55 protein-coding genes (2 of these 55 cut by a window edge) are annotated in these 57,671 nt (G+C 50.0%); 45 read left to right on the top strand and 10 right to left on the bottom strand.

Features of this window, described 5'->3' with window-relative positions; translation table 11 throughout:
- The 4 genes from kdpA to HPT30_RS15240 form a co-directional block, all read left to right on the top strand.
- Positions 1-1,186 carry the 3' portion of a potassium-transporting ATPase subunit KdpA gene (kdpA, locus tag HPT30_RS15255; RefSeq protein WP_175372206.1) on the top strand. The gene continues 491 nt to the left of window position 1, outside the view, so only the last 1,186 of its 1,677 coding nucleotides appear in the window; its start codon lies off the left edge, out of view; the stop codon is at positions 1,184-1,186.
- Between the two features lie 60 nt (positions 1,187-1,246).
- A complete protein-coding gene (gene kdpB, locus HPT30_RS15250; RefSeq protein ID WP_175372205.1) occupies positions 1,247-3,280 on the top strand; it encodes a potassium-transporting ATPase subunit KdpB in 2,034 nt (677 codons plus the stop codon).
- A gap of 33 nt (positions 3,281-3,313) precedes the next feature.
- The gene (gene kdpC / locus HPT30_RS15245) at positions 3,314-3,892 is read left to right on the top strand and encodes a potassium-transporting ATPase subunit KdpC (RefSeq protein ID WP_175372204.1); all 579 of its coding nucleotides are present in this window, start codon (positions 3,314-3,316) and stop codon (positions 3,890-3,892) included.
- Between the two features lie 84 nt (positions 3,893-3,976).
- Positions 3,977-6,316: a histidine kinase gene (locus tag HPT30_RS15240; RefSeq protein WP_175372203.1), complete on the top strand. Its 2,340-nt coding sequence runs from the start codon at positions 3,977-3,979 to the stop codon at positions 6,314-6,316.
- A 74-nt stretch (positions 6,317-6,390) separates the two neighbouring features.
- Here the strand turns inward: HPT30_RS15240 and HPT30_RS15235 are convergent, their stop codons facing one another.
- Complete coding sequence (locus HPT30_RS15235; RefSeq protein ID WP_175372202.1) at positions 6,391-6,633, bottom strand: glutaredoxin family protein; 243 nt, start codon at positions 6,631-6,633, stop codon at positions 6,391-6,393.
- The gene (ytxJ, locus tag HPT30_RS15230; RefSeq protein ID WP_175372201.1) at positions 6,630-6,956 is read right to left on the bottom strand and encodes a bacillithiol system redox-active protein YtxJ; all 327 of its coding nucleotides are present in this window, start codon (positions 6,954-6,956) and stop codon (positions 6,630-6,632) included. The genes HPT30_RS15235 and ytxJ overlap by 4 nt, the downstream gene beginning before the upstream one ends.
- Before the next feature lie 232 nt (positions 6,957-7,188).
- On the opposite strand from ytxJ, the gene HPT30_RS15225 reads away from it, so the two are divergent.
- From HPT30_RS15225 to HPT30_RS15195, 7 genes are all read left to right on the top strand, one after another.
- Positions 7,189-7,911, top strand: coding sequence for an SDR family NAD(P)-dependent oxidoreductase (locus HPT30_RS15225; protein ID WP_175372200.1), 723 nt, complete (start codon positions 7,189-7,191; stop codon positions 7,909-7,911).
- A 44-nt stretch (positions 7,912-7,955) separates the two neighbouring features.
- Positions 7,956-8,591, top strand: coding sequence for a ThuA domain-containing protein (locus tag HPT30_RS15220; RefSeq protein WP_217622394.1), 636 nt, complete (start codon positions 7,956-7,958; stop codon positions 8,589-8,591).
- 144 nt (positions 8,592-8,735) lie between these two features.
- Positions 8,736-10,508: a spore germination protein gene (locus tag HPT30_RS15215; RefSeq protein ID WP_175372266.1), complete on the top strand. Its 1,773-nt coding sequence runs from the start codon at positions 8,736-8,738 to the stop codon at positions 10,506-10,508.
- Positions 10,509-10,547: 39 nt separating this feature from the next.
- Positions 10,548-11,633: a GerAB/ArcD/ProY family transporter gene (locus tag HPT30_RS15210; RefSeq protein WP_175372199.1), complete on the top strand. Its 1,086-nt coding sequence runs from the start codon at positions 10,548-10,550 to the stop codon at positions 11,631-11,633.
- Positions 11,630-12,835: a Ger(x)C family spore germination protein gene (locus HPT30_RS15205; RefSeq protein ID WP_175372198.1), complete on the top strand. Its 1,206-nt coding sequence runs from the start codon at positions 11,630-11,632 to the stop codon at positions 12,833-12,835. Before HPT30_RS15210 ends, HPT30_RS15205 begins: the two co-directional genes overlap by 4 nt.
- A 94-nt stretch (positions 12,836-12,929) precedes the next feature.
- Positions 12,930-13,322, top strand: a complete 393-nt coding sequence (locus HPT30_RS15200; protein WP_175372197.1) for a MerR family transcriptional regulator — start codon at positions 12,930-12,932, stop codon at positions 13,320-13,322.
- Positions 13,323-13,324: 2 nt separating this feature from the next.
- Positions 13,325-13,663 (top strand): thioredoxin family protein, encoded by a 339-nt coding sequence (locus HPT30_RS15195; protein WP_175372196.1) that lies wholly within the window; start codon positions 13,325-13,327, stop codon positions 13,661-13,663.
- 72 nt (positions 13,664-13,735) lie between these two features.
- Here HPT30_RS15195 and HPT30_RS15190 read toward each other — a convergent pair whose 3' ends face one another.
- Positions 13,736-14,620 carry a CHAD domain-containing protein gene (locus tag HPT30_RS15190; protein ID WP_175372195.1) on the bottom strand — a complete coding sequence of 295 codons (885 nt, stop codon included), beginning with the start codon at positions 14,618-14,620 and terminating at the stop codon, positions 13,736-13,738.
- A gap of 230 nt (positions 14,621-14,850) precedes the next feature.
- Between HPT30_RS15190 and HPT30_RS15185 the strand changes: the two genes are divergently transcribed.
- On the top strand, positions 14,851-15,771 hold the full coding sequence (locus HPT30_RS15185) for a lipoate--protein ligase family protein (RefSeq protein WP_175372194.1): 921 nt from the start codon (positions 14,851-14,853) through the stop codon (positions 15,769-15,771).
- Positions 15,772-15,878: 107 nt separating this feature from the next.
- Here HPT30_RS15185 and HPT30_RS15180 read toward each other — a convergent pair whose 3' ends face one another.
- The gene (locus HPT30_RS15180; RefSeq protein WP_175372193.1) at positions 15,879-16,661 is read right to left on the bottom strand and encodes a carbon-nitrogen family hydrolase; all 783 of its coding nucleotides are present in this window, start codon (positions 16,659-16,661) and stop codon (positions 15,879-15,881) included.
- Positions 16,662-16,809: 148 nt separating this feature from the next.
- Here HPT30_RS15180 and HPT30_RS15175 point away from each other — a divergent pair, with 148 nt between their 5' ends.
- From HPT30_RS15175 to HPT30_RS15145, 7 genes are all read left to right on the top strand, one after another.
- Positions 16,810-17,253 carry a MarR family winged helix-turn-helix transcriptional regulator gene (locus HPT30_RS15175; RefSeq protein ID WP_175372192.1) on the top strand — a complete coding sequence of 148 codons (444 nt, stop codon included), beginning with the start codon at positions 16,810-16,812 and terminating at the stop codon, positions 17,251-17,253.
- 35 nt (positions 17,254-17,288) lie between these two features.
- Positions 17,289-17,924: a nitroreductase family protein gene (locus tag HPT30_RS15170; RefSeq protein WP_175372191.1), complete on the top strand. Its 636-nt coding sequence runs from the start codon at positions 17,289-17,291 to the stop codon at positions 17,922-17,924.
- 17 nt (positions 17,925-17,941) lie between these two features.
- Entirely contained in the window at positions 17,942-18,235 is a 294-nt protein-coding gene (locus tag HPT30_RS15165; protein ID WP_175372190.1) for a putative quinol monooxygenase, read from the top strand.
- Between the two features lie 129 nt (positions 18,236-18,364).
- Positions 18,365-18,742, top strand: coding sequence for a hypothetical protein (locus HPT30_RS15160; protein WP_175372189.1), 378 nt, complete (start codon positions 18,365-18,367; stop codon positions 18,740-18,742).
- A 116-nt stretch (positions 18,743-18,858) separates the two neighbouring features.
- Complete coding sequence (locus HPT30_RS15155) at positions 18,859-19,185, top strand: ArsR/SmtB family transcription factor (RefSeq protein WP_175372188.1); 327 nt, start codon at positions 18,859-18,861, stop codon at positions 19,183-19,185.
- Positions 19,186-19,297: 112 nt separating this feature from the next.
- On the top strand, positions 19,298-21,061 hold the full coding sequence (locus HPT30_RS15150; RefSeq protein WP_175372187.1) for a SulP family inorganic anion transporter: 1,764 nt from the start codon (positions 19,298-19,300) through the stop codon (positions 21,059-21,061).
- Positions 21,062-21,217: 156 nt separating this feature from the next.
- Positions 21,218-21,916, top strand: coding sequence for a DUF1361 domain-containing protein (locus HPT30_RS15145; RefSeq protein ID WP_175372186.1), 699 nt, complete (start codon positions 21,218-21,220; stop codon positions 21,914-21,916).
- On the opposite strand, the gene HPT30_RS15140 is transcribed toward HPT30_RS15145, so the two are convergent.
- On the bottom strand, positions 21,913-22,233 hold the full coding sequence (locus tag HPT30_RS15140; RefSeq protein WP_175372185.1) for an MGMT family protein: 321 nt from the start codon (positions 22,231-22,233) through the stop codon (positions 21,913-21,915). The two genes, HPT30_RS15145 and HPT30_RS15140, sit on opposite strands and share 4 nt — an antisense overlap.
- Before the next feature lie 212 nt (positions 22,234-22,445).
- Here HPT30_RS15140 and HPT30_RS15135 point away from each other — a divergent pair, with 212 nt between their 5' ends.
- From HPT30_RS15135 to HPT30_RS15085, 11 genes are all read left to right on the top strand, one after another.
- Positions 22,446-24,008 (top strand): spore germination protein, encoded by a 1,563-nt coding sequence (locus HPT30_RS15135; protein WP_217622393.1) that lies wholly within the window; start codon positions 22,446-22,448, stop codon positions 24,006-24,008.
- A complete protein-coding gene (locus tag HPT30_RS15130; protein WP_175372184.1) occupies positions 24,005-25,159 on the top strand; it encodes a Ger(x)C family spore germination protein in 1,155 nt (384 codons plus the stop codon). The genes HPT30_RS15135 and HPT30_RS15130 overlap by 4 nt, the downstream gene beginning before the upstream one ends.
- Before the next feature lies 1 nt (position 25,160).
- The gene (locus HPT30_RS15125; RefSeq protein WP_175372183.1) at positions 25,161-25,364 is read left to right on the top strand and encodes a hypothetical protein; all 204 of its coding nucleotides are present in this window, start codon (positions 25,161-25,163) and stop codon (positions 25,362-25,364) included.
- A 35-nt stretch (positions 25,365-25,399) separates the two neighbouring features.
- A complete protein-coding gene (locus HPT30_RS15120) occupies positions 25,400-26,500 on the top strand; it encodes a GerAB/ArcD/ProY family transporter (RefSeq protein ID WP_175372182.1) in 1,101 nt (366 codons plus the stop codon).
- Positions 26,501-26,741: 241 nt separating this feature from the next.
- Entirely contained in the window at positions 26,742-27,287 is a 546-nt protein-coding gene (locus tag HPT30_RS15115; RefSeq protein WP_175372181.1) for a DJ-1/PfpI family protein, read from the top strand.
- 30 nt (positions 27,288-27,317) lie between these two features.
- Positions 27,318-27,944, top strand: coding sequence for an alpha/beta hydrolase (locus HPT30_RS15110; RefSeq protein WP_175372180.1), 627 nt, complete (start codon positions 27,318-27,320; stop codon positions 27,942-27,944).
- A 43-nt stretch (positions 27,945-27,987) separates the two neighbouring features.
- On the top strand, positions 27,988-28,800 hold the full coding sequence (locus tag HPT30_RS15105) for a phosphotransferase family protein (RefSeq protein ID WP_175372179.1): 813 nt from the start codon (positions 27,988-27,990) through the stop codon (positions 28,798-28,800).
- Positions 28,801-28,828: 28 nt separating this feature from the next.
- On the top strand, positions 28,829-29,371 hold the full coding sequence (locus HPT30_RS15100) for a DUF1697 domain-containing protein (protein WP_175372178.1): 543 nt from the start codon (positions 28,829-28,831) through the stop codon (positions 29,369-29,371).
- Positions 29,372-30,341: 970 nt separating this feature from the next.
- Complete coding sequence (locus HPT30_RS15095) at positions 30,342-32,891, top strand: glycosyltransferase family 39 protein (RefSeq protein ID WP_175372177.1); 2,550 nt, start codon at positions 30,342-30,344, stop codon at positions 32,889-32,891.
- 90 nt (positions 32,892-32,981) lie between these two features.
- Entirely contained in the window at positions 32,982-33,962 is a 981-nt protein-coding gene (locus HPT30_RS15090; protein ID WP_175372176.1) for a glycosyltransferase family 2 protein, read from the top strand.
- 46 nt (positions 33,963-34,008) lie between these two features.
- Entirely contained in the window at positions 34,009-34,338 is a 330-nt protein-coding gene (locus HPT30_RS15085) for a hypothetical protein (RefSeq protein WP_175372175.1), read from the top strand.
- 352 nt (positions 34,339-34,690) lie between these two features.
- Here HPT30_RS15085 and HPT30_RS15080 read toward each other — a convergent pair whose 3' ends face one another.
- The 3 genes from HPT30_RS15080 to HPT30_RS15070 form a co-directional block, all read right to left on the bottom strand.
- Positions 34,691-35,185, bottom strand: coding sequence for a hypothetical protein (locus HPT30_RS15080; protein ID WP_175372174.1), 495 nt, complete (start codon positions 35,183-35,185; stop codon positions 34,691-34,693).
- 153 nt (positions 35,186-35,338) lie between these two features.
- Positions 35,339-36,967: a sensor histidine kinase gene (locus HPT30_RS15075; RefSeq protein ID WP_175372173.1), complete on the bottom strand. Its 1,629-nt coding sequence runs from the start codon at positions 36,965-36,967 to the stop codon at positions 35,339-35,341.
- A complete protein-coding gene (locus HPT30_RS15070) occupies positions 36,964-37,650 on the bottom strand; it encodes a response regulator transcription factor (protein WP_175372172.1) in 687 nt (228 codons plus the stop codon). The genes HPT30_RS15075 and HPT30_RS15070 overlap by 4 nt, the downstream gene beginning before the upstream one ends.
- A gap of 465 nt (positions 37,651-38,115) precedes the next feature.
- On the opposite strand from HPT30_RS15070, the gene HPT30_RS15065 reads away from it, so the two are divergent.
- The 3 genes from HPT30_RS15065 (at position 38,116) to HPT30_RS15055 (ending at position 42,916) form a co-directional block, all read left to right on the top strand.
- Complete coding sequence (locus HPT30_RS15065) at positions 38,116-39,279, top strand: glucose-1-phosphate adenylyltransferase (protein ID WP_175372171.1); 1,164 nt, start codon at positions 38,116-38,118, stop codon at positions 39,277-39,279.
- A 24-nt stretch (positions 39,280-39,303) separates the two neighbouring features.
- Positions 39,304-40,407 (top strand): glucose-1-phosphate adenylyltransferase subunit GlgD, encoded by a 1,104-nt coding sequence (gene glgD / locus HPT30_RS15060; protein WP_175372170.1) that lies wholly within the window; start codon positions 39,304-39,306, stop codon positions 40,405-40,407.
- 76 nt (positions 40,408-40,483) lie between these two features.
- Complete coding sequence (locus HPT30_RS15055) at positions 40,484-42,916, top strand: glycogen/starch/alpha-glucan phosphorylase (RefSeq protein ID WP_175372169.1); 2,433 nt, start codon at positions 40,484-40,486, stop codon at positions 42,914-42,916.
- 91 nt (positions 42,917-43,007) lie between these two features.
- Here HPT30_RS15055 and msrC read toward each other — a convergent pair whose 3' ends face one another.
- Positions 43,008-43,487: a free L-methionine (R)-S-oxide reductase MsrC gene (gene msrC, locus HPT30_RS15050; RefSeq protein ID WP_175372168.1), complete on the bottom strand. Its 480-nt coding sequence runs from the start codon at positions 43,485-43,487 to the stop codon at positions 43,008-43,010.
- A gap of 223 nt (positions 43,488-43,710) precedes the next feature.
- On the opposite strand from msrC, the gene HPT30_RS15045 reads away from it, so the two are divergent.
- From HPT30_RS15045 to HPT30_RS15035, 3 genes are all read left to right on the top strand, one after another.
- A complete protein-coding gene (locus HPT30_RS15045; RefSeq protein WP_175372167.1) occupies positions 43,711-44,010 on the top strand; it encodes a hypothetical protein in 300 nt (99 codons plus the stop codon).
- A 167-nt stretch (positions 44,011-44,177) separates the two neighbouring features.
- Positions 44,178-44,762 (top strand): GNAT family N-acetyltransferase, encoded by a 585-nt coding sequence (locus tag HPT30_RS15040; protein WP_175372166.1) that lies wholly within the window; start codon positions 44,178-44,180, stop codon positions 44,760-44,762.
- 10 nt (positions 44,763-44,772) lie between these two features.
- A complete protein-coding gene (locus tag HPT30_RS15035) occupies positions 44,773-46,272 on the top strand; it encodes an MDR family MFS transporter (protein ID WP_175372264.1) in 1,500 nt (499 codons plus the stop codon).
- A gap of 649 nt (positions 46,273-46,921) precedes the next feature.
- Here the strand turns inward: HPT30_RS15035 and HPT30_RS15030 are convergent.
- Positions 46,922-47,389: a MarR family winged helix-turn-helix transcriptional regulator gene (locus tag HPT30_RS15030; RefSeq protein ID WP_066374506.1), complete on the bottom strand. Its 468-nt coding sequence runs from the start codon at positions 47,387-47,389 to the stop codon at positions 46,922-46,924.
- Between the two features lie 346 nt (positions 47,390-47,735).
- Between HPT30_RS15030 and HPT30_RS15025 the strand changes: the two genes are divergently transcribed.
- The 9 genes from HPT30_RS15025 to HPT30_RS14985 form a co-directional block, all read left to right on the top strand.
- Positions 47,736-49,478, top strand: a complete 1,743-nt coding sequence (locus HPT30_RS15025; RefSeq protein ID WP_175372165.1) for a cache domain-containing sensor histidine kinase — start codon at positions 47,736-47,738, stop codon at positions 49,476-49,478.
- The gene (locus HPT30_RS15020; RefSeq protein ID WP_175372164.1) at positions 49,471-50,493 is read left to right on the top strand and encodes a response regulator; all 1,023 of its coding nucleotides are present in this window, start codon (positions 49,471-49,473) and stop codon (positions 50,491-50,493) included. Before HPT30_RS15025 ends, HPT30_RS15020 begins: the two co-directional genes overlap by 8 nt.
- A 216-nt stretch (positions 50,494-50,709) precedes the next feature.
- Positions 50,710-52,389, top strand: a complete 1,680-nt coding sequence (locus HPT30_RS15015; RefSeq protein WP_217622392.1) for an extracellular solute-binding protein — start codon at positions 50,710-50,712, stop codon at positions 52,387-52,389.
- Positions 52,371-53,321, top strand: a complete 951-nt coding sequence (locus HPT30_RS15010) for an ABC transporter permease (protein WP_175372163.1) — start codon at positions 52,371-52,373, stop codon at positions 53,319-53,321. The genes HPT30_RS15015 and HPT30_RS15010 overlap by 19 nt, the downstream gene beginning before the upstream one ends.
- Positions 53,322-53,336: 15 nt before the next feature.
- Positions 53,337-54,221: a carbohydrate ABC transporter permease gene (locus tag HPT30_RS15005; protein WP_175372162.1), complete on the top strand. Its 885-nt coding sequence runs from the start codon at positions 53,337-53,339 to the stop codon at positions 54,219-54,221.
- A gap of 300 nt (positions 54,222-54,521) precedes the next feature.
- Entirely contained in the window at positions 54,522-55,820 is a 1,299-nt protein-coding gene (locus tag HPT30_RS15000) for an alpha-glucosidase/alpha-galactosidase (protein WP_175372161.1), read from the top strand.
- A gap of 164 nt (positions 55,821-55,984) precedes the next feature.
- Positions 55,985-56,803, top strand: coding sequence for a DUF2785 domain-containing protein (locus HPT30_RS14995; protein ID WP_175372160.1), 819 nt, complete (start codon positions 55,985-55,987; stop codon positions 56,801-56,803).
- 64 nt (positions 56,804-56,867) lie between these two features.
- Positions 56,868-57,623 (top strand): ABC transporter ATP-binding protein, encoded by a 756-nt coding sequence (locus tag HPT30_RS14990; protein WP_066374490.1) that lies wholly within the window; start codon positions 56,868-56,870, stop codon positions 57,621-57,623.
- Positions 57,602-57,671, top strand: the start of a protein-coding gene (locus tag HPT30_RS14985; protein WP_175372159.1) for an ABC transporter permease. Its footprint extends 1,208 nt past the window's final position; only the first 70 of its 1,278 coding nucleotides appear in the window; it begins with the start codon at positions 57,602-57,604; its stop codon lies off the right edge, out of view. The genes HPT30_RS14990 and HPT30_RS14985 overlap by 22 nt, the downstream gene beginning before the upstream one ends.

Raw genomic sequence — 57,671 nt, 5'->3', positions numbered from 1 at the left:
CTTTTTTGAAGACTTTGTAAAAGCGCATGTGCGGATCTTTCTGCCTCTGGCATTATTAGTAACGCTGATTCTAGTGGGCCTGCATGTGCCGCAGACGTTGAAGCCTACGCTTGAAGTCACAACACTTGAGGGCCAGGCGCAACACATTGCGATAGGGCCTGTGGCTTCCCTGGAATCGATCAAGCATCTCGGAACAAACGGTGGGGGGTTCTTCGGGGCCAACTCGGCGCATCCGTTCGAGAATCCAAGCCCGCTTACGAATGTGCTGGAGATTCTTTCGATGTGGATGCTGCCCGCAGCGCTTCCGTACACGTACGGCATGTTTGCCAAAAACAAACGCCAGGGCTGGGTGATTTTCACCGCGATGATGACGCTCTTCGTGCTGCTGCTGGGGCTAAACTATTATGCGGAAACCCGTGGGAATCCGGCGATCAACGCCTTGGGCATCGAATCCTCACAGGGCAGCATGGAAGGCAAAGAAGTTCGCTTCGGGATTCCACAGTCGTCCCTGTTCACAACGGTAACAACCGCGGCGACCACAGGCAGTGTGAACAATATGCATGACACGCTGACACCGCTGGGTGAGATTACGCCGCTGGCGCTTATGATGCTGAACAATGTGTTTGGCGGTAAGGGTGTAGGGCTGATTAATATGCTGATGTATGCGATTATGGGTGTTTTCCTGTGCGGACTCATGGTCGGCAGAACCCCGGAATTCCTTGGAAGGAAGATCGAAGCCAGGGAGATGAAGCTGATCGCTATCGCGATCCTGATTCACCCGCTCATTATCCTGGTACCGACCGCGGGAGCCTTCCTGACAGAGCTCGGTAAAGGCTCGATAACCAATCCGGGCTTTCACGGGATGACCCAAGTGTTATATGAATATGTCTCCTCGGCCGCCAATAACGGCTCCGGCTTTGAGGGACTGGCGGATAATACCTCCTTCTGGAATATAACGACCGGGATCGTCATGCTGCTGGGCCGATACGTCTCAGTGATCGCTATGCTGGCGGTTGCCGGGTCCTTGCTCCGCAAGAACACCGTGCCGGAGACTACCGGAACCTTCCGTACAGACAACGGCTTATTCACCGGTATTCTGATCGGTACTGTTCTGATCATCGGTGCGCTGACCTTTTTGCCAGTCATTGTGCTGGGGCCGGTTGCCGAGTACTTGACCTTGCGGTAAGCAGTGGCTGTTCATGGCAAGCTTTGCTTAAGCAAAGCTTAGAAAGAGAGGGCGAACAAGATGAGTACTGCGAAAAGAAAAAAGCTGCTGACCGGACCGATACTCCTCAGTGCTGTGAAAGATAGTTTTGTGAAGCTGAACCCCGTGACTCTGCTGAAAAATCCGGTAATGTTCGTAGTCGAGATTGGTACCATCATCGTTCTACTTATGGTGCTGGCACCCGGATACTTTCATGCCGAGCAGTCGATGGGTTTTAACATTACGGTATTCTGCATTTTGCTCTTTACCGTTCTGTTCGCTAATTTCGCCGAAGCGCTTGCCGAGGGTCGCGGAAAGGCCCAGGCCGATTCGCTGAAGAAGACCAAACAGGATATTACAGCTAATAAGCTGGTCGGAACGGCAATAAAGACCGTTTCTTCCTCTGAGCTGCGTAAAGGTGATATCGTGGTCGTCAGCCAAGGGGAACTAATCCCGGGTGACGGTGAGGTGATTGAGGGATTGGCTTCAGTGGATGAATCGGCCATTACTGGCGAGTCGGCACCGGTTATCAAGGAAGCAGGCGGCGATTTTGGCTCCGTTACCGGGGGCACCCGGGTCGTCAGTGATGAGATCAAGGTAAGGATTACGAGTGATCCCGGCGAATCATTCCTGGACCGTATGATCTCCCTTGTAGAAGGGGCCAAACGGCAGAAAACGCCGAACGAGATTGCGCTGAACACTCTCTTAATCAGTCTGACGATTATCTTTCTGATCGTTGTTGTTACCTTAAGGCCGATTGCCGGATACTTGGGCATTGCGCTCGATATTCCGGTCATGATTGCCCTGCTGGTCTGTCTGATCCCGACAACCATCGGCGGGCTGCTCTCGGCGATCGGTATTGCGGGTATGGACCGGGTCACCCAGTTCAACGTGCTGGCTATGTCAGGGAAAGCAGTTGAGGCTGCCGGGGATATCAATACGATGATTCTGGATAAAACCGGAACCATTACCTTCGGGAACCGGATGGCAAGTGAATTTGTGCCTGTGGGTCAAGAGACGGAAGTCGATCTAACGGCGTGGGCTGCGATCAGTTCCCTGAAGGATGAGACACCTGAGGGGCGGTCCGTGATTGAACTCGCCAAGAAGCTGGAACGCAGCTATGACAGCAGCCTCGGGGACGGCGGTGAATTTGTGGAATTCAAGGCAGAGACCCGGATGAGTGGTATCGACCTTCGTGACGGACGCAGTGTGCGCAAGGGAGCCGTTGATTCCGTGAAAAAATGGGTATTGTCGAAGGGTGGGCAGATTCCGGGTGATCTGGACAGCCGCTCCGATGACATAGCCCGGCTGGGGGGTACTCCCCTTGCGGTTGCCGTAGACAACCGCATCTATGGACTCATCTACCTGAAGGACACCGTTAAGCCTGGCATGAAGGAACGGTTCGAAGAGCTACGGCAGATGGGGATTAAGACAATTATGTGTACTGGCGATAATCCGCTGACCGCTGCCACCATTGCCCGTGAAGCCGGGGTGGATGATTTTATTGCTGAGAGCACACCGGAGGACAAAATTGAGGTGATTCGCCGCGAACAGGCGCAAGGTAAATTGGTGGCCATGACCGGTGACGGTACGAATGATGCACCTGCACTGGCCCAGGCAGACGTCGGGCTGGCGATGAACAGCGGTACCACAGCAGCCAAGGAAGCGGCAAATATGGTTGATCTGGACTCTGATCCTTCCAAAATCATTGAGGTAGTCGCGATTGGGAAGCAATTGCTGATGACACGCGGGGCGTTGACGACGTTCAGTATCGCGAACGATATCGCCAAGTACTTTGCCATTATTCCGGCTATGTTCACCCTGGCGATCCCGGAGATGGAGGTCCTTAATGTTATGGGACTTGGCTCGCCAAGCTCGGCCATTATCTCTGCACTGATTTTCAATGCGATCATCATTCCGCTGTTGATTCCTCTTGCTATGCGGGGGGTGTCGTACAAACCAATGAGTTCTTCCCGACTACTCGGCCGCAACCTGTTTATCTACGGCTTCGGTGGCGTGGTTGTACCGTTCGTAGGTATTAAGCTGATTGATATGGTTGTAAGTATATGGATCTAACGGCTGATTAAATCAGGAAAAGGGTGAGATGTCATGAAAAACTCTAATTTCTTTATCATAGTGCGGCTTGCTCTGGTATTCATTGTGCTATGCGGGGGAGTGTATCCGCTGGCTACAACAGCTATTGCCCAGGTGCTCATGCCTTCCCAAGCTAACGGTAGTCTGATTAAAAATGAAGCTGGAGCTGTTGTTGGCTCGGAGCTGATCGGTCAGAACTTTACAGACCCGCGTCTGTTCCACAGCCGGGTGTCGAGCATCGAGTATAAAGCCGAGGCCTCCGGCTCGAACAACTACGGGCCTTCCAACCCCGATATGCTAAAGCGTACGAAGGATTTCATCGCACAGTGGCAAAAAGACAACCCCGATGTCGCTTTGAACAAGCTGCCAGTAGATTTAGTGACCAACTCGGGATCAGGGCTTGATCCCCACATCTCCCCGGCTGCGGCGGCTGTGCAGATTCCGCGAATTAGCCAGCTGACAGGAATTCCGGCTGCGGAGCTGGAGCGGCTCGTAGCCGCGCATACACAAGGACGTGATTTGGGATTGTTCGGCGAAGAACGTGTGAACGTGCTCGAGCTGAATTTGGATGTGCAAAAAGTGATGAAGCCATAGAGTGAAGTCAGAAGTCAGCATCCCGCCCGAGGTCGGTCTGTAATTGGGCTGGGGTGCTTGTGCTATGCAAGGGAGAGGATCTGCATGGGAACATTCCGGAGAAAAACACCAGAGGAGCTGCTGTTGTCCTTATATGAGCTGCATCGCGGCCGTCTGAAGATTTATATCGGCCCGGCAAGCGGGTCGGGCAAGACGTATCAGATGCTGCGCGAGGGGCAGATGCTCAGAGCGCAGGGCATTGATGTGGTGACCTGTGCGGTCTCCACCCATCAAAGTCCGGAGACGCTGGATCAGCTCCGCGATCTGGAGCGGATCCCGAGCATCCACTGGCACAAGAAGGGGATAGAGAAGAAAGATCTGGACATGGAAGCCATCTTGCAGCGTAACCCGGAGGTTGTGCTCACGGACGGCGCGGCACACCGGAATCGGGAGGGAGCCGAGCGGGCAGGGCGGCTGGAGGATATCCAGTTCCTGCTGAGCCATGGCATCAGTGTCATCACTACAGTGAATGTCTATGAAGTGGAGGGAGCCGCAGAGCTGGCCCGGCAATGGACGGGGATGAAGGTGGAACATTTTGTTCCGGTGAATGTACTTACTCTGGCCGATGAACTGGTGCTTGTGGATGTGACCCCAGAGAAGATTCTCCAGCGCTTGTCCGAGGGCCATCTGGGCGGAGAAGCCAGCACTCACCTGTTCAATAAAGGCAGTCTGGGTAAGCTGCGGGAGCTGGCCCTCCGCCTTGTCGCTGAGGATGTGAATCACTCCTTGGAGAAGCATAGGGAGGAGCAGGGGCTTCAGGGCGGAGCAGGCATCGCTGAGAAAGTATTGGTCTCCGCACAGTATTACTGGAATGGCTCGATTCATATCCGCCGGGGGCAGCAGATTGCCAAGCGTTTGAATGCAGAACTGGAAGTGGTGTCATTCTGGAAGGAGGGGCTTGCTATGCCCTCCAATGCAGCTACCTTTAAGCGCTCGTTATGGAAGCTGACCGATAAAATTGGCGCTTCCATTAAGGAGATTCCCTTCCGTTCGAGGAGAGAGATTCCTCTTCTGTTAGTGCAGCACGCGACGAAGAACAAGGTTACACGAATCGTCATGGGCCACTCCAAACAAACAGCATGGCAGGACTTCTGGAAAGGATCGATCGCGAGCACGCTGTTGAAGCAGATCCGCAATGTGGATGTGTTCTTTGTGGCAGATCGTGCGGAAGTGGAGGGGGAGCGGGTGCTTCCTACCCGGCAAAGCCGCAGTGGTGAACAGGAGGCGCAAGCTTACCATCGACTGAGCAATCAGGAAGTGATGGAGAAAATCGAGGATTTTCGGCGCGGCACCTTCAAGGTGTACATTGGCGCGGCGCCCGGTGTAGGGAAGACCTACAAAATGCTGCGCGAAGGTAATGACCTCCTGAAGAGGGGAATCGATGTTGTCATCGGGCTGCTGGAAACGCATGGCCGCAAGGAAACGCTGGCACAAGTAGCTGATCTGGACACTGTCCCCCGTCTGCAGATGGATTACCGGGGAACGGTACTTGAGGAAATGGATACGGAGGCGATCATCCGGCGTAACCCTGAAGTGGTGTTGGTGGATGAGCTGGCGCATACCAATGTACCGGGCAGCAAGCATAGAAAACGTTATATGGATGTTCTGGAATTGCTGAATGCAGGGATTTCGGTTATTTCGACCGTAAATGTACAGCATCTGGAGAGCCTGAATGATTCTATTGAGCAAATCACGGGTGTCCGGGTAAGGGAGACAGTGCCCGATAGCATTCTTCAACAGGCCAGTGAAGTAGAGCTGATTGATGTGACGCCCGGAGCGCTGCAAGAGCGGATGAAAGAGGGCAAGATTTATGACATGGCCAAGGTGGATCAGGCGCTGGGGAATTTCTTTAAAATCGGCAACCTGATCGCCCTTCGAGAGCTGGCCCTGCGGGAAATTGCCGACGATGTTGATGAACGTCTGGAGGCTTGGGAGCGTGACGGATCGCTGCGGGGGCCTTGGCGGCGCAAGGAAGCTATTTATGTCTGCATTACCCTGGGGCATCAGGCCGAGCGGCTCATCCGCCGCGGCTTCCGAATTGCGTATAGGCTTAAGGCTTGCTGGTACGTTACGTATGTCCAGGAATTCAAGCAGGGGAGTGACGCGCAGGAGGAGCGCATCCGTAAACTCAAGGAACTGACCGAAAGTCTCGGGGGTATTTTCAAAATAATCCCTGCTACGGCTCCGGGCCGCGTGGCCGCTCTGCTGCTAGAAAGGTCGCAGGCTCTTCAAAGCACGCAGATCATTATCGGGCAATCCAGACGTTCATGGCTTCGCAAATGGATGCGGGGCGATGTGACCAAGCAAATCCTCCGTTCCGCCCGGCATGTCGATGTGCTGGTTGCGGCCGATTACAGGCCCGAAACTTCGCCTCCGGTAAAATAAAAAGGGGATCTCTGCAGCCTGATGGCTTGAGAGATCCCCTTTTGTATAAAGTACATAATGCTTAATGTATTAAATTATTTAGCAGCTGATTCAATCAGCGATTTAAGTTCTTCGTGGTTGAACCCTTTGACCGCGTGGGTACCGGATACGGTCACTGGAATGCCCATGAAGCCCAGTTTCTCAACTTCTTCTTGATAAGTAGCGCTGGTCATGATGTCTCTTACTTCAAAGGGAACGCCTTGTTCAGTAAGGAATTGCTTGACCAGGTTGCAGTCGCTGCAGCCCGATGTGGAATAGACAATCACTTGCTCGCTCATTGGTTTACAGCCTCTTTGATAGCGTCTTTAGTGATCTTCCAATGGGAGGTATTCCAGCGGACCTCGCTGTCTTCAAGAAGGAAGAGCTGTGGCGATTCATGTTTAATGCCGAAATCTTCAGCAATTTGATTGGAGACCGGGCGATCTTCAATGACATGAACGATGGCTGCTGTAGTGTCCGAGTCCTTAAGGAAGGCTTGGAATTCTTCATGCGCTTTGGCGCTGATCGGGCAGGTTGTGCTGTGCTTGAAGAGCAGCTTCTTGCCTGGCTGCCCAACATATTGTTGTAGATCATCCAGTGTATGCAGTTGTTGAATAGACAAATGGATCACCTTCCTGTACGTTTTTTTATTTAAATTTAAGGCATTATCAGGGCGATTGGCAACCTGTAATCATGATTGTAACATAGTTAAAAATTAAAGCAAAAAAATTATTATCCGTGTTTATAATGGCCGCTCCGGCGGATGGTCCGGCAGGTATTGAAAAATCTATTTTCGCATGCTAAGGTGAGGGGGTTAATGAAATAATTACCATTCGACGGGAGTGACCAAAGCAATGAATAAGGTTGCTTGTATTACCGGTGCGGACCGGGGACTTGGACTGTTTCTTACCCGCTGGCTGCTGGAGAATCAGTATCAGGTATTTGCCGGTCAATACTTGGAAGATTCTGATTTTCTGAAAGCGCTTAAGGATCAATACCCGAATCAATTGGATCTGGTTCCGCTTGATATTGGGGACAGTGACAGCGTCAAGAGAGCTGCAAGAATGATTGCCAGCAGAACAAGGCATGTCGATATCATCATTAATAATGCAGGGATTATTCAATCCTCCGATTATGCTTCGATACTGGTGGATATGGACATTGAAGCGATGCAGCGTATCTATAATGTCAATACACTTGGATCGCTAAGAGTCAGTAACGCACTGATGGGACTGCTGCTTCAGAGCGAGCAGAAGTTAATTGTCAACATCTCGTCGGAGGCTGGCAGTGTTGGTCGCAACAAGCGCACTAACATGTATGGTTACTGTATGTCCAAGTCGGCGCTCAATATGCAGTCCTCCCTGCTGCACAATCATCTGAAGGAGCTGGGCGGACAGGTGATGATCTTCCATCCAGGCTGGCTCCAGACCTACATGGGTGGGAAGATCGATGAGAATGCGACTACAACGCCAGAAGAATCGGCCTACAAAATTATGGCGCTGGTACAGAATCATAAGCAGTATTTGAGCGAAGAGCCTGCGTATCTGGATCTGGATGGCGAACCTTGGCCTTGGTAGGCTGTAGTGAAGAGGTAAATATTCTAACTTAAGGATGTGTACAAATGACTACAATAAAAGCGCTAGCTTTGGGCAGCTACTCCAATGTAAAGTATCACCCGTTCAAGGATGTAGATCGTGAATTTGAAGATATCTTCAGAGGTGAGGTGGAGGTGCATTGCACCGAGGACCTAGATTCTCTGAATCCCGAGACCCTGGCTGGCTATGAACTTATCATTTCTTATACCGAATTTTCAGATCAGCCGCTTTCTCCACAGCAAACCGCGGCTCTGATTTCTTTTGTCGCCGGAGGAGGCGGACTCCTTGTCGTACATAACGGAATCTCCATGCAGCGTACGCAGGAGCTTGGCACGGTGCTGGGCGGATATTTCACCCACCATCCAGAATATACGACGCTCCAAATCGAATTCCCGCAGCCGGATCATCCGATTGTGCAGGGCATCGAGGCATTCGCTATTGACGATGAGCCGTATTATTTTGAAATGCAGCCGCATTTCAAGACAACGGTGCTGGCGCAGTATCTCCATGAAGGAGCTACGAGAGAAGCGGCTTGGTGTCATGGATTCGGCCAAGGGCGTGTCGTCTATCTCATGCCTGGACATCATCTGCCATCCTTCTCGGTAGAGCCGTTCCGCCAATTGATCCTGCGGAGCGGATTATGGGCTGCGGCCCGGCTATAGTTATCATACGGTTATAAGATAGTATGACCCTGGAAAGAGTCCAGCTGTGGAATCCCCGCAGACTGGACTCTTTTTGTATGTGTGCATGAATAATCCTGCTTTGGTGAAAATATGGCTACAGCTCTTAAGCAGGAGGCGGTAATGATGTGGAGCGTGATCACGGGGTGGTTCCCCGGCTGGAGCGTCATGTTCCAGGGACTTATTCTTCTGATTGTCCCCATAGTTATCACACTGACAGTGGATTGGATCAGAACATTTGAGGGGAAAGTCAGCAAACGGGGCCAGAAAGCTAAAGCCGCCTTAAACAAGGATGGTGGAGCAACTTCTTTAAAAGGCACAAAAGGTGCAGAAGGTACGAAGTCGAACAAAACTACATTCATTGCAGGAAAAGATGACAGTGGTGGATCTGGAAATAATGATGAACAAGAGAATCCAGACCAATCCTATACAGGCAATGTTGACAAGGACCTTCGGTTATTCAAGGAGATCAGCAGCGATATGGCGGATGTAAATATCAGAGAGCTACGTATCGGAGCTCTACAGATCAAGGCTGTGCTGCTGTTCGTGGATGGCTTGACGGACAAGGACAGCATGGACCGCAACATCCTGAGGCCATTGATGAATGCGGTTCTACCCTTTGAAGGGATGACCGAGGCACCAGAAGCGGAGGAACTGAAACGGATTATTGTTGAGCGAATCATTCATGTCTCGGAGATTGAGTACACTATTGATCCGGTAAAATCACTGAAAAAGGTACTGTTTGGTTCTGCTGTGCTGATGGTGGACGGCATGAAGGAATTGTTCGTGCTGGGCACGCCCAAAGGCAGAACAAGAGGCGGGGAAGAGCCGGTATCTGAAGCGCTACTGCGAGGTTCGCGTATTGGCTTTAATGAGACGCTCAGTGATAATACGGCCATGCTGAGAAGGCATGGGCAGAACACGGAACTGGCAATGATTTCTTTTACCGTAGGCAAAAGAGTGGAGAAGGAGCTTGTTCTCACCTATATCCGGGATATAGCCAATGAGGCACTGGTGGAGGAGATCAAACGCAGGCTGCTCACGATAGATATTGATGATGTACAAGAGTCCGGTTTTGTAGAGCAACTGATCGAGGATGACTTTCTTAGTCCCTTTCAACAGATTCAGAATACCGAACGACCTGACCGTGTAATGGCTGCCATGCTGGAGGGAAGAGCTGCGATCTTGCTGGATGGGACCCCCTTTGCCTTGATTATGCCGGTGACGTTCGGGATGCTGCTGCAATCGCCCGAAGATTATTTTGACCGCTGGATGGCAGGGTCTCTGCTACGGACATTGCGGTTCTTCGCGGCATTAGTCTCTTTGTTTGCCCCGGCTTTGTATATATCCTTTCTTTCTTTTCATCCCGGTCTAATTCCGACCAAGCTGGTGATATCTATCATCAGTTCCCGTCAGGGCGTCCCCTTTCCCTCGTTAATTGAGGCGCTGATTATGGAGGTATCCATTGAAATACTAAGGGAGGCGGGTCTGCGGCTGCCCAAGCCGATTGGCCCGGCAATGGGGATCGTCGGCGGTCTGATCATCGGTCAGGCTGCGGTAGAGGCGGGAATTGTCAGCCCTATTCTCGTAATCGTCGTTGCAGTTACAGCCATCTCTTCCTTCGCCATGCCGATGTACAGTGCGGGTATCACTCTGCGGCTGCTGCGCTTCGTGGCGATGTTCTTCGCAGCGGTGTTCGGGATGTACGGTGTTATCATGTTCTTTCTGCTACTGAGCAGTCATTTAATCAGGCTGAAGAGCTTTGGGGTACCTTATTTGGGGTTGATGGTGCCCTCTCATCTAAGGGACTGGAAGGATTTTATTATCAGGCTGCCGCTGCATCTGCTTAAGCGCCGCCCTGCGCTATTGAAGCCGAAAGACCCGATCCGGAAAGGCTAAGCAAACTTAATCAAAGCAACGGAGGTGAAAGGCTTAAATATGGAAACGAGGGACCGGATAACAACGACCGAGTTAATCATTATTGTGGTGAACTATGTACTTGCAGCAGGTGTGTTTACCCTTCCTCGGACCACTGTTGAGCGGGCAGGAACCCCTGATGTCTGGATTTCTGTAATCCTTGGAGGGCTACTCTCCATGATTACAGGACTGATTATTGCCAGACTCAGCCAGCGCTTCCCTGGGCAGACCATTTATCAATACAGTGGGAAGATTATCGGTCGTCCGCTGGCAATCCTGCTGGGAGTGGTGCTCATTGGTTACTTTGTGTGTATTGGCAGCTATGAGATGCGTAATGTGCAGGAAGTGACTGTCTTTATTCTGCTGGAAGGAACACCTGGTTGGGCTATTGCCGGTATCTTCATGTGGGTCGCCCTTTATCTATGCAGGGGAGGGATCAATGCGATCTCTCGCATGTGCCGGTTGATGATTCCCATTACCTGGACCGTGTTCTTTGGCGTGAGTCTGCTCAGTCTGCAGGTCTTCGATATCAACAATTTGCGCCCTGTACTGGGGCAGGGCATGAGTCCGGTTTGGCGGTCTATTAAGCCAACGGCCCTGACCTTTACCTCTGGGGAAGCCCTACTCTTTCTGGTTGCTTTTATGGATAAGCCGAAAAAGACGATGAAGGTAGTTGTTTCTGCTACACTAATCGCTATGGTTTTTTACATTGTGGCAGTTGTACTTTGTATCGGAGCCTTTTCTGTAGATGGTGTGGTTACCCGGACATGGCCTTTCATTGACCTTATTCGCAGCTTTGAAGTGAACTATCTGGTGTTCGAGCGTTTCGAATCCTTATGGCTGACCATCTGGATTATGCAGATTTTTTGCACCTTCTGCATTGCCTTCTATGGAGCAGCACTCGGGTTGTCACAATTGACGAAGATCCCTCTGAACCACTGTTTATTTGCCCTGCTTCCCGTTATATATATCGTGACAGAAATTCCTCGTAGTCTGAATGGGCTATTTGCCTTTGGTGCAGGAATTGGCAACTGGTCATTCTTTCTGTTCGGGGTGCTGCCGCTGCCGCTATTAATCATTGCACGTCTTAGGGGGGCACGCTCATGAAGCATTTGTTGAAGCAAGGCAGTAGTCTGAGTCTGCTGATCGTTGCTTGTCTGCTGCTCTCTTCCTGTTGGAGTAGCTCGCCGATTGAGGATGTTAACCTGGAAGCGGGAGTCGCTCTGGATGTCGCGGAAGAAACGGAGACTGAGCAGGATCTTGCGCAGAAAGGCGGAGAATACCCGAAGCGAAATAAAGTTTCCTGTACCTATCAATTTCTCATTCCTCAAGGTGCTATCGGTTCCAAAAAGGAGGGAGCCCAGTCCAAAAACTACTATAATGCTACGCAGACTGGCGATTCTATCTTTGAGGCAGTACGTGAGCTCTCTCTGCGATCCAATCGCCTTCCCATCGGCCATCATTTGAAGACCATTGTCATTGGAGAAGAGCTTGCACGGACAACGAAGCTCTCCGAACTCATTGAATTCTTCAGCAGAGATAACGATATTCGGCCAAGTGTGCTGCTGTTCATCAGTAAAGGCAAGGCGCGAGAGGTCTTTCGCGATTCGCTCCCGGGTCAGACCCCTGCTTTTGTGCTGAATGGAACCTTCAATAACCGGAGGAGGATCACAAGGATATGGGAGCCTGTATCGATGGCGAAGGTGGTAGGTCCGCTGCACGGTCATACCAGCTTTGCCCTGCAAAATGTGGTTGTATCGGGCAAGGAAACCAAGTTTTCGGGAGTAGCGGTTATCAAGGGATCTACCGGAAAGCTCGGCGGTTTCCTGGACGAAGCGGAACTGGATGGATTGGTCTGGCTAACAGGAAAAGGGGAGGGCGGTTCCGTCAAAACCTACAGTTCTGACAATAACAAGCTCGTCACGTATGAGATTACAGGGATGGACAGCAAGATCAAGGCCAGCGTAAATGGAGACAAGATCGCCTTCCACGTCCTCATAGAATCGAAAGGCAGAATTGCCGAGGCTTACTTTGCCGGCGGAGAGAGGCTGGTGGGTGGAACCATACGGAAGGCGAGAGAGACACTGGAGAAGAAGGTGCAGGATATGGTCAAGAACACTGTGCGCAAAATGCAGCATGAACTCCAGGCAGATGTTGCCGGATTCGGTAAGAGTCTGCAGATTCAGCATCCGTCCGTATGGAACAAAGTGAAGACGAACTGGGATACGGTCTTCAGTAGTGTGCCGATTACTTATGAGGTAAAGCTGAATATTGAAGATTATGGGGCCTCAAGCACAACATCGGATTAGGAGGTTTCTTTTCAAAAAAATAGATTGACCCTCACACTGATGTGAGGGTTTATACTATGTGTAGACCATTTCTCATGAACCCGGGGAGAATGCCATGAAAATAGGTGAGCTTGCACGCCAGACAGGTGTTAGTGTCCGTTCATTGCGTTATTATGAAAGTCAGGGCTTAATTGCACCGGTCCGTCAGGCCAACGGTTATCGGGAATATTCGCCGCTTGCTATAGAGACTGTGGAGAGCATCAAATTGTATTTGAATCTTGGATTATCCACGGAGGAGATTGCCGGTTTCCTGAATTGTGTACTGAAGAATAAAGAGTCCTTCTGTGCGGAAGTGATGCCGGTGTACCAAAGTAAACTGGAAGAGATTGAAAAGCAGATCCTGCAATTGAACCAGATCAAGCTGAATCTGGAGCAGCGGATATCTTCGATTCTGGAAGAACAGCATGATCAGGATATCCTTATAGATAAGGAACATGGGAGGGAATAAGTATGGCTATTCTGGAGGTAGAGAAAGCTGATAGTCTGCGGTCAAAACTAAGCGGTGAAGGTGTAGTGCTGGTAGATTACGGAGCACCCTGGTGCCCGCCTTGCAAGGTTTTGCTGCCATTGCTGGAGGAGCTGGACGGAGAGTATAGGGAAGAGGTAACCATCGCCAAGGTCAATTGTGACAATCTGCCGGAGCTGGCTTCGGAAGCTAAAGTGATGGGGCTGCCCACAGTGATTGTCTACAAGGACGGTCAGCCGATGGAAAAGCTGGTCGGTCTTCAGCCAAAAGCTGTCTACCAAGGTGTGTTGAATAAATATAGCGGTGCGAAAGCAAATCATTAAACTAAGTTAGAGGCGTGAAGGGCAGGATGATAACCTGTCTTTCACGCCTTTTTTGGAATACTTGTGCAGAGTTTATTTGCTATCCCCGACAGGAAGTACACGATTATGCTGCAATGCCTCCAGCACCTCTGCCCGCAGTTCACCCGTGAAGGCTTCCCAAGTTTTTTTACCAACATCAAGTTTTTTCCGGCCAATCTCATTCAAGGTCTGTAACCAGATCCGCTTATCGTTGATTTCCCCCAGCTGTGCCTGAACGTCTTTATAGATGCCCTCATCGGCCTGAAACTTCGGGTCCAGTGTAAAAGCGGCCGCTCCGGCCGTGTACCGCAGTTCCTTAGCAGCAATCCGCAGCTTGTGGAGTGTCTCGAAAGCCTCTTCTGATGGAGAAGACAGGTCTTTGAAAAGGCCTTTACAGGCTTGTTTCCTCTGCTCAAAAGCTACCTCTAGCTCACGCATCACCACATTGGCATCTCTTCTTGCGACCATGCTCTCTAATTGCGTACTCAGGAAAACCGCCCATCGCTCGTCCAGGGCAGAATTGGTCAGCTTCGGCAGATCCTGGGCCAGTTGTTCACGGTACTTTTTCCGCGTGTGTTTTTGATGCTTGATGACAGCTGTTAGCAGTTTGACCGTCTTGGGCTTGCCATCGGCCTTGGCCTGCTGTCTTCTTTCCTTGAACGACTGGATTAGCACATCGGCATCCCGGACCTTACCTAGCCGTTTCTGGGCTTTTTTGAATATAGGGTACAGGCCAGAAGAATGCTTCGGATCAAGTATGGCTAACAGAGTCAGGAGCTTGCGACAGTTCACTCTGGCCTGATGGATATCCTCGTCATCAAATTTGCGGAGCGCTTCCTTGCTATAATCTTGAAAGTTGAAATACAGCAGATTCAGCGCGTGCTCCCATTGCTCTGTTTGGCTTGCCGGCCTGCCCTTACGAGCCTGTTCGGCTGTCATGCGGCACCACTCCTGAATGTTATTAGTTGTTTGATATAGTATTACCCAAAAGTCAACTTAATTAGATTCCTAAGGTTGAGTCAGATTCAAGGATTATGTGATTTAAACTCGATGGCTAAGGATAGCGTGATTGAAGGCTCTTTTCAAGCTTCGCGAGGGCAGGCAGATGGGTTACAATGAGATTATGATTACGGCAGAATATAGCATATAACTGCGCTCGGGGGTTATTCATGAACAGGATACCAATGGATAAGAAAACTGAAGGGGAAGGAAGCCCGCTTCCGCCGGTTATGGGGCTGTTTGAGCATTTGCTCGAAGAAGATAATAACGGAGAGGGCCGGTATCCGGCCTCCGCGCTAAGTGGCGATTTGTTGCTCCCGTTCTCCTTTGAAGAGATGTTATGCCGGGATGTGGGCGCGGGCCTGATTCTCCCCTCTTTGCATCTCTGGACCCATCCGGGCGGGGTAGCCCTGGGACTGCGGGACAGCAAGCTGCCTGGGGCTGCCAGGACAATGGACAAGCTGGAGAGCCGTGGCATCCGCACGGCTGTCCGGCATTCTGGCGGCGCGGCCGTACCATTGGACGCCGGAATTGTGAACGTGTCCCTGATCCTGCCCAAAAGCCGCGGCAAGCAGGACTTTCATGACGATTTCCGGCTACTGGCGGCAATAATTACGGAAGCCGTAGCCGTAAGTCATCCTGAGGCAGCGACACAGATTGTGGCGAAGGAGGTCGTAGGCTCCTATTGTCCGGGGGATTTCGACCTCTCCATTGGCGGCCGCAAATTCTGCGGGATTGCCCAGCGCAGACAGAGCCAGGCCTACTTCGTGCATGCCTTTGTCGTAGTCTCCGGCTCGGGACAGGAGCGAGGCGAACTAATTCGCAGCTTCTATGAGGACGCAGCCGCAGGGGAGCACGGCTTATCTTATCCGCAGGTGCGCCCGGAGACCATCGCCGGGCTGGGCGAGCTGGGCGGACCAACGACCACCGCGGCTTTCTGTAGCGGGATCAGAGAGGCCTTGGCTCGCAGGGCGACAGAGCTGATCCCTTCCGGCAGGCTAGAGCGGGAGACGGGATATAAGCTGGAATACACCGACCAGCGTGTTAAAGATACCGCACAAATGCTGCGGGAACGTTATTCTCAGTTGTAGATATGATAAATTACAGAGTACACAGGAAGGGCGTTACGGAGGACTGGTTAGAAACCAGTGCTTGTAACGCCCTTCCTGTATGTATGCAACATGGGTTGCTTTTAAATTTAGACGTATAGATCAGGCCGTCTGTCCGAGAACACCGGGATCTGCGCCCGTACCTCACGCACCTTCTGCCAGTCAATCACACCGCTAACGATCTCCTCACCTTCAGCAGCTTCGCAGACGACTTCACCCCAAGGATCAATGATCATGGAATGTCCTGCAAAGGTATTCGCCGGATCACTTCCGGCCCGGTTGCAGGCAACGACGTAACATTGGTTCTCGATTGCGCGGCTGATCAGCAGCGCCCGCCAGTGGGACAGGCGCGGCAGCGGCCATTCGGCGCTGATGAAGAGTATCTCGGCGCCTTGCACGGTGTGGGCACGAATCCATTCGGGGAAGCGAATATCGTAGCAGATCAGTCCGGCACAGGATGCTCCGTCCAGAGTGAACAAGCCTTTGGCTTCCCCTGGCTGAAGATAGAGATGCTCATCCATCAGCCGGAACAGATGGAGCTTGCTGTATTCCCCGGCCAGCTCACCCTGACGGTTAAAAATGAACATACTATTGGTCACACCGCCGCCGGGATGTCTGTTAGCTACGGAACCTGCCACAATGTTAATGCTGTATTGTTTGGCAAGTGCAGATATAAATTGCTTGGTAGTGCGTCCTTCCGGATCGGCGATCTCTCCAAGCCGGGTCAGGTCATATCCCGTCGTCCACAGCTCGGGGAGAATCAGGCAGTCGGGCTTGTCTTCCGCCGCCGCCCGAATTTTACGTTCTGCCGCAGCATAATTAGCCTCAGGATTACCAAATGCTATATCAAGCTGAATAAGGGCTATCTTCATTCACAGATCCTCCTCCTTAGTTCAAGACTATAGAATTCCCTGTCGATAAAAGCAACCCTATTTTTGGTGTGTGACCTTATTGGTTGACAGGTCAATGAATTATGAGTAATATAATTATCGTCTGATTGATTGTGCACAATTCAATGGAATGGGGAGGTATATTTTGCCTGAACAATACCCCGAGGAAGAGCAGATTTTCGAGCTGCTGCAAAGCCTCAGCAAAGCTATTAGTCCAAAGTTTGAGCGGTTGGTGAACATTAGTCCGACCCGGCTTCGCCTTCTTCATGAGCTGTACGATGGCGATGAGATTAGCCAGTCTTTCTTGCAAAAGGAAGTGGATATAGATGGGGCCGCTGTTACTCGCCACCTGAAAGGGCTGGAGGAGTGCGGCATGATTACTAGGCGCAACAATCCTGAAGATAACAGGGTTACCCTGGTCTCCCTCACAGAGGCAGGACGGGGGAGAATTGCCTCGTTATGCGAAGAAAAGAAGAATTTTATCAGTAACTTATTCAGCAGCATCACACCGGAGGAGCGAACCGCACTTATCGATATGCTGACCCGGATGCAGCAGAATATTAAGCAACTGTAGATCACATCCTATATCAATCAAAGGAGATTCATCACATGAACAATACACAACTTAACGATTTCAAAGCCATTATCACTGGCCGCCGCTCTATTCGCAAGTATGATCCTTCGGTCAAAATCAGCAAGGAAGAGATGACGCAAATTTTGACCGAAGCGACGCTTGCACCGTCTTCAGTCAATTTGCAGCCTTGGCGTTTTCTTGTCATTGAGAGTGAAGAAGGCAAAGCCACCCTGGCGCCGCTGGCTAAATTCAATCAATCCCAGGTGGAGACTTCTGCAGCTGTGATTGCCGTCTTTGGGGATTTGAACAACTTTGATTACGCGGAGGAGATTTTCAGTGCCGCCGTGGAGCGTGGCTTCATGCCAGCAGAAGTAAAAGAAAGACAAATGAGTGTCTTGAGTAACCATTTCCCAACGCTGCCGCGTGAAGTTAAAAAGGATACCGTGCTGATTGATGGCGGACTTGTGTCCATGCAATTGATGCTGGTGGCCCATGCACATGGCTATGACACCAATCCTATCGGTGGTTATGAGAAAGACCAAATTGCTGAAGCCTTCGGACTTGATAAAGAACGTTATGTTCCAGTTATGCTGATCTCTATCGGTAAAGCCGCGGATGCAGGTTATGCTTCGGTTCGTCTGCCTATTGAAAAAGTTGCCCAGTGGAAATAAGAAGGAGCTGACAGAAGATGATTATTATTCATGCAGTTTTTCATGTGAAGCCGGAGCGCCGCGAGCAGTTCCTGACAGAGGTTAAGCCTCTGATTTCCTCATCACAGACAGAAGAAGGCAACCTCTCCTACGAGCTGTACGAGCAATCTGGACAGGACAATGTATTCATCATGGTGGAAACCTGGCGCGATGCAGAGGCCGTAGCGACCCATAATGCCAGTAGTCATTTCACAGGATTTTCCGGTCAGGCGGGCGATTTCCTGTCCGCACCGCTGGATGTTAAGGTCTACAATGCGGAGCAGGTAAAATAAAAGGATTACGAATCAAGGGATGTCCCATGCTGCCAAGGCGGGGACATCTTTTTTCTATGCCAAGAATCCCCTACGTTCCAAGGCTCATGTATAATAATGTTGAATACTTATACGGATGGAGATTATGAAATGAGAATAACAGTGGCCCGGAACGGGCTCAGGAAGAATGAAATTTTCTTCACTTCAGCATACGGGGAAGGCCGGGGGATTTGGCATGGTGCACATGCAACTCCGCTGGAAGAGATCAACGTGGAGTTCGAGCTGACCCAGCTCTTCATGCGATGGATGGATATCGTTCCTGCTGACAAGGGGGTGGCCGGGATTGCCATGGATGGGGACAGGGTTGTCTTTACCGGTGTTCTGGAGGATATCGACGAGGACGGAACGGGCTATCTGCGGCTTGGTGAAAGTGTACTGATGTTCGAGAGCCTGGGCGAACCAATGGCCTTGGGGATCTTTGTTAGTATTTCAGTGAAAGAACCTGGCATTTATCCGATTGTTGTTTAGCTGAAAGAGGGAGATAGAATAAACCACATTTCGGGGCCGGTAGTTTATGACACGATAAGGCTATGCTATGATAGCAATAGATTTCAGAAGTAATGCTATTCGAGGAGAAAATGTCTATGAACTACGAAATTCAGCAATTTAAGACGGAGTTTTTCAAGGCGCTGGCCCATCCGATGCGTATCCGCATTCTGGAGCTTCTGAGTGAAGGTGAGAAGAATGTGAACGAATTGCAAGCCATTCTGGGTTCGGAAGGTTCTGCTGTATCCCAGCAGCTAGCCGTTCTGCGTGCGAAGAATGTAGTCGTCAGTGTGAAGGAAGGCACCTCCGTGATTTACTCTCTTCGTGACCCTCTTATTAAGGATCTTTTGGCTGTAGCGAGGCAAATTTTCGATAACCATCTGGTCAATGCGATCTCCCTTCTGGAAGGCATGCGCGGTGAATAGCAGCAAAGTATACTGAACATTATTTTTGCGTTGACAAGAGCGTCGCGCAGGAGTAATGTTTTTTTATATTCAAATAATCAAATATTCAGATAAAAGAAAAGAAGGTTGGATCATGATAGGATGGGGTCGGTTCGAGGGCTACAGCCTTGCTTCTCTGCGTAAAGATGTCATCTCGGGAATCATTGTCGGTGTTATTGCCATTCCGCTCGGAATGGCTTTTGCTATTGCTTCGGGTGTCAAGCCGGAATATGGGATCTATACCACGATTATAGCGGGAATTCTGATCTCGCTGCTGGGAGGTTCCAAGTTCCAGATTGGCGGTCCGACAGGAGCATTTATTCCCATTTTGTTCGCTATCGGGATGCAGTATGGATATGAGAACCTGCTGATTGCCGGGATGATGGCAGGCGTTATTCTTGTTCTTATGGGAATCCTCCGGCTAGGCGTTCTGATCAAGTTTATTCCGAAGCCGGTAACGATAGGTTTTACGGCAGGCATTGCCGTCATTATCTTCAGCGGGCAGATTGGCAGCTTCCTAGGGCTGCAAGACATGAAGAGGCACGAAGGCTTTGTAGACAACATGAGAGAGATCGGCCAGCACCTCTCGACGGCTAACATGTACAGTATCTTGACTGCAGTCGTATGTCTTGCAGCGGTTCTTCTGACTCTCCACTTTGCTCCGAAGGTTCCGGGCTCTTTGATCGGCCTCCTGTGCGCAACGGTTATGGCTGTTCTTTTTTTCAACGGCAAGGTGGCAACTATCGGCTCGGCGTATGGGGAGATCCCAGGTACATTACCGAGCTTCCACATCCCCCTTATAACCTGGGAGCGCATCAAGTCGCTTATCCGTCCAGCGTTCGTTATCGCCATGCTTGGCGCCATCGAATCGCTGCTATCAGCGGTGGTAGCGGATGGGATGACGGGGGAACGCCATAATAGTAACCGTGAGTTGATTGGACAGGGGATTGCGAATATCGCAGCGCCGCTGTTCGGAGGCATCCCAGCAACAGGGGCAATTGCCAGAACGGCAACCAATATTAAGAATGGCGCCGTCTCTCCTGTGTCGGGTATTGTCCACGGTGTGGTCGTATTTCTGATTCTGCTGCTGCTGGCGCCATATGCTTCAACCATTCCGCTTGCAGCCATGGCTCCGATCCTGATGGTTGTGGCCTGGAACATGAGTGAGCGCAAAGAATTCCTGCATTTGCTGAAGACCAGAACGGGGGACTCCCTCGTTCTGGTCACTACCTTTCTATTGACCGTGTTTGCTGACTTGACCCTCGCCGTAGAGGTGGGGCTGGTGCTGGCTGTGGTTCTCTTCGTGAAGCGGATGGGTGAGGTTCATCGGGTCTCCAAGGTATTACCTGACCCGTCTTCGGTAAAGGTAGAAGCTCATATGGTATCGGAGCACCATGACTGTCCGCAGATCGGCATCTACAATGTGGAAGGGCCGTTGTTTTTTGGCGCAGCATACCGATTTGACAATACCCTGCCGGAACCCGGTGCGGGACAGCCCGGAATTATTCTGCTGCGGATGGGCAAGGTTCCTTTGATGGACACGACAGGAGAAGCGAACCTCGTGACGCTAGTGAAACAGCTTCACGCTTCGGGAGGGACCCTAATGATTTCCGGCATCCAGTCCCAGCCTCTCGAGCTGCTGAAGCGAACCGGACTTTATGATCAGATCGGTGAGGAACAGTTCTACGAACATACAGGAGAAGCCATCAATCAAGCACTTGGGGCGATCGATTATGGCAAATGCGCCGGCTGTCGGCATGCAGCTTTCAGGGAATGCAGCGCATTCTCCCTTCCGATAGAAATTCGGCAGCAGCGGGTAGTCGCCGGACAAATAAAGCGCGGCGGGCTTGAAGTCTGACAGGGAAGAATGTCCCCATTAACATACAAAAAGGACTGTTACAGGCCATGGTGGCTTAGCGAACAGTCCTTTTTGGCATAGACTACTGTGTTACAAATTTGTACAATGTAGGGTAATTGAACGTTTAGAACCCAGAAGATAAGGAGACTGTGCCTTATGAAGGAACTGAATTATTCAAAAGTATTCTTGCTGTTGGCCGGTCTGTCAGTGGCTACGCTAGGGGTATACCGTGTGGTATCGCTTCAGACCGACTCGTTCTATGCTTTTCTGATCTGGAATCTGTTCCTGGCCTGGATTCCCTTTCTGTTCTCAATGGCTGCCCATGAGCTGGATAAGAGGAGGATCGGGGGAATATGGCTGCTTCCGCTGGGAGTGGCCTGGCTGCTGTTTTTCCCGAACGCGCCGTATCTAATGACTGACCTTGTACACTTGACGGCCCAGAAGGGGAGATATATTGTCCACGGAGTGATTCAGAACCGGTACTGGTACGATATGGTCATGCTGCTGCTGTTCACCTGGAGTGGCTGGCTGACAGGGTTCTTCTCGCTATATCAATTTCAGGCCGTGATCTACCGTAAAAGTAATTTGCTACTCTCCTGGATATTCGTCCTGGCGGCCTGTGTGCTGGGTGGATACGGGGTTTTGCTTGGCAGGGTGTACCGGCTCAACAGTTGGGATGTACTTACCGACAGGCACCAGCTTTATCAACTTGTACTTGACAGCTTGAACCGGCAATCCGTCTTTTTCAGCCTGTTCATAGCGCTGGTGCTGCTGGTGATTTATGCAACAATGTATTGTCTGCTGAATGTGCTGGGGAATGGGGAGAGACGGGGGCGCTCTAAAAGCAGGTTTTAGTCGATCCCAAGCTCAGGCTGATATTGGAACTGTTCCAAATCAATTGCGCCCTTTAGGTCGAACAGAATACCTTCATCCTGGAGATAAAGGCGCTGCATCGTACCAGCCTCATCCTCGGTCAAAGCAATCATGCCCTTGGCATTCACTACCCGGTGCCAAGGCAGCTTGTATTTACGGCTCATGGAATGTAGAATGCGGACAACCTGTCTCGCGGCTCTCGGGCTGCCAGCAGCCCGGGCGACTCCGCCATAGGTCATGACCTTGCCCTCGGGAATAGACTGTATAACTTCTATGACCTGTTTGGTGAATGGTGTCATTATCAGAACTCCTTCAATGAAATAATACATAATTAATATTTATTATTTATTATATCTTACTGGATCATATTGCTATGGTCGAGCGGTCGCTGCTGCGGCTTTTTTTTTGTGAAAATCCGGGTGTGGCTGTTCTATGAAAGTATAATTTTGGTGCATAGGATAAAGAGCCTCAGGGGATAATTTCAACAAAAGCACTGACAGGAGTGACTGGCGTGAAGAGCTCGAAATCCGATGACAACCGTAACTCAGCGTTGCCCCATTCTTCGACTACTGCTGTGTCCGAACAGGAACTAGGCCAGTCGCTCGACGAGACATTGGCTCGGCTGCGGCAGATATTCAGCAATGACGGAACCCTCCGTATCAGAGTGATGGAGAACAAGCAATTTGGAAGAGTCCGATTCGGACTTGTATATATTGACGGTATGATTGACCGGGAACTGATTCAGGATGGAATTATCAGACCCGTAACAGAAGCGCTTTTTACTGGGGCTGAGCATTATAGTCCGGAGCATCTGATGGAGAATATCCGAACACAGGTTATACAGATCAGTGATGTAGTTGTTGCATTGAAGCTGGATGAGCTAATTAGTGCAATTGTAGCAGGCAAGACGCTTTTTCTGTTGGATGGTTGTGCAGGTGCACTTAATATTAACGCTCAAGGGTGGGAGACCCGGGCGATTACCGAGCCGCTGACGGAGAAGGGGGTAAGGGGGCCGCGGGAAGGCTTTACAGAGTCGCTGCTGGTGAACCTGACACTGATTCGAAGAAGGGTGCAGAATGCGGATTTGAAATTTATATTTTGTGAGATCGGAACACGCTCCAAAACACAGACCTGTCTCTGCTATATGGAAAGTCTGGCTTCGCCAGATATTCTTAAGGAGCTTCAAGAGAGGCTTGCCCGTGTAGAGATTGACCATATCCTGGACACAGGCTATCTCGCAGAGTTAATCAGGGATGAGCCGTATTCTCCATTCGAGATGCTTGGCAGCACCGAACGCCCGGATGCCGTAGTCAGCAAAATTATGGAGGGACGGTTCGCGATAATGATAGAGGGCAGCCCGTTCGCCCTGACCCTGCCCTATGTATTTGTAGAGAACTTTCAGGCAAGTGAGGATTATTATCTCAATTATTATTTCACCTCGTTTAACCGGATTCTGCGGATATTGGGTGCTTTTATGTCCATCAGTATCCCGGCAGTATATGTAGCTTTGGTTACGTTCAGTCAGGAGATGCTGCCCACACAATTGCTTCTTAGTATTGCTACTGCACGATTGTCCGTTCCTTTTCCCAGCATTGTTGAGGCGCTGATTATGTTGACGATATTCGAGATTCTGCGTGAGGCAGGAGCCAGAATTCCCACTTCCATTGGACAGGCAGTCAGCATTGTAGGAGCGCTGGTGCTGGGTCAGGCAGCGGTAGATGCCCGAATTGTGAGTGCACCGATGGTTATTGTAGTGGGTCTGACCGGCATAACGACACTATTGAATCCCAGGCTCACCGGGCCGCTAATCGTGGTCAGAGTAGTGCTGCTGCTGATGTCCTTTTTTCTGGGGATCTACGGTTATTTCTTTGGGTTACTTGGTCTTGTGATCCACCTAATGAGCATGCGTTCCTTCGGAGTGTCCTATATGCTCGGGGTAGGCTCGATCCGGGCGCAAGACATTAAAGATACCATTATTCGGGCGCCGTGGTGGGATATGTACCTGCGTCCGGCTATGATCGGGGCACGTAATATGCGCAGAAAGCCAATGGACAAAAAAGGAAAAAGGTCATGATCAGACTTGGACGTGTGCTGTTTATTCTGTTGTCGCTCTTGCCTCTTCTCAGTCTCTTCGGCTGCTGGAACTACAAGGAAGTGGATGACATGTCTATCGTTGCGGGCGTAGCTCTGGACAAGGATGAGAAGAGCGGAAAACTGCTGCTTACAGTAGAGATGGTGGACACAAAGGGCGGACTTCAACAGACACAGGCAGGTTTCAAAATTCTTACGCTTGCCGGAGATACGATGTTCGACATTGTCAGGAATATGATCAGCATGACTGGTAAAAAGCTGTTCTGGAGCCATGCCAAGGTCATTATTCTCAGTGAGGAGATTGCCCGGGAAGGGATGGTCAAGGTGATTGACTGGTACAGCAGAGATACGGGAACAAGGTCTGATGTATACATATTCGTCTCGAAAGAGAAGACAGCCCGGGAAATTTTGATGATGAATAGTACCTCGGAATCGATCATGTCGTTCGAGCTTGCGCAGATGATGCTGGATGAGCGAAACAGCAGTACAGCTCCAGTAGTTGAAATTTGGGACTTCATCGACAAGTTGGAGTCCTCCGGGAAAAGTGCGATGGCACCGCTCATCTATGTTCACAGGGCGGATGGGCGGGGAAATGAGCGAGTCAGCGGAACAGCTGTGTTTTCCAAGGACAAGATGGTAGGCATGCTTAGTGGAACGGAGAGCAAATACATGCTGTTTGCCCAGGACAAGGTGAAGGGTGGTGTTCTCCCGGTAGATGCCGGTGATGGACATCCGGTTTACTCTCTTGAGATTCAGTCCAGCAGAACGAAGGTCCGCCCCTCCTGGATTCATGACAAACTGCAGATACAGGTCGACATGGAGACCCAAATGAATTTGGATGAAGTGATGACTTCAAATGGATTCACCCATTTTGACGCCAAGAAAGCTATTGAAGAACGTGCGGAGGAGATCCTGCAGGAGAACATTACGAATCTAATTCACAAAGTTCAGAAAGAATATCATGCCGATGTGTTTGGTTTCGGGGAGAAAATCCATGAGAATATGCCTTCCACCTGGAAAAAGATAAATAAGGATTGGAGCAATGAATTCAGTAAGCTTGCGGTCGTTGTCCGGTCTCAGGTTACCATCAACAGCAGCGCCAAAACTACAAGATCTATAAAGATAGGGGATTAATATGGGGGCCTTTGTTGTATTAGCGTATGCGGTTATTGTGCTACTCGATCCATATGGACTCTTGAAGCGGGGGATGAAACGTGATTTCTATGTGTGCTCTGCCTTATGTCTGGTATCCTTCTGCATTGCGTTTGCGCTGTCCATGCACTGGAAGGTTCCTAGTCCTTCCCCGGTAATTGTGAACTTGGTCAGTCATTTTTATTAATTGAATTGCCGGGAAAAAGGAGGGGGGCGATAGGTATGAATAAAGAGATTTTGCCGTCAGGACAGTCTATCAGTATCGCGGTTCTGTTTATTATCGGCAGCTCATTATTTATGGGGGTGACGGGGAGATCGGGTAACAGTGCCTGGATTTCCCTGTTGATCGCTATGAGCCTATCAGTCCCTCTAATGTTTGTGTATGCAAGGCTCCATGTTCTTTTTCCGGGTAAGAATCTGTTCGACATGCTGATTGCCATGTTTGGCGGCATTGCCGGGCGAATTATTTCCTGTACATATATATGGTATGCTCTGCATTTGGGAGCGCTGGTGCTGCGGAATTTTGGCGAATTCAGTGAGACGGTGGCCCTGACAGAAACTCCGATGATTGCACCGATGCTCTGTATCGGACTACTGTGCGTCTGGACGGTTTATTCGGGGATTGAGGTGTTGGGACGAAGTGCCAAGTTTCTGCTGCTATTTACAATTATGATCCTTTTTCTTCTGCAAATTCTGGCCATACCTAAATTCGAATATCACCATCTGAAGCCTGTCCTTGATTCAGGTTGGGGTCCAATCCTGGCCGATGCTATGGGCCTGTTCACGTTTCCGTTCGGTGAGATTGTGATTTTTCTCGGTGTATTGCGGGCACTGCCGGGAAAGGGTTCGGCGAAAAAAGTGTTTTTCAGCGGACTGCTCATGGGCGGAGGAGTTATCATGGTGGTCATCTTCCGTAATCTTCTGATACTGGGTCCGGATATTTTATCCAGCCTGTATTTTCCGGCTTACGTGGCGGTCAGCCGAATCAATGTGGGTGATTTCCTGACCCGGATCGAGGGCTCCTCAGCGATTCTCTTTGTCACGGCGCTGTATATCAAAGTGAGTCTGTGCCTTTATGTAGCCAGTATAGGCGTTGCCAAAGTGTTCAAGCTGAAGAGCTATCGGTCTGTTGTGCTGCAATTGGGACTTCTTATGGTCTATCTGGCTGATTTCATCTATCAGGATATTATGCAGATGCAGAATTTTGCCTACCATACTTATAAAATATACGCTCTCCCGTTTCAGGTTTTCTTTCCCCTTCTATTATGGATTGTTGCTGAGATCGTCGCCAGTAAAGGCAAGCAGAAGGAATCAGCACCATAGTAAAAGAACTCAGCATAGGAGTAGTAAGGAAGGTGAATAGCGACCACAGGATCACCCCACTTCCTTTGGTTTTGACGAATCGCAAATAGTGAACAACAGTATAGAGAGCGTTGACTTTGGTCATGTTCGATTGAAAAAGAGGATGCTTTTTTCGTATTTCCAATGTTTATGTAAAATAGCTATACTTATAGACAAGTATGATGTGAAAGATTTCTATACAGTGGAAAGGAGTCTTTATATATTGAATACATATATTCTTATCTATGACAGCTACGTGCAGTTTGAGATTGTGCTGGCTGCTTATTTTATGAAAACGCAAGGTGAGGTTTACACGTTAGGTCTCGGGTCTTCACCAGTGAATTCCTGCGAGGGCTTCTCCGTGAATCCGGCAAAGACGCTTCAAGAGGTAAACGTCCAAGATATTGCTCTTCTGATTATCCCTGGTGGCGAGACAGAGGAGATTGTCAAAGAGGAAACCTTACTTAAACTGCTCCGTGATCTGGACGCGGCCGGGAAGGCCATTGGCGGCATTTGCGGTGGTGTATCGGTACTCAAGGCCGCAGGCATTTTGAACAACAGGTCATTTGTTACGAATGCTGGTGTGGAAGAGGAAAACTCTGGAGCGACTTCGGGAGCGAATGTAATGGTAGATCGGAATATAGTGACAGCCCTGCCTAATGGATATGTGGATTTTGCCCTTGAACTGGGTAAGCTCATGAACATCTACAAGGATAAGGCGGATTATCAGGAGACGATAGATTTCTTCAAATATTTCAAAACCGTGTGAGCGTATTGCTGACAGGAGGGAGCGTCATCTATGAGTGTTAACAGCGTTGTAATGCCCTCATATTGGGGCAGGGAGGTACGGCACAAGCATATTACGCGAGGGTCTAAGGTACTGGCGGTTATTTTTCCCGGCAAAAATTATTCGGCAGAACGCCCGCTGCTGGAATATGCCGCCAAGGTAGCTGCGGAGTATAACTGTGACATCCTTCAGCTCGAATATGGCTATCAGAGCGCCAGAGTAGAGATGAAGCGGGAGGATATTGGCATCATTGTGGAAGAGTGTACGAATGCCATCACCTCTGTGCCTAAGTATGAGAAGATATTGTTCATCAGCAAAAGTATTGGTACGGTCATTGCCGGCAAAACCGCCGCTACTCTGAAGGCCAGCCAACAGATTGAGCATCTGTATCTAACCCCGATCCCGGATGCACTGCCATTAATTGAACAAAGCCGGGGGAGTGTGATCTACGGCAGCGCCGATCCATTGTTCAGTGAGCCGCATTCCCGTGAACTGGCCGGACTGCGTAATATTAAGGTATACCGGATTGACGATGCCAATCACTCTCTGGAAGTTGGGAACGTCAAAGAGTCATTGGCCATACTTATTGTCATTATTAATATGTATCATGAATTTTTCCAGCGTTGTCTAAAGCAGTAATCCATAGTCACGTGCTGAACCATTCGGAAATGGGGGAAACGGCATGAAGGGAAAGCTGGTTGGAGAGGGCAGAACAGCGGAGATTTGGGAGTATGGGGATCGTAAGGTGCTGAAATTGTACCGGGAAGGGATTCCGGCAGATCAGGTAACGAAGGAATATAGTATCAGCGTGTACGCACATACCCTAGGGATTCGGACTCCACAGCCCATAGAGCTGGCAGAGGTCGAGGGGCGGAGCGGCATTGTGTTTCAGCAGATTGAGGGTTCGTCAGTATTGACCTTGCTTGGCAAAAGTCCATGGAAGGTTGGTCAATATGCCCGCAAGCTGGCAAAGCTGCATTATGATCTACATACGCTAGATGCAGGTGAAGACCTCGGAGTGCAAAAGGAGAGGCTGAAGTGGAGCATACACGAAGCACCCCTGCTAAATGAATCGGAGAAACAAGCCATTCTCTCCTATCTGGATACTCTTCCGGTGGGCGGCAAGCTGTGTCATGGCGATTTTCACCCGGATAATATACTTATGGATGGGCAGGTATGGATTATCGATTGGATGACCGGTCTTGCTGGAGATCCAGCCGGAGATGCTGCAAGGTCTGTTGTCATGTTCAGCATGGGGGTAGTGCCTGAGGGGACACCCGCCATTGCCAAATTGGTGATCGGCTTTATAAGAAAACGCCTGACAAAGGATTATTTACGGGAATATCTGAAGCTCTCGGGGCAAACTAGAGAAGAGATCGAGCGCTGGATTCTTCCAGTCGCCGCAGCTCGGTTAACAGAGTGGCTTCCAGTGGCTGAGAAAGAGCAGCTGGTCCGGGAGATTCGTAAACGTCTGGCAACGCTCACCGCTGGTTAACTTCAAATTCAGTAAGGAAGTGTACGAGATGCCAATCTATATTGCGTTGCTCCGGGGGATTAATGTCGGGGGTAACAAAATCATTAAGATGCAGGATTTGAAGGCGATGTTCCAATCCCTAGGCTATGAGAATGTCAGGACGTATATTCAGAGCGGCAACGTTGTTTTCGAGAGCAGCGAAACGTCATATAGTGCAGTGGGCGAAGCGATTGAGCGGCAGATCGAGAGTGTATTTGGCTTTGAGGTCTCCGTCATTATACGGACACAGGAGGAATTGGAGCGGGTTATCACAGATAACCCGTTTGATCTGAGCGAGCCGGAGGACTTCAAGCGGCTGTACGTTTCTTTTCTGGCAGCGGAGCCTTCGGCGGAGGCGCTTGAGAAGCTGCTTCCTTATGAAGATGGCCCAGACAAAATCCGTTTTATCGGCAGGGAGATGTACACATTGTATGAGATCAGTGTGAGCAAGTCGGCGCTTTTTAAAGTCCCTGTGGATAAAATCCTTGGCATGCCTCTCACGGCACGCAACTGGAGTACAGTCAACAAGCTGGCTGCTCTGTGTAGGGCTTGAGATGTTTTAAATAGAATTTCAAGAAAAATTGTTCCCCTCTCTGAGAATGAATCATTAACATTGGTCGTGGATCCAAATTGAATGTTAGCCAAGGAAAATACTATATCGAGCGCATTTAAAATAACAAACATAGCCAAGAAAAAAGAAGGTTTATATAAGAAGTGTAATTAACGGCATTTTCGTACCTTAAATCCTCTTTTGCTAAGGGTTCGTGGAGATTAAGTGCAATATTGTACCTTAAATCTTCCAGAATACCCCGTCTGGCGTGCTTTTTCGGAAAATAAGATACAATAATGCCCTTATTTCCTTGTTTTGCCCAAATAAAAGAAAAATAAGGTACAAAAATGCCGTTAGTTAGGGAGGTGCCCCCTCTTTTTCATTGTTAAGACGATGGAAGGTGAAGGGGATACACTGCTTCTAGTGGTTGAAATCTGTTGACAGTATATGTTCTGGTACTAGCTTACCTATGGAAAGCTTGCAGGCGGGTGCTATGCGCCTTATTGTGCTGGAATTGTTCAAACAGAATTTGCGACAGTTTTTATGAGAAGCTTGCAGGCGGGCGCTATGCGCCTACAGTTCCAAACTTACCTCTTGGCTAATCTTCGCTTTTTGTTAATTTCTTTTGCTTGGCTTATAGAGGAATAAAAATATTAGAAGGAAGCTCCGCTCGCCCGGAAAAGGGCAGTGGGGCTTTTTGCGTTGTGCGATTAACGACTGAAACGACTGAAACGACTGAAACGACTGAAACCATTGCAACTATTGCAGTCATTGCAGTATGTAACCAATGTATTCGTTCAGATATTGCCACCATTGCAACGTCCCTGAAAATGTTATTCAGCAAACATTCAGCGGGCACTCATTGTCCATTAAGGTACGGATGCGATACTACATCTGCGGAACAAGGATTATCGAAACGAAGTAGAGGCATACCGCAAGATAAGTTCAAGAGTGATGGGAGTGTGGGGGACGTATGTCAACGATCAAAAAGCAGGGACCGGATCTAATTTTACCTTTTATTCTACTCCTTGCAGCATTTCTGTATGGCTATGGCATTTGGAATGATCACTATGTTAATACCTATTACACAACAGCTGTAGGGAGCATGCTGCAGAGCTTTCATAATTTCTTTTTTGCTTCCCTGGATTCGGCAGGCTCGGTAACGGTGGATAAGCCGCCGGTAACGTTCTGGATTCAGAGCCTCTTTGCCCTGATTTTCGGGCTGCATGGCTGGAGTGTGATTTTACCGCAGGCGCTGGCTGGAGTGGGCTCAGTTTTGCTAGTATATCTGCTGGTTAAACCAACCTATGGTAGAAGCGCTGCACGCATTGCCGCACTGGTGATGGCTTCGACTCCAGTAGCTGCTGCGGTTAGCCGCACGAATAATATTGATGCGATGCTGGTATTCACGTTGCTGCTGGCAGTCTGGTTTCTTTTCAAAGGGACTCAGAGGAATCGTATAGGGAGTCTGCTTGCCGCCTTCGCGCTGATTGGGGTCGGATTCAATGAAAAGATGCTGCAGGCTTACATGGTGCTTCCGGCATTCTACCTGTTCTATCTCCTGGCAGCCAAGGTGGGCTGGAAGCGAAAAACAGCTGTACTGGCAGCAAGCACAGCAGTCATGCTGGTAGTCTCATTGTCATGGGCGGTAGTTGTCGACTCTATACCGGCGGATAAGCGTCCCTTTATAGGAAGCAGTGGCACCAATTCTGTGCTCAATCTGGCTTTTGGGTATAACGGAGTCTCACGGTTAACGGGAGACCGCAGCACCGGTGCCGAGTTTGGCGGCGGTGGCATGCCAAATATGAATGGGATGCCTGCATGGAATGGCGAAGCGCCGGACGGAGGCAATGGCAAAGCGTCCGGGATGGACGGTGCTAACGGCAATGGGTCTGGGATGGACGGAGGAAATAGCAACGCATCCGGGATAGATGGCGGCAGATCCGGGATGGGAGGAATGGCTGGACGGGGCGCAAATGGCGCCCGAGGCATGGGCGGCAGAAGCAGCGGCATGGCCGCGGGCATTGGTACTGCGGACGGTCAGCAAGATGTAGTCAACGACGGGCAAGGAGCAGGGCAGGGAGGACGGCAAGGCGCAGTAAACGACGGGCAAGGAGCAGGACAGGGAGGACAGCCAGGCGGAGGTTCTACCGTTGGCCAGATGAACGGAGGGCTACAGGGTTTTCCTCCGGGAAATGGCATGAACTCCGATGGACGACAACGGGACTGGAGCCAGGGAGGTCAAGGCGGATTCGGCGGTGGTGGTGGAATGTTCCACACAGGTACGCCCGGACCGCTGCGGCTCTTCCAGTCCGACCTGTCTGGTCAGGCTAGCTGGCTGCTGCCACTCGTAGCTTTTGCTTGCATCGGGCTGTTCGCCAGTCTGCGCAGAAGAAACTTCACGCAGAAGCATAAAGAGGCGATTTTCTGGTTGGCTTGGCTGGTGCCGGTAATGGGCTTCTTCAGCATCGCCGGGTTCTTCCACCAGTATTACCTGATCATGATGGCTCCACCGATTGCCGCACTGGCTGGTGCAGGCTGGATACAGCTGTGGAGTCAGTACCGTGAGCGCTCCGGCTGGCGCTCCTGGCTGCTTCCGGCAGCTATATTAGCTACGGTGGCCCTGCAGTGGTATATTCTACACCCTTACGACAGCACCATTGGCAGCGGATGGTCCATCGGGATTTTGGCTGCGGGTATCGCAGCGACCCTGCTGCTCGTTATTTTCAAGGGTAAAGAGCAATCATTCGTGCATGCCACCGCGGTGGCAGGGCTGCTGGTGTTGTTGATCGGTCCCCTTTACTGGGCGGTAACACCGATTGCCTATGGTTCCAACAGCATGACCCCGGCAGCGGGGCCTGACAGCAACTCTGGCCCTGGCGGTATGCGCGTGAATGCTGGTTTCGGTGCCAGTGGCGACGATCCAAATGCACTAGGCGGCGGGGCTAACTTTGGTGGTGGCACTGGTAACTTCGGTGGAGGTGCGGGCAACTCTGGTGGCAGTGCGGGCGGCTTTGGTGGAGGTGCGGGCGACTCTGGTGGCAACGCGGATGACTTGGGAGGCAGTGCGGGCAGCTTTGGTGATGGCACTGGTAACTTCGGTGGAGGTGCAGGCAACTTTGCTGGCGGTAGGGGCGGCTTCGGCGGGCGCGGCAGCGAAGGGGTTAACGAAGCCCTGCTAACTTATCTGGAAGAGCATAATTCCGGCGAGCAATACTTGTTCGCGGCTATGGATTATGGGACAGCCGGACCTTATATCATCGACAACAATGCTTCCGTAGTGATTCTTAATGGATTTAATGCCTCTGACGAGGTCTACACTCCTGACTCTCTGAAGGCATTGGTGGAGAGTGGGAAAGTTAAATATTTCCTCATTTCCGGCGGTGGCATGGGTGGTCGCGGCGGAAACAGCGAACTGACAACCTGGATTACCGAGAATGGAACCGAGGTTCCTGCGGCGGATTGGCAGGGAGCAGGTGCAACGGCCAGCAGCGGGACCCTATACGAGGTTACTTTGAAGTAACAGGATGGCTTTAATCATAACAAGCAAGCACGCTGGGGATTGTGAGGTGCCGGGCGTGCTTGATCATTCCCCTTAAAGGAGGTAGCGTCCATGAGTGCAACCATACGCTATTCCATTATCATACCGATGTTTAACGAGGAGGCAGTCATTCAGGAGACATACCGGCGGATCAAAAAAGTAATGGGTACAACAGGCGAGACGTACGAACTCCTTTTTGTCAATGACGGCAGCACCGACCATTGCGCAGAGATGATCGAGGAGTACAGCCACTGGGATGAGAGTGTCCGCTTGATCGACCTCTCCCGTAACTTCGGGCATCAGGTGGCGATCACGGCAGGCATGGATTATGCCCAAGGCGATGCGATTGTCATTATTGACGCCGATCTTCAAGACCCGCCTGAGCTGGTTCTGGAGATGATAGAAGAGTGGAAAGTAGGCTTTGAAGTGGTATATGCCAAACGGGTGAAGCGACGCGGGGAATCATTGTTCAAAAAATGGACGGCAAGCCTCTTTTACCGGGTACTACGCTACTCCACGGATATATCAATCCCGGTAGATACGGGCGATTTCCGTCTTATCGACCGTAAAGTTTGTGACCAGCTAAAGCGCCTGCCTGAGAAAAACCGCTTTGTACGCGGGCTCGTCAGCTGGGTTGGTTTTCGGCAAAAAGCCATCGAATACGAGCGCGACGAACGCCTTGCAGGTGAGACCAAATATCCGCTGAAGCGCATGATCAAACTGTCCCTGGACGGTATCACATCTTTCTCGTACAAGCCGCTGAAATTGGCAGGGTATCTTGGTGGGGTACTGTCAGCTGCTGGTTTTCTCTACCTGATGTATGTGCTGTATCTGGCTATTTTCACGGATTCTGTGGTAAAAGGCTGGGCATCGATGATCGGCATCACCCTGACATTCAACGGATTCGTGCTGGTCATGCTCGGCATTCTCGGAGAGTATGTCGGCCGCATTTATGACGAGACTAAAGGACGTCCGCTGTATATTGTGCAGGAAGTATACGGAGGCCAGCCGCAGGTGGTTCAGGAGAAGCGCAAGATTCAGCTGAACAAATAACGGTCAAGAAGGAAAGCAGTAAATAAAGAAGTGAAGAAAGAAGGAAGTGCGTAAGGAAGTAGGTAAGGAAGTAGGTAAGGAAGTGCGTGAGGAAGGGACCAAGAAAGCAAGTAAGGGACTAAGGAAGGAAGCGAGTAGTGAAGCGGGTAAGGAAGTATATGTATGTAAGTATTTATGCAGAAAAGCTTCGCCGGGGTGTTGGATTAGAAGAGCTTTGTTTCTCTTTGTTCGTTTTACTAAAATAGGGGATGCCCTAGCAGCGAATGTTTGCGCTGCGAGCATCTCCGTTTCAGTAACAGGATTTTCTCCAGTTAATCCGGAGGAAAATCCTGTTTTTTATTATTTAGCTGGAAATCCTCCCGTTAATCATCGGTAATTTAGCAGATATGACCTCGCAAGGCCAGAATAACTGGAGAAATTCCAGTTATTGCAGTGAGCTTTCGGGTATAAAGGGGAATTAGCGGGAGAAAATCCAGTTATAGGCGGTGAATCAGACTAAACCTTGAGTGCAGCCAGTCACTAGTCTGTCTCAAGCAGTCTCCAACTAGTTTGCAGCAGTACTTAAGTAGTGTCAATCAGCCTCAATATGTCTCAACCAGTTTCAAACAGTCTTCAGTAGTCTCAAACGAGTCCCAAACGAGTCCCAAACGAGTCCAACCAGCCCCAAACCGTTCCCTAACCAGTCTTCGACCGGACTCCAACGATCCCCAACCGTAAGAACAGGTTGTTTATAACAGTTTTTGAAACGCAACTTTGTCAAACCTATCTCCTTGCACAAGCCATTTGCCATCCACAAGAAATAAAGTCAAAATCCCTTCCAATGGAACCCGGGCAATCTCCTTATTCTCTTGATCCAATAAGACAAGGTCAGCCGTATACTTTAAATCGGTCCAATCATCCGTCTGATCTAATACTGTGAATTTAAGATTCTCTGATGTAACCGACGCCTGATGGGTATGAGCTACACTTACGGGTAAGGTTGTATAGCGGGTAGCAATTGCTTTTTCAGAAAAGTTTTCTGTAAAAAAGGGCTTCATTTCCTCATTCCGCTTTTCAATGGATTCGATAGAGAGCAAGTTATCTGAGGCTGCTACGTAGTATTCTTTATTTTTGTAGGTTTCAGCAGCTTGAATCGCTGCATTCTCCGCTTTATTGGTATTGCATCCCGTGATTAAGATAGTCGCCAGTGCTGTTAAACATAATATCCATAGAAGCTTCTTCATACTGTGAATTCACCTCTCTTAAGAGATTTACAAATCCTAGCTGTGATCAAAATATACCGCTGGCTCCCAGCTCTCTCTATATCTTTGCCTAGGCAACAAAAATAGCAAGCTCCGGCGTATCCCCGGTACTTGCTATTATAACTTGAATAGTCACTATTTGGCTATTCCTTCCAGACAAGGGAGGGATATCTTGAAAACTGTTTCTACACCCGGAATGCTGGTGACGCTGATGTCCCCGCCATGGGCTTCGACGATCGACTTCGAGATCGACAGGCCCAGCCCGGATCCCCCGTATTTGCGGGTCCGGGAGGAATCGCTGCGGTAGAAGCGGTCGAAGACGCGGGGCAGATGCTCGGCAGTGATGCCGGAGCCATTGTCGCTCACGGTCAGCTCCGCCCGCGGCCCCCGGGCATGCAGCGAAATGCGGATGACGCCCTCGTGGTCATCTGTGTGCTGCACTGCATTGTGGAACAGGTTCAGAATCACCTGTTTGATTTTGTCGGCATCATAGAGACCATGGATGCCGTAGGCAATATCGAAGCTGACCCGGCGGTTCCCGGCCAGCAGCAACAGACCTGGCGTCATCTCTTTCAGAATGCCGCCGAGCTCAAGATCTGCCAGGCGCAGCTGCGGTGCGCCGTCCATACGGGCCAGCAGCAGCAGGTCCTCCACCAGCTTGTTGATCCGCTTCGATTCGCCATGCATACTGTTAAGCGCACTGTACAGCTGCTCACTGTTGTCGGCAGCGCCGCGAAGCAGGACCTCCAGAAAGCCGTGGATGGAGGTCAAGGGAGTCCGCAGCTCATGAGACGCATCAGCGGCGAAGCGCCGCATCTGCTCTTTGGCTTCCCGCTCGTTGCGGAAAGAGACCTCCAGCCGCTCAAGCATCGCGTTGAACGATTGGGACAGCTTGTCGATCTCCATCTGTCCTTGAAACACCGGGAACCGCACATCCAGGTTGCCGGCATCAATGCGCTGGGCGGCGTCCCCCATATTGGACAGGGGGACGAGCGTCTTTCGCAGTGCAGGCAGATACAAGAACAAGCCGGCGAGCAGGGCTGCCAGGGACAAGGCAGCGAAGATGAGCAGCTGCTGGAGGATGATATCCTTCAGCGGACCGGTTTCAACCGTCATTTGCAGCAGCAGCCTTGAATTTCCCGGCCTGCCCAGATTCATGAAGACAGCAAGATGCTCGCTGCCGTCTTCGGCGGTGATCAGCTTATATTTACCTGTGGCCCGATCGGGTGTCCGCTTCATCAGTTCCTGATATTCTTCATTGGTTAATCTGGGAGCAGCCGTCGTAGACAGCGTATCCTGCTGAAAATCCTTGAAGGTGCCATCCGAGCTGTAAATGGCAAGGGTCGCGTGAGCGTCCAGCAATAGTGGCCGTCCTGTACCGTTGCGGAAGTTGCCGGGCACTATGCTTCCGGCCGGATTATCGAAGCGGCTACCGTTCCCGCCGCTGCCTAGATTCTCATTAGGTTTGCTTGTACCTGCATCATCCCTCAAAGAATAATTTAAGAAGTTAAAGAAGAACTCACGGGGAACAGACCGCAGTTGAGCTTCCATAGCCTCCGCTCTGTTCGTATAGGTGAAGTTGCGCATCAGGATATATTGCAATACACCAATGAGCAGCAGCAGCATGGACAGGATCAGCAGCGAGATGGACAACAGCTGTTTGCGGAGGGAGCGGGGAGCAAAACGATCCCATACCGTGCGAAGTCTACTTTGTCCACGCGCAGCCACTCCAAGGTTGCCCCCCTTACGCGATGGCCCGGTCATTCCAGATCCACCCGGTAGCCGGCACCGCGCAGAGTACGGATAATACGATGTTCTTTATCGCCCAGCTTTTCGCGCAGGGAACGGATATACACCTCTACGATATTCTCCTCTCCGCCGAAATCATAGCCCCATACCTTGTCCAGAATCATGGGTTTGCTAAGAACGAGACCATGGTTCATTACAAGATACTGGAGCAGCTCATATTCGGTGGGCGACAGCTCCAGCACCTCGCCACGGAAACGGATTTCCTTGCCTCTCCCGTCAATGCGGAAGGAACCGAGGCGTACCTCGCCCAGCAGACCGGGGAACTGGTTGCGCAGCCGGGCTTGTATTCTTGCCAGCAGCTCTTCAAAGCTGAACGGCTTGATCATATAGTCGTCTGCACCAATCGACAGACCTTTGACCCGGTCATCGACCTCGTCTTTGGCGGTCAGCATAATCACCGCGATGTCGTTCTCTTCTGAACGGAGATAGTGACACACCTCGAAACCGTCCATTCCCGGCATCATAACATCCAGAATGGCGACATGCGGCTTGAAATCGGCGGCCTCGGCAATAGCAGTCAGCCCGTCGGGAGCCGTTCTTACTTCAAACCCTTCATTGATCAAGCCCAGTTCCAGAAACTGCAGAATATGCAGCTCATCATCAACAAGCAGCAGCCTGACGCCTTGGGTAGCTTTCATTCCGATCCCTCCAAAGTTCTGATACCCTATTATGCCACAACTTTTTGAACGTTTGCTGAAGATGCGGCATGCACTGCTGTGCCCTTGAAAAACGACTTTCTTCAACATGCTGCGCAGTGGTTAATCAATAGGATAAGAGATTCATGTGCTTAATAGGCAATAGGGTTATATTTTCTTATTTTTCATTCCTGTGAGAAAGGGTTTTGACGGCGGCTAGCGAACAATTTACAATAAGAATAACTTACCCGGTATGGAGAGCCCTCTCCAGTCAAGGTAGGTCATTAGAACGACCCCGCTTCCCCGTTTGTAACCTTGTCTAAGTTTCCTATCTCAACTCATTTCTTTGTGTTTCACTTCTTTCTGGAATTTTGATTTCAGGCGTCATTCTATCCATTCCACTTCTTAATCACTCAACCTTATTTACTGCAGAAGCTTTGATACCCATAAGTCAAGGGAGGCTCTTCCATGAAGAAAAAAGAAATGGTAGCCATGCTATTGGCAGGAGGCCAAGGGAAAAGGTTGAAGGGATTGACCAAATCACTTGCCAAGCCAGCTGTTTATTTTGGAGGAACCTATCGTATTATTGATTTTCCTTTAAGTAACTGCTCCAATTCAGGGATTGACACGGTGGGGGTGCTCACGCAATATGAACCGCTCGTACTGCACTCATACATTGGCGTAGGCAGTGACTGGGATTTGAACCGCAAAAACGGTGGGGTATTCGTGCTGCCGCCGCATGAGCGGGAGAACGGAAGCAGTTGGTACAGGGGAACGGCGGATGCGATTTACCGCAATCTCAAATTTGTGGATCAATTCGATCCGGAGCATGTACTGATTCTCTCGGGTGACCACATTTATAAAATGGACTACAACGCTATGCTTCAATACCACAAGGAGCGGGGGGCCGATTGCACGATCTCGGTGATCGACGTTCCGCTGGAGGAAGCCAGCCGTTTTGGCATACTTAATACGGAGGATGACCTTAAGATTTATGAGTTTGAGGAAAAGCCTGCGCAGCCGAAAAGCACACTTGCTTCAATGGGCGTATATATTTTCAAATGGGAAGTGCTTCGGCGGCATCTGCTGGAGGATGGGGAGAACGCTGATTCCTCCCATGATTTCGGTAAGGATATCATTCCCCTGATGCTGGCGGACGGCCAGTCGCTCTACGCGTATCCGTTTGAAGGCTACTGGCGGGATGTGGGCACAGTGACCAGTCTCTGGCAAGCGAACATGGACCTGCTCAGCGACGAGCCGCCGCTCAATCTCAATGATCCCGGCTGGCGCATCTTTACCCGTAATCCGAACCAACCGGCCCAATATGTAGCCCCCGGAGCTAACGTCTCCGGCAGCATTATTAACGAGGGCTGCATCGTCTCTGGTGAAGTTAAGCACTCGGTACTCTTTTACGGCGTGGAGATCGGTGAGGGCAGTCTAATCACGGATTCGGTGATCATGCCCAAGGTCAAGATCGGCAAGAATGTACGGATACACAAGGCAATCATCAGCGAGAACACGGTGATTGAGGATTATATGGAGATTGGCACTCAGCGGGAGAATGAGGAAGAAATTCTGCTGGTCGACAATAGAAGCAAGAAACGTATTTCCGTTGCAGCCAAAACCATATAACCATGTAGAGGACGGTGGAATCCGATGAAGCAACTGATGGGTGTAATCAATCTGGATCATGAACTCGATAAGCTGAATGAGCTAACCTATTTCCGCTGCGGCGCAGCCGTGCCTTTTGCCAGCCGTTACCGTCTGATTGACTTTGTGCTCTCCAATATGATGCGTGCGGATCTGGAGAGTGTGGGGCTATTCGTCCGCCGCAAATACCGCTCGCTTATGGACCATCTGGGTGACGGGAAGTCATGGGATATGAACCGCAAGCATGGCGGACTGTTTATTTTGCCACCGGACTGGAACGACCCGACCGACACCTCACAAGGTGACCTCCAGCACTACCACAACAATCTCGATTTCTTCAAGCGGGCCTCCGCCAAATACATCGTGTTCTCGGGCAGCCAGCACGTCAATACGATCGACCTTCAGGATCTCTATCGCTATCATCTCGAGAAGGGCGCCGATGTTACGCTCGTCTATAAGAAAATCGAGCATCTCCAGCCGGAGCATGATTTGTGCCGACGTATCGAATGCGATGAAGACCAACAGGTCACCGAAATCCACCACGAGAAGGACCACCCCAACCTCTATCTTGATATTTTTATTATGGAAAAAGAACTGTTTCTGGAGAAGGTCGAATACTGCATCGCCCATGGGGAGAGTTATTTCTTCCGGGATGTCATCCAGAAGCAGCGTCACAAGCTGAAGATTGCCGCCTATGAATACCATGGTTATCATGCTGTTATCAATTCTTTGGAGAGCTATTATAAGAACAGCCTTGAATTGCTCCGGCAGGACAATTACTTCAGCCTGTTCCGGGAGAATCCGGTGCAGACGAAGATCAAATATGAAGCGCCAACCCGTTATCTGGAGAGCGCGAATGTCAGCAACTCGCTGGTAGCCAACGGCTGCATTATCGGCGGTACAGTGGAGAATAGCATTATTTTCCGGGGAGTACAGGTCCGAAAGGGCGCAAGGATTATCAACTCGGTCATTATGCAGAAATGTGTGATCGAAGAGGATGCCGTCATTGAGAATGTCATTATGGATAAGGACGTCCATCTCAGCAGGGAACGCATCCTTGTCGGAGATCATAAACGTCCATTCGTCATCGCCAAGAGCAGTAAGATTTAGCAGGAGGAACCCGGGAAATCCGGTTGTTGTCTGTCGGTTGTTTTACTAAAAAAGCATTGTTAGGAGGAACCATCTGTTGTTTAACGATAAAGAAACCTTCAAACAAGTGTTCCGCGAGAGACTCATCGGAAATTTGGGCAAACCGCTCGCAGAAGCTTCGAACGCCGATGTCTACAATATTTTGGGAAGCATGATCCGCGAACGCGCTGGAAGTAATTGGGCAGATACGAACCAGAAGTACAAGGCTGATAAGGATAAGCAGGTATACTATTTTTCAATGGAGTTTCTGATCGGCAGGCTTCTCGGCAATAACCTGTTGAATATGGGTGTGCTGGAGCTTGTGCGTGAGGGACTGACTGACCTTGGCTTTACCCTTCAGGATGTTGAAGAGGAGGAAGCAGATGCGGGCCTCGGCAATGGTGGTCTCGGACGTCTGGCGGCTTGCTTCCTGGACTCGCTGGCTTCCCTGCAATATGCGGGGCATGGGTGCGGGATACGATACAAATACGGTCTGTTCGAGCAGAAGATTGTTGACGGGTATCAGGTGGAGCTGCCTGATTACTGGCTGCAGAAGGATAACGTATGGGAGGTACGCCGTGAAGACAAGGCCGTGGAGGTGCGTTTCTGGGGACGGGTGGAGACGGATGCCAAGGATGGAGAATTGATTTTTACGCATAAAGACTACGAGGCTGTGCGGGCGGTGCCTTACGACATTCCCATTATTGGGGCTGATCACAGGCATGTGAACACGCTTCGTAACTGGAGTGCGGAGTCGATTACGCAGCCGTCCCGGACACTCGGGGTGCTCGGCGGAACGGATTACCACAAATACCTGGAATACAAACGATCCGTTGAATCCATCTCGGAATTTCTCTACCCCGATGATACAGAGTATGAAGGCAAGCTGCTGCGGCTGAAGCAGCAATACTTCCTGTGTAGCGCAGGTCTGCAAAGTATTTTGAGAACCTTCGGGAAGCTGGATCTGCCCTATGAGGAGCTGCCGAACAAGGTGGCCCTGCATATAAACGATACACATCCTACGCTGGTGATCCCTGAGCTGATGCGGATTCTGATGGATGAGAAGGGATTTGGCTGGGATCAGGCGTGGGATATAACGACCCGGATGGTCTCTTATACGAACCATACCATTCTGAGCGAGGCACTGGAGAAGTGGCCGCTGCAGATGGTAAAAGAATTGCTGCCGCGTATCTTCCTCATTATTGAGGAGATCAATGCCCGTTTCTGTGGTGAGCTGATGAGCCGTTATCCCGGCGATCAGGATCGCATCGCGCAGATGGCGATTATTCATGACGATCAAGTGCGGATGGCGCATCTGGCGATTGTCGCCAGCCACAGTGTGAACGGAGTGGCGGCGCTGCACACGGATATTCTAAAAAAGCGTGAAATGCGGCTGTTCAACGAGATGTACCCGCATCGTTTTAACAATAAGACGAACGGAATTACGCACCGGCGTTGGCTACTACACGCTAACCCTGAATTGGCTGGCTTGATCAATGACTCCATCGGCACCCGTTGGAAGCATCATCCGCAAGAGATGATCGGGCTGATCAAATACTGTGAGGATGCGTCTTTTCAGGAGCAAATCGCTGGTATCAAACGCCGTAACAAGCTCCGGCTGGCTGAATATATCAACAGCAAACATGGGGTATGGGTAGATCCCGATTCCATCTTTGACGTTCAGGTAAAGCGGCTGCATGCCTATAAACGTCAACTGCTGAATATTCTGCATATTATCCATCTTTACAATCAGATCAAAGATAATCCGTCGATGGATATGGTGCCGCGTACCTTCATCTTCGGGGCCAAGGCTGCGCCAAGCTATCATCTGGCGAAGCGGATCATCAAGCTCATCAATACTGTGGCCGATGTTGTCAATAATGATCCTGATATTAAGGGCAAGGTGAAGATTTTCTTCCTGGAAAATTACTCGGTTTCCCTGGCTGAGAAGATCATTCCCGCAGCGGATGTCAGTGAGCAGATTTCTACAGCAAGTAAAGAAGCATCCGGCACCGGCAACATGAAATTCATGATGAATGGTGCGTTAACCATCGGGACGATGGACGGGGCCAACGTGGAGATGCATGAAATGGTGGGCGACAACAACATGTTCCTGTTCGGCCTGCGGGCGGAGCAGGTGCTCGATTATTACCAGCATGGCGGTTATAACGCCCGGGATGTCTATAATGGCGACGGCAGGGTTAAAGAGGTGCTGGATCAGTTGATTACACCAGGGCCAATTTGCAACCACACTCAGGAATTTGAGACTATTTATCACTCGCTGTTGGATAACAATGATGAGTTCTTCGTCCTCAAGGATTTTGCCAGTTATGTCGAGACCCAGGTCGAGATTGATCTGGCTTACCGCAATCGTAAGGAGTGGGTCAAGAAATCGATTATCAACATCGGTCATTCCGGCAAATTCTCCAGTGACAATACCATTAGCCGTTATGCGTCCGAGATTTGGAACATCCACCCTGTGTTGCTCTAGTGGCAATAGATAAGTAAACACAAGAACGGCTGCGCCTCTCGTAATAGAGAGGACAGCCGTTCTTGTTGTGTTTTTTATGAGACGACAGGGCTTAGATAGCTTCCACGATAATCGCTGCGAAGCGTTCCAGAAAACGGCGCTCTTCGTCGTCAAAACGGTCCTTGAGCGGACTGTCGATATCCAGAACGCCGAGCAGCTCCCCACCTCTGATCAGTGGAACCACAATCTCGCTGTTAGAAGCGGCGTCACAGGCGATATGCCCTGGGAAGGTATGGACATCGTCCACGACCAGTGTGCGGCGCTCTGTTGCAGCTGTACCGCATACCCCGCGGCCCAGTGGAATACGGATGCAGGCAGGCAATCCCTGGAAGGGCCCCAGTACCAGCTCGTTGCCATCGAATAAGTAAAAACCGGCCCAGTTCGTGTCCGGCAGAGCGTGTTTAAGCAGTGCTGAGGCATTGGCCAGATTGGCCATTGCGCTAGGTTCATCCTTGATGAGTGCTACGAGCTGAGTCAGAACCATCTCGAATTGCTCGCTGCGTGTTCCATCATAAGGCATAGCCTGAAACATAAAGTATCACCTTCCTGTACCTTTGAGTCAGTATAATTCCTTAACTGTATCTACCAACATAGTACAGCCCGGAAGGTACGTCAAGCCTTAAGCGGATGAAGCATAAAAACTCGATCAAGCCGGTATCCATGGACTGGAAAGTAACAGGTCAATGTTTCCGCTGGCAGGCCCAAGGGTAATGCATTAATAAATACCGAAGGCTCATGGCCGGAAGGAGTGGAATATGCGCGCCGATGTACAGAACTTGTTCATAGGAATTCACATGCTCTATTTTGCACATGAGAAGGATCTAACGATTGCGGGGATGCAGCCTGAACTGGAGAAACTAGGGTACCGGGTGGCTGAACGTGAAGTGAAGCAGGAACTGGAAAGGCTGACTCAGGAGAATTTCCTGACCGCCCATGATGATGCCTACAGCCTCACGGGCACAGGCATTGAAGAATTCAAGGCTATACAGGACAAGCTGGGGGTTCTCTGCACGGAAGTGCTGAAGCCGGTTAAGGCGGCAGGAACTACAGGGTAATATGGTAAAGATAAATAAACATAAGCGTCTATAGTCGGGCATTAGTTGCTGCCTGATTACGGACGCTGTTTTTGTGTGCAGAACAGCATTTTCATGGATATGCCCTCTCTTCTGCAAGAGGAGTCTGCAAATTGATGTATAATAAGTAAAGTTGAGGAGGCGAGAGCGTGGAGTCAGACAATGAGGATATGCCTGAGCTTGTGGGAACCCGAGTAAGGCTGCGGGCGTTATCGATGGATGACGCGGCTGCACTGCATGTCATCTGGAGTGATCACAGTGTTGCCCGCTGGCTGGGGGCTCCACCGCTGGTCTCGGTGGAGGAGACTCAGGAACTGGTGGCGCTCCTTCTGCAAATGGCGCTGGAGGAAGAGAGCAAGCGCTGGTGCATCGTGTTGCCCGGCGGACAGCTTATCGGTAGCTGCGGCTTCAATTACTGGCAGTTTGACGGTGCGTACCGCGGTGAGATTGGCTGTGAACTGACGCCTGCCTTTTGGGGACAAGGTTATATGACAGAAGCGCTAAAGCTACTGCTCGATTACGGGTTCAGGCAGATGGGGCTGAACCGGATTGAGGCACTGTGTCATCCGGTCAACACGAGAGCTGCACGTCTGATGTCTTCGCTTGGCTTCGAACGCGAGGGCCTGCTGCGGCAGTATCGTCATACCCCCTCAGGCTATGAAGATTCCGTTCTGTACGCCTTGCTCCGACAAGACTTTCGGAGAGATTACTTAGAGAGAGAAGGTTCGGATTAAATTGAGCAACATGGGAGAGAAAGAACGCCGGCTTATTTTGATTGGTGTCCTGCTGGCTACCTTTTTAGCTGCGATTGAGGGTACCGTAACTGGCCCTGCCGGTCCGGCGATCGTCGGTGATTTTCAGGGTATTCAATGGCTGAGCTGGATATTCACTGCTTATTTGCTGGCTATGGCTGTCAGTACGCCAATCTTCGGCAAAATCAGTGACCTGTTCGGCCGCAAGCCTGTCTTTATCGGCGGTACCGCGGTCTTTTTGCTGGGCTCGTTGCTATGCGGGATTTCGCAAAGTATGGAACAACTGATTGTGTTCAGGGCCATTCAGGGGATTGGCGCTGGGGCGCTGATTCCGATGACCTTTACGATTATGGGTGATATCTACAACCTTGAAGAGCGAGCCAAGAAACAAGGACTACTAAGTTCTGTCTGGGGGATTTCCTCGTTGATTGGCCCGCTCCTTGGCGGGTATGTCGTCGATTATTTAAGCTGGCGCTGGGTATTTGTATTCAATCTGCCCTTTGGCCTGCTTTCTATTGTATTCATCGCGCGTTATCTGAAGGAAGGAAAAGTGCGCCGGAAAGCACATATTGATGTCGCAGGTGTGCTGCTGTTTGCCGCCGGGATGAGTGCGCTGCTCTTTGGGCTTACAGTCGGCGGTCAGAATCTGCCTTGGTCTTCGCCGCTGCTGCTCTCCATCTTAGGGGCATCTATAATCCTGCTATTTGTGTTCGTCATGGTAGAGCGACGTGTGGCTGAGCCGATGCTTCCGCTGGAGCTATTCCGGATCCGGAACATTTCCGTATCCACAGTGGCTAATGTACTGGTCAGTATGCTTATTATCGGGCTATCTACGTATATCCCGCTTTGGGTACAGGGTGTGAAGGGCCAAAGTGCAACGATTTCCGGGGTAGTGCTGGCACCTTTGTCCGTAGCCTGGGTATTTGGTTCTTTCGCGGGCGGTCGAATGATTCTCCGCACGGGTGCCCGCCGGGCAGGTCTCATCGGCACCTTTTTCATAGCTGCAGGCGTAGTTGGGTTAATCTTCCTTGCAGAGAATTCATCGCAGGCACTGCTATTAATTCTGATGACGGTAGCCGGGATTGGTTTTGGCTTTGCTTCGATCGTGTTCACTATCATTGCCCAGTCCTCAGTAGGGCATGAGCAGCGCGGAGCTTCTACAGCCTTGAACACATTTACCCGTTCACTGGGACAGACGGTCGGTGTGGCGATTTTTGGTTCGTGGCTTAATTTGAAAATTAACGGCCTGCTGTCGAAACAGCCGGGTGGGGAGAACGCCGGGGGCGATATTAACCAATTACTGAACCCTCATGGCGGAAGCTCCCTATCAGGAGAAGCCGGGACTACTCTCCGTGGTGCACTTGAAGGGGGTCTTCACTCCCTGTTTATCGTGATGGCCGTGATTTCCGTATTATCCTTGATCTTCAGCTTTGGGCTCCGCAGCGGAGTGCCTTCTGCTTCAGAGGAAGGTCTGTCTTTGAAGAAAGCGTAAGGTGTCATGCGTAAAGCTTGTCTCGATAGTTTACTTGCGCAGACGGTGCAAAACGTAAAGTTACCGTGGTTGTTGTGATCAAGGTGATAAGGTATCTTATATTTCGAAAAATCCGCTCATTTGGAGATCAATTGCAGAATCGTATCTTAATTTTCATGGGAAGAGCTAATTAGGGTGAGGGGTGCAATTAACGACATTTTTGTATCTTAATTATTCTTTAGTCAAGGGGAAGTGGGGATTAGAGGCAAAAATGTATCTTAATTCTTCCGAAATAGTACTTTCAGCGTAGTTTTTCGAAAATAAGATACAATAATGACCTTATTCCCCTATTTCACCTATATTTCAAGAATATAAGATACAAAAATGCTCTTAGTTGAGGAAAATGACCATTTTCTCATTGTTAAGAAGACAGTTCAAGGGTAAGTTTGTGTCCTACAGTGCTAACTTCATCAGAATCACGCCAGGTCTTCTATTTGAATTTACATTCGATTAATATAGTGTCCTTATTAGGGCTTGGCAAAAGGCTCTCATCCTTCGCAAACGGTGGAAGGGTGAGAGCCTTTTGTTCTGTATTCGGAGGTACATTTTGTTTAGTACACTTTGATGAAAATCCCATCGTGGCCAAGTGCAGCTATACTGCTCAGTTCCCTTACTTGCGCGGGAGTGGAGACAGCTTCTCAGCTTGTAGCCCCATCTTCTTGAGCAGCACAATCATCTGTTCTTTCTCTTCGTCGCTTAGCCCGCTGAACGCCAGATGCAGTCTCTCCGAATACTTCGGATACATCTCGTTCATCAGGCGTTCGCCTTCCGCTGTTAACTCGGCAAAGATTACCCGCCGGTCACTTGGGCAAGGCTTGCGCTGCAGATAGCCGCGCTCCTCTAGCTTGTCGATGACATAAGTAACGTTGCCGCTTTGCAACAGAAGCTTGGCCCCGATCTGCTGGATTGGCTGCGGCCCTTTATAGTACAGAACTTCCATAACAGCGAAGGCTGTCGGATTGAAACCCTCGATCTTGCTACCAGTAACGGCGTGCTCATTGATGCTCTTGAAAGACTTGGCAAATACCCGGTACAAATGCAGTGTTAATTGAGTATCACGTTCATAAGATTGTATCATGTCTCTCCACCCTCTATAAGTTAATCGTGTGAACGCGTCGCACGGTTTGATGTCAATGCCTGTATTGCTAGGGTCACCTGTGCAGCGATCCTGAGATAACTTTACAATACGTTAAAGAAACGCAGAAGAACATGTGATTTGTCACAATGAGCACACTTTTAATTATTAAAAATCAAACAATTTTTTGAACTGGTCCAGTTTCTCTTCTTTTTCCGCAATAAAGCAAAGATTTTTTGGTTGTTCTGCAGGAATCGGACGGTATAATGGAGGGGATATGCGGAAGTTTCACTTGTGACACACTTGAGTCATCAGCTTGGTTTGCGGGCAGAAAAAAGGGAGTGTTGTCTTGCTTCATTCGAACCGAACCTATTTCAATTTCCGGTCGCTGCGGGGGCGGTTGGCCTTCGTGCTGGTACTGGCGGCTATCTTTCCGATTGTCGTCATTGGTTTTATTTCTTACCGCTGGATTTACACCGTACAGACGCAGAAGATCGATCAGGATTTGCAGAATAGCGTGATATGGCAAAAGGAAGAGCTGGAACGGAAAATCGAAGAAATGGAACGGGTATCCCAGCTCCTCGACATAGAGGGTGGTATTGGCCGTGATGTGGTACGCTTTTTGGATAGCACGGCCCCTTATGAACGTTCAACTCTGTACAGGAATATCTCATCGTCCATGGCCAATGTAAACTTCTCTAATCCCAATCTGGTCGCCATGTTCTTCTATTCTCCGGATTCCAGTCAGAAAGTGATGTTTCCGAATTCACCTGATCTTGCCGGATTTGAACCGGAGCGCTTAAAGTTGTTGTTTCAGCAGCGTAATTTCTCCTATTATGGGCCTGACCGCACGCTTACCCGAACGGATAACAATCTTGTATTTTCATTGATGCGGAAGCTGGAGAATTCTCCAAGGCCGCCGCTCTATGTATATATTGAGATTAAGGTGGTTGGCTTCAGCGATCAATTTGCCGATACCTCTGGCCGTTCTCCCGGGGATCATCTCTATTACACACTGATGAATGACAGCGGCGAATTGTTATTCAGTAACTTGCCGGAAGCCTCATCAGCGGCCATCAACGGGGCGCATCCGCTGCCCGCTGGCTATAAAGCTTTTGAAGCGAAGGGACAGCATGGGTGGAAGCTGTATCAGTTCGTGCCTATGAAGGATTACAAGCATGAAATCAACAAATGGATTTCGCAGTTTATTCTGTTCTCGCTTTTGTCGCTTTTGTTTGGGGTGTCGCTGGCTTGGGGCGTCTGGCGCATGGTGTATCGGCCGCTGCGAATGGTGAATCATGAGATTTTGAATTTCAGGCAGCAGCGTGTTGCTGACCCTCCTACCGATACCGGGCTGGTTGAATTTAACCATATTCTTTACAATATTACAGAGATGCGAAACCGCATACATGAGCTGATTACAGACGTAGAGGAAAAAGAGAAACGGCGCGGCAAGCTCGAGGTGGAGAAATTGCTGGTGCAGATCAACCCGCATTTTTTGCATAACACCTTGAATACGATTCAATGGTTAGCCCGTATGCAGGGTCAGAGCAACATAGCGCAGCTAGTGACGATCTTTACAAGAGTGCTGCATTTTAATCTCGGCAAGCAGAATATTATTGTCGAATTAAGGGCGGAAATTGCCGCTTTGAAAGATTATATTGAATTGCAAAATATACGCTATGACCATATATTTAACGTGGACATTCAAGTTCCGGATGAGCTTCTGGACATACAGGTGCCGAGATTTATTCTGCAACCCCTTGTTGAAAACGCTCTATATCATGCTTTTAATCAAGATGAGGGTGAGATTACCGTGCTTGCTGTGCTGGCAAATTCGGATACGCTTATGATTGAGGTGCGCGATAACGGCTCCGGCATACCGGCGACGAAGCTGACAGAGATGCTAAGTGAAGAACGAATTGATCAAGGGTCCGGCTTAGGGATTGGTCTGCGATATGTACGCAAAATGCTTGAGGTTTACTACGGTGATTCAGCAGAATGGATTGTGGAAAGTCATCCTGATGCGGGGACCTCTATTGTAATGAAGCTGCCTACTGTGATCAGGGAGGAGAGGGTACAGAATGATTGAAGCTCTCATAGTCGATGATGAAGGTCTGGTCCGTAAAGGCTTGCGGGTTATGCTTCCCTGGGAGCAGCATGGCATTCGAATTGTCGGGGAAGCAGCCAGTGCCGAGAAGGCTTTGGAGTTCATGCACACCCATTCTATTCGCCTGCTGGTAACGGATATTACGATGCCGGGGATGTCGGGACTTGAACTCATCGAACATCTGAATGAGATCCATTCGCCAGTCAAGGCGGTTATTCTAACCTGCCACCAGGATTTTAATTATATTCAGCAAGCACTCCGCCTCGGCGCTATCGATTATATTGTCAAAACACAGCTGGAGGACCAAGACCTGAATGCTCTACTGGGCCGGATTGCTGCAGCTGTCAATCAGGCAGAGGTGGAACCAGCGGCTTCAGGAGCAGCGCCTGAGATGACGACGGCGATGTTGGATCAAGAAATGCACAAACTTGCATGGGTGTTTCCAGATGAGGAATTTGAGCGTCTAATGGATTTCATGCAAGCGAAGAATAATGGACTTGACCTGCAGACGGCGATCGGGAATTGGTATGATTTTGTCCATCAGGCCTTCCCCCGATTTGAAAAGAACGATCTTTTACCGGAGAGTGGTTCAGGTAACCACAACGTATCCCGGTTAGTGATCCAGCGCCAACGCTTGCAAAAGTGGCTGCGGGCTTCCGGCTACAATGAGGAGGTTCTGGTATCGATTATCCGTGCCATCAGCCTGATCCTGGAAGACCGGGAGGAACCGCTGAAGCAGTCCGGCCTCGCCAGAGAAGTGAACTTAAGCCAAAGCTATTTCAGCATATCCTTTAAAGAAGTTATGCGGATGTCATTCACGTCCTATATGCAATGGGTCAGTATTGAGCGAGCCAAGCAACTGCTCCGTTACACGAACCAGCCCATTTACTGGATTGCTGAACAATGCGGGTTTACGGATCAGCGGTACTTCAGCCGGATTTTTAAAGACGCGACAGGGATGCTGCCCAGTGAGTTCAAACAAACATCTACTTCGTAAACTTATTATTTCAGCCTATATTTTCCACATCCCATCAAAACCATGGTCTCTTACGTGGTTTTTTTCTTTTTTTAGGTGGATGATTTTTAGGAGGAATGTGTAGCGTTTATTGCACAAAAAATTCATACAAGTCGAGAATGATAACCTGTCACTCATTTTTGTAAACGCTTGCTATAATCACAGTGTACTTATCATAAACAAAAAGGGGATGTCCGTGTGGGGAAAGCAAAACTGCTTGTAACCGGAATTACAGTGATGGCATTAATGTTCGGGGCTACGGCATGTGCGGGCAATAATAACGAAGCAAAAAGCAATAACAATGCGCCCGAAGAATCAAAGCCGCAAGCCGGGAATATGGATCCAATGGGTAAATATGATCCTGCTATTACCGTTACAGCTGTCCGCGCAATCTCGGATGGCATGACCTTTAGTGAAGGGGAGTCGCTTCAGAACAACGTTTGGAGCCGTGCCTATGAGAAGGAACTGGGGATCAAAATCAACTATGACTGGACAACGCCGACAGCCCAATATGATCAAAAGCTGAATATCGCCATCGCATCAGACCAGCTGCCCGATATTATGAAAGTGAATGCGGCCCAGCTAAAGCGCCTGGTAGAAGATGAACAAATAGAAGAATTGACTTCATTCTATTCCAGTACCGCTTCTGAATTTACCCAGAAGATTCTCTCGGAGGACGGAGGCAATGCGCTGAAATCAGCGACCTTCCAAGATAAGCTGTATGCCCTTCCGATGATGGGTTCAGGTCTTGGTCAAGCTGATGTGCTGTGGATTCGGGCCGATTGGCTGAAGAATCTTGGACTCGATGTACCGAAGACGATGGACGATCTGATGTCTGTGGCGAAAGCCTTCACGTTTAACGATCCTGATCAGAACGGTAAGCAGGATACGTACGGGCTTGGACTTAACAAGGATATCGCTGATAAGGATGCCGGGGCTTATTATGCCGCAGCAGAAGGATTCTTTAACGGGTACGGTGCTTATCCGAATATTTGGGTCGACAAGGATGGAGAGCTTGCTTACGGCAGCATTCAGCCGGAGATCAAGACCGCACTGGCAGCCCTTCAGAGCATGTACAAGGATGGTTTGCTCGATAAGGAGTTCGGCACCAAGGATCCTAGCAAAGTGAATCAGGATGCCGTGGCAGGCAAGGTCGGCATGCTGTACGGTTACTTCTGGAATACAGGAGCCGGTTGGCTTCAGGATAGCAAAATCGCCGATCCGAAAGCGGATTGGATTGCTGTACCGCTTCCGTCTGCGACGGGGGAGCCGGCGAAAGCACAGGTGCCTTTTGCAATTAATTCGTACTACGTCGTGAAGAAGGGTGCGGAGCATCCGGAAGCTGCGGTCAAACTGTTGAATCTGGCACTTGAGAAACTATGGGGTGAAACGGCAGAGCCGGATGTCTACAACACGGATGCTGAGAAAGGAACTGCATTGTTCAACTACGCTCTATTATACGGAGAAGCCCCGCGCAAGAATCTGGATGCCTATCTAAATGTCACTGAAGCCTTGAAGACCAAGGATCCTTCCAAGCTGAATCCGGAGGAGAAGGGATATTACGATAGCTCAGTTAAGGCGCTTGACGGTGACAACAATTACTTTGGTGTTCTGAATATGTATGGTGAGAAGGGTTCGCTCTCTGTACTCGAAGGTTATTCGAAGAATAACACGCTGCAGAACGATTTGTTCTTCGGCGCACCTACGGACGGGATGACTGAGCATAACGCTACCCTGCAAAAGCAGCAGCTTGAGACTTTTACGCAAATTGTCATGGGTGGAGACCTCAATCAATTTGACCGCTTTGCGGAGAACTGGAAGGCTCTTGGCGGCAGCGCCATTACAAAAGAGGTGAATGAATGGAACAAGTCGCGGTAGGAAAAACCGGGAAGCCGCAAGTACCGAGCTCTAAATTACGTAGATCCAACTGGCGCGAGCTACCCTATCATCTGATGATTCTCCCAGGATTTCTGCTGGTGTTCATTTACAGCTATATTCCGATGGCCGGGATTATGATGGCTTTTCAACGCTATCGTCCGGCCAAAGGGATTCTTCATTCGCCTTGGGTGGGCTGGAGCAACTTTGAATACATGCTGAATATTCCAGGCATTTATCAGGTGCTATGGAACACGGTATTTATCGCGTTAATGAAGATTATTGCGGGAATCTTGGTACCGGTAGTAGTAACGCTACTGCTGAACGAGGCGAGGGTCCGCTGGTTTCAGCGGGGCATTCAGACGATCATCTATTTCCCTCATTTTCTGAGCTGGATCATTTTGAGCGGTATTCTGATTGATATTTTGTCGCCTTCAACAGGAGTAATCAACAGCCTGCTTAGCTTCTTTCACATCAAGCCTGTGTTCTTTCTGGGGGATGTAAAATGGTTCCCGTACACCATGGTGCTGACGGATACCTGGAAGGAATTCGGTTATGGAACGATCGTGTTCCTTGCGGCACTAACGGGGATTAATCCGGCTTTATACGAAGCCGCCTCGATAGATGGGGCTGGCCGCTGGAAGCAGACGCTTTATGTGACACTACCTGGTATGCTCCCGATCATTATTCTGATGACTGTGCTGAGCCTTGGCAACGTGCTGAATGCGGGGTTTGACCAAATCTTCAATCTGTACAGCGCCCAAGTGTACCCTAGCGGAGACATCATCGATACACTGGTGTTCAGAATCGGGATGCAGGATGCCAATTATGGTGTCGCTACTGCAGTGGGACTGTTCAAATCCGTGGTGTCACTAATCATGATAGGAGCCTCCTATCTGCTGGCCTATCGCTTTGCCGGGTACAAGATTTTTTAAAGAAGGAGGAGACCTGTGAATAGACATAATAGCCCTGGACGGCGCGTCTTTCTCATTCTGAATTACACCTTTCTGATTCTGCTTGGGCTGGCCTGTTTGCTGCCGCTAATTAATGTACTGGCGATTTCGTTCAGTTCAAGCACGGCGGTAAATGCCGGAAAGGTTAGTCTGTGGCCGGTGGAGTTCAATTTGGATTCATATCGGTTTGTGGTCGGGAAGCCGGAATTCGTGGAGTCCTTTCTGGTTTCGGTGAAAAGAGTGCTGGTCGGCGTCCCGGTCAATATGGTGCTAACCATACTTGTCGCCTACCCGTTGTCCAAGGAGCGCGGCACATTCCGCTTCCGCAATTACTACGTATGGTATTTCGTTATCACGATGTTGTTCAGCGGGGGATTGATTCCCTGGTATATGACGATTCGGGCGACAGGCATTCTGGATACGTTCTGGGCACTTATATTGCCTGCGGCAGTGCCAATTTTCAACGTCATACTGCTGCTCAACTTCTTCAAGAACATCCCGCCGGAGATTGAAGAAGCCGCGCGGATTGACGGTAGTGGAGTGTGGCAGTCGCTTTGGAGAATAGCGGTGCCATTATCGGCTCCGGCGATTGCGACATTAACCCTATTTTGCATCGTAACGCATTGGAACTCCTGGTTCGACGGTCTGATCCTCATGAACAATCCTGCACATTATCCGCTGCAGACGTATCTACAAACCATTATCGTGAATCGGGATATGAGCCTGATTAATGTGGCTGATTTAACCCAATGGGCAGCCATTTCAGACCGGACCTCGCGGGCGGCCCAAGTATTTGTAGCGATGCTCCCTGTCATGCTCGTCTATCCTTTCCTGCAGAAATATTTCAGCCAGGGCATTGTGATGGGAAGCGTGAAGGGGTAACGAAATTCTTATATCAGATCTTTTTAAGCCGAATGAAAGAAAATAACGAATAGCGAAGGGGGAAGTTTGGAACTGTAGGAGCGAAAGCGATCACCTGAAGGCTTTCCGCAGGAAAGCTCACATCGGAAGCATAGGCTGTCACCAGATTTCAACCGCTAGAAGCGGTTTAATCGAAGAAATCTGGTGACAACAGCGGCCGGAAGTCCAAACATTCCACCGTAGTGACGACGAGCCTAACGTTTGGTTCTTAAGTTCGTCTTATATATCAAAATTTATAAACAGAAAGTAGAGGAAGACCTCATGACTAAAATTGCCTTCATTGGTGCAGGAAGCACTATTTTTAGCAAAAACGTACTGGGTGACTGTATGACTACGCCGGCTCTAGCTGATGCGGAAATTGCCTTGCATGATATTGACCATGAGAAGCTATTCAATTCCGAGAAAATGCTGAAGAACCTCAGCCGCAATCTGGGCGGACGCGCTCAAGTGACTGCTTATACAGACCGTAGAGAAGCGCTGCGGGGGGCAGACTATGTCATTAATGCGATCTCTGTTGGGCAGTATGAGCCTACGATTAAGAGTGATTTTGAGATTCCGCATAAATATGGACTGAAGCAGACCGTTGCGGATACGCTTGGGGTGGGTGGAATTCTTCGCGGTCTGCGGGCTGCATACGCTATGCTGGAATTCACACGGGATATGGAGGAGCTGTGTCCGAACGCCTGGTTCCTTAACTATACGAACCCAATGGCGATCGTAACGGGAGCGGTACTGCGTGGTTCGAAGATCAAGAGTGTAGGATTGTGCCACAGTGTACAGGTGTGTGCCAAAGAACTGCTGGAAGGACTGGACCTGCCTACGGACAATGTCCGCTACCGGATTGCAGGGATCAACCACCAAGCCTGGCTGCTGGAAATCACGCGTAATGGCGAGGATATGTATCCCGAGATTCGCCGCCGTGCCGCTGAGCGTCCAGCCCCGCATGATGATATGGTACGCTATGAGATCATGAAATCCTTCGGTTACTATGTGACAGAATCCAGCATGCACAGTGCGGAATACATGCCGTACTTTATCAAGAGCGGCCAGCCGGAGCTGCTTGAGCAGTACAACATCACGACAGACTGGTACCTGACTTGGGGCGACAGCAAGGCTGAATATTGGCAGGAGGTCATGGACTCCCTCGTCAATAACCCGGATGTATCGCATTCACGGACCCATGAGTACGCTTCTTATATTATCGAGGCTATGGAGACCGATGTGCCGTTTAAAATCGCCGGTAATGTACTCAACACTGGAGGCCTGATCGGCAATCTTCCTCAGGATGCGGTTGTAGAGGTGCCTTGCCTGGTGGATAGCCAAGGCGTCACTCCTTGCAAAGTAGAGGATTTGCCGCCGCAATGCGCTGGCCTCAACCGGACCAATGTCAATATGCAATTGCTAGCCGTTGAAGCGATCTTGACCCGCAAACGCGAACATATTTACCACGCGGCGATGCTTGACCCGCATACTGCCGCCGAGCTCTCGCTGGATCAGATTCGGTCGCTGATCGATGAAATGCTGGAAGCGAGCGCAGAATTCCTTCCGGAATTCATATAGAAAGCAATCCTGCGTCAAGCTGGGATTAATTATTGAAGTGAAAGGCCTTCTTCTGCAGATGTTCTGCGGGGGAAGGCTTTTTTTACTTATTCATGAAACGTTAAATGGAAATTTCCGTAAGTCTAAGATGATGGGAATAAAAGTTAAGAAATGGCAGGGGAACTATGAACCTAAAACTAGAATTGAAAACAATAATGGAGAATGATTACCGGGTGTCAGAGCATTACAACTATATGCTAATTTCGGAGCTGATGCTGGAGAACATAGGCTCGGCAGACAGTGAATTAAGGGATACGTTGATTTACTCTACGTTCTCACGATGGATATTGCAGAATACCTTTACGCCAGTTCAGCTGCGTACTCTGCTTTACAGCGCTTGGGATGAACGGCATATGTTTTACAAGATTGGTGAAACAGAAACAGATTCTGTGTTTACACGTTCTTTTTCTGTATTATTACTTCCTTTAATTTTGACGGCCAACCGGATCTCATCCTTCCTGACTACAACTGAAATCAAAACGATCCAAGAGAAGCTGGTCCAATTTCTAAATGATGAAAAAGATTACCGGGGTTATGTAGCAGGCAAGGGCTGGGCTCATGCGGTAGCTCATGCTGCTGATGCCATAGAAGAAATCTCTCAGCAAGTCTTATCTACCGATGATATGATTGCATTACTAGTTTCTATCCGAAATGTGGTATGTACCAAGGCTACAGTCTTCACGAATATGGAGGAGGAGCGTCTGACTTCTGCGGTTGTGACTCTTTTGGAACATCAAGAGCTGGAAGGGGCTGTGTTCGAGGAGTGGCTGACCGGTTTCCTGCAATGGGATAGAACGAAAGAACTGCAGGAAGAGTATAAGATCATCTTTAATGTTAAAAATTTTTTCGCCGCGCTTTATTTCCGTTTGGAAGGGCGTTCCTCTCCAATCTTTGCTGAAGCGGTCAGACGGGTCAGACAAGAGCTTATGAAGCCATATGTTTAAGAAATGAATTTTAGTTGCAGAGGGATTTAGGAGTTCAATAACCCAAATGTAGGAGATGGGCAGGATGGAAGAGATCGGGGCTGCACAGGTAAGGGAAACGAAGGACATTACAGAGACAGACGACATTGTATTGGACGTTGACATCGTAGAGGCAGGTTATGAGGCAGGCGATCCCCGGATCTTCGATATTTCCTTTCAGGTCCGGCGTGGGCAGCTACTGGGTCTGATTGGGCCGAACGGGGCGGGTAAAAGTACAACTATCAAGACACTGCTCGGCCTGTTGAAGCATGCCAAGTCCAAGGTTGAGATCGGCGGAGCGAACAAATCGTATGCCTACGTGCCGGAGCAGCCGGTTTTCTATGAGGATCTGACACTGTGGGAGCATCTGGATTTGGCTGCTGCTGCCTACGGACTGGAATACGGGCAGTTTCAGGAGACGGCGGAAAGACTGCTGAAGCAGTTCGGCATGGAGCCTGTGCGCAATGACTTGCCGGCGGGATTCTCTAAGGGGATGAAGCAGAAAATGATGCTAATGCTCGGATTCTTGGTACAGCCGGACATCTATATTGTGGACGAGCCGTTCATCGGGCTGGACCCGAGGGCCACGAAAGACTTTCTGCGGCTGCTGGAAGCGGAGCGGGTACGTGGTGCGGGAGTGTTAATGTCTACGCATGTCCTGGATACTGCGGAGAAAATCTGCGATGATTTCGTGCTAATCTCCGGTGGTAAAATAGCAGCAACCGGAACACTGGAGGATATCCGCGCTCAGGCCGGATTACCGGAGGCGTCGTTGTTTGATTGCTTCGACGAATTGGCATGAGTGGGCAAGGTCGTTCCGCCTATGCTTTCCCGACGGCACAGCGGCTCT

This window comes from Paenibacillus agri, assembly GCF_013359945.1.
GTDB lineage: Bacteria > Bacillota > Bacilli > Paenibacillales > Paenibacillaceae > Paenibacillus_AQ > Paenibacillus_AQ agri.
This window is presented reverse-complemented; position numbering and strand designations above follow the sequence as displayed.

Coding starts and splice junctions, on each gene's coding strand:
- kdpB (WP_175372205.1), top strand. CDS start 1,247: ATGAGTACTGCGAAAAGAAAAAAGCTGCTGACCGGACCGATACTCCTC.
- kdpC (WP_175372204.1), top strand. CDS start 3,314: ATGAAAAACTCTAATTTCTTTATCATAGTGCGGCTTGCTCTGGTATTC.
- HPT30_RS15240 (WP_175372203.1), top strand. CDS start 3,977: ATGGGAACATTCCGGAGAAAAACACCAGAGGAGCTGCTGTTGTCCTTA.
- HPT30_RS15235 (WP_175372202.1), bottom strand. CDS start 6,633: ATGAGCGAGCAAGTGATTGTCTATTCCACATCGGGCTGCAGCGACTGC.
- HPT30_RS15225 (WP_175372200.1), top strand. CDS start 7,189: ATGAATAAGGTTGCTTGTATTACCGGTGCGGACCGGGGACTTGGACTG.
- HPT30_RS15220 (WP_217622394.1), top strand. CDS start 7,956: ATGACTACAATAAAAGCGCTAGCTTTGGGCAGCTACTCCAATGTAAAG.
- HPT30_RS15215 (WP_175372266.1), top strand. CDS start 8,736: ATGTGGAGCGTGATCACGGGGTGGTTCCCCGGCTGGAGCGTCATGTTC.
- HPT30_RS15210 (WP_175372199.1), top strand. CDS start 10,548: ATGGAAACGAGGGACCGGATAACAACGACCGAGTTAATCATTATTGTG.
- HPT30_RS15205 (WP_175372198.1), top strand. CDS start 11,630: ATGAAGCATTTGTTGAAGCAAGGCAGTAGTCTGAGTCTGCTGATCGTT.
- HPT30_RS15200 (WP_175372197.1), top strand. CDS start 12,930: ATGAAAATAGGTGAGCTTGCACGCCAGACAGGTGTTAGTGTCCGTTCA.
- HPT30_RS15195 (WP_175372196.1), top strand. CDS start 13,325: ATGGCTATTCTGGAGGTAGAGAAAGCTGATAGTCTGCGGTCAAAACTA.
- HPT30_RS15190 (WP_175372195.1), bottom strand. CDS start 14,620: ATGACAGCCGAACAGGCTCGTAAGGGCAGGCCGGCAAGCCAAACAGAG.
- HPT30_RS15185 (WP_175372194.1), top strand. CDS start 14,851: ATGAACAGGATACCAATGGATAAGAAAACTGAAGGGGAAGGAAGCCCG.
- HPT30_RS15180 (WP_175372193.1), bottom strand. CDS start 16,661: ATGAAGATAGCCCTTATTCAGCTTGATATAGCATTTGGTAATCCTGAG.
- HPT30_RS15175 (WP_175372192.1), top strand. CDS start 16,810: ATGGGGAGGTATATTTTGCCTGAACAATACCCCGAGGAAGAGCAGATT.
- HPT30_RS15170 (WP_175372191.1), top strand. CDS start 17,289: ATGAACAATACACAACTTAACGATTTCAAAGCCATTATCACTGGCCGC.
- HPT30_RS15165 (WP_175372190.1), top strand. CDS start 17,942: ATGATTATTATTCATGCAGTTTTTCATGTGAAGCCGGAGCGCCGCGAG.
- HPT30_RS15160 (WP_175372189.1), top strand. CDS start 18,365: ATGAGAATAACAGTGGCCCGGAACGGGCTCAGGAAGAATGAAATTTTC.
- HPT30_RS15155 (WP_175372188.1), top strand. CDS start 18,859: ATGAACTACGAAATTCAGCAATTTAAGACGGAGTTTTTCAAGGCGCTG.
- HPT30_RS15150 (WP_175372187.1), top strand. CDS start 19,298: ATGATAGGATGGGGTCGGTTCGAGGGCTACAGCCTTGCTTCTCTGCGT.
- HPT30_RS15145 (WP_175372186.1), top strand. CDS start 21,218: ATGAAGGAACTGAATTATTCAAAAGTATTCTTGCTGTTGGCCGGTCTG.
- HPT30_RS15140 (WP_175372185.1), bottom strand. CDS start 22,233: ATGACACCATTCACCAAACAGGTCATAGAAGTTATACAGTCTATTCCC.
- HPT30_RS15130 (WP_175372184.1), top strand. CDS start 24,005: ATGATCAGACTTGGACGTGTGCTGTTTATTCTGTTGTCGCTCTTGCCT.
- HPT30_RS15125 (WP_175372183.1), top strand. CDS start 25,161: ATGGGGGCCTTTGTTGTATTAGCGTATGCGGTTATTGTGCTACTCGAT.
- HPT30_RS15120 (WP_175372182.1), top strand. CDS start 25,400: ATGAATAAAGAGATTTTGCCGTCAGGACAGTCTATCAGTATCGCGGTT.
- HPT30_RS15110 (WP_175372180.1), top strand. CDS start 27,318: ATGAGTGTTAACAGCGTTGTAATGCCCTCATATTGGGGCAGGGAGGTA.
- HPT30_RS15105 (WP_175372179.1), top strand. CDS start 27,988: ATGAAGGGAAAGCTGGTTGGAGAGGGCAGAACAGCGGAGATTTGGGAG.
- HPT30_RS15100 (WP_175372178.1), top strand. CDS start 28,829: ATGCCAATCTATATTGCGTTGCTCCGGGGGATTAATGTCGGGGGTAAC.
- HPT30_RS15095 (WP_175372177.1), top strand. CDS start 30,342: ATGTCAACGATCAAAAAGCAGGGACCGGATCTAATTTTACCTTTTATT.
- HPT30_RS15090 (WP_175372176.1), top strand. CDS start 32,982: ATGAGTGCAACCATACGCTATTCCATTATCATACCGATGTTTAACGAG.
- HPT30_RS15080 (WP_175372174.1), bottom strand. CDS start 35,185: ATGAAGAAGCTTCTATGGATATTATGTTTAACAGCACTGGCGACTATC.
- HPT30_RS15075 (WP_175372173.1), bottom strand. CDS start 36,967: ATGACCGGGCCATCGCGTAAGGGGGGCAACCTTGGAGTGGCTGCGCGT.
- HPT30_RS15070 (WP_175372172.1), bottom strand. CDS start 37,650: ATGAAAGCTACCCAAGGCGTCAGGCTGCTGCTTGTTGATGATGAGCTG.
- HPT30_RS15065 (WP_175372171.1), top strand. CDS start 38,116: ATGAAGAAAAAAGAAATGGTAGCCATGCTATTGGCAGGAGGCCAAGGG.
- glgD (WP_175372170.1), top strand. CDS start 39,304: ATGAAGCAACTGATGGGTGTAATCAATCTGGATCATGAACTCGATAAG.
- msrC (WP_175372168.1), bottom strand. CDS start 43,487: ATGTTTCAGGCTATGCCTTATGATGGAACACGCAGCGAGCAATTCGAG.
- HPT30_RS15045 (WP_175372167.1), top strand. CDS start 43,711: ATGCGCGCCGATGTACAGAACTTGTTCATAGGAATTCACATGCTCTAT.
- HPT30_RS15035 (WP_175372264.1), top strand. CDS start 44,773: ATGGGAGAGAAAGAACGCCGGCTTATTTTGATTGGTGTCCTGCTGGCT.
- HPT30_RS15030 (WP_066374506.1), bottom strand. CDS start 47,389: ATGATACAATCTTATGAACGTGATACTCAATTAACACTGCATTTGTAC.
- HPT30_RS15020 (WP_175372164.1), top strand. CDS start 49,471: ATGATTGAAGCTCTCATAGTCGATGATGAAGGTCTGGTCCGTAAAGGC.
- HPT30_RS15010 (WP_175372163.1), top strand. CDS start 52,371: ATGGAACAAGTCGCGGTAGGAAAAACCGGGAAGCCGCAAGTACCGAGC.
- HPT30_RS15000 (WP_175372161.1), top strand. CDS start 54,522: ATGACTAAAATTGCCTTCATTGGTGCAGGAAGCACTATTTTTAGCAAA.
- HPT30_RS14995 (WP_175372160.1), top strand. CDS start 55,985: ATGAACCTAAAACTAGAATTGAAAACAATAATGGAGAATGATTACCGG.
- HPT30_RS14990 (WP_066374490.1), top strand. CDS start 56,868: ATGGAAGAGATCGGGGCTGCACAGGTAAGGGAAACGAAGGACATTACA.